Here is a 50,158-nt window from a genome sequence, read left to right as displayed (position 1 = left end):
CGTTGCGGCCGCTCTCGTAGATGGCCCGCAGAACCAGACGGCCGATACGGCCAAAACCGTTGATCGCTACCTTCACGGACATGCTGTTCTCCACTGGTGTTCGCGGCCCCTGATGGGATCGGGGGCGGCGCCGGCCAGGGCCGGTTGAAAAGGGGCGCCGGGTCGGGCGGCCCGCCGCGACAGAGCGCGGGCGCTTCCGGCGTTCGCCATGATGTATACTAATATATCAGATTGATGCGCAAGAGCGGACGGCGGGTCGGACGGTTCGCCGGACAAAATGTCGCGGTTGCTGCGTTGCAAGACAAACCGCGCCCGGCGCTGTTGGCCTGGGTGGACCCGTCACCCGGACCGCTCCAAAGGTCTTTCCCGAGAACTGGAACCACCAGAGGACGATGACTTCCGACGACCGTGCCCCACGGCTTGCCGCCGCCCGCTTCCGCGCCTTGCGCGGCCTTCTTGCCCTCCTTCTCCTTCTGACCGCCGCGCTGGGGGGAATCGTGAGCCCGGCGTCGGCGCAGATCCCGACTCCCACCCCGCCGGCCCAGGCCGAAACGGCCCCCAATCCGGAGGAAATCGCCCGCCTGCGCCAGACGCTGGAGGACCCGGAGCGCCGCGCCGCCCTGCTCGGCCAGCTCCGCGCCCTGGAGCAGGCGGAGGCCGCCGCCGCGCCGGCGGAGCCGGAGGGGATCGGCACCCGCCTGCTCACCTTGCTGTCGGAGCGGCTCGACGGGCTGGGGCAGGAGGCCGCGCTGGCCGGCGACGCCCTGCTGAACGCGCCGCAGGGGCTGCATTGGCTGGAACGGCAGGTCTCCGACCCGGCGCAGCGCGCCGCCTGGGGCTGGCTGGTCGCCGAGCTGGTGCTAGTGGTCGTGGTCGGGCAGGGCGCCCGGCTGATCGCCATCCGCACGCTGCGGCGCCCGCGCGCGATGCTGGCGGCCCGGCCCATCCATTCCGCCTTCGCCAAGGTGCCGCTGCTGCTGGTGCGGTCGCTGTTCGACATGGCCCCCATCGTGGCCTTCGCCGCCGCGGGCTTCGGCGTGCTGGCGCTGTTCGACCCGCCGCCGGTGGTGCGGGTTCTGGGCGTCACCTTCCTGAACGCCAGCATCTTCGTGCAGATCGTGCTTCTGGTCGTCCGGGCGCTGCTGGCCCCGGCTTCATCCAACCTGCGGCTGATCCCGATGAGCGACGGCTCGGCCCTGCGGCTGCTGCGCTGGTGCCGGACCATCGCCATCACCACGCTCTACGGGATGTTCCTGGCCGAGGCGGCGCGGCGGCTCGGTCTGCCGGCGCAGAGCTACAGCGCGCTGGTGACCCTCGTCGGTCTGGTCGTCGCCGTCATGCTGGCGGTGCTGGTGCTGCAGAGCCGGGAGGCGGTGGCGGCAAGGCTGCGCGGCGGGATCGCGGCGGCGCAGCCGCTGTCCGACGTGGTGTCGCCGGTTCCGCCCGGACGGCGGGCCGCCGGGGCGGGGCGGATGCTGCGCGCCGCCGGCCGCCGCGTGGCGGATGTCTGGCACGCCATCGCCATCCTCTACATCATCGTCCTCTTCGGCATCTGGGCGCTGGAGATCAGCGGCGGGCTGCTGTTCGTGGTGCAGGCGACGGCGGTGACGCTGGTGGTCGCCGGAGTCGCGCGGCTGGTCGGGCGGGGGATCACCCGCGCCGCCGCGGCGCTTGTGGAGCGCACGGACCGCCGGCGGGGCCCGTCGGCTTGGGCGGCGGGGCGGCTGCGCCGCTACATCGCCCCCACCGCGCGGCTTCTGCACGCAGCGGTGGGCATGCTGGGCGGGCTGGTGGTTCTGCACGCCTGGGGGCTGGACGTCTGGGGCTGGCTGCAAACCGCCATCGGCCTGCGCATCGTGGCGTCGGGCCTGTCGCTCCTGCTGGTCGGCGCCATCGCGCTCGCCGTGTGGGAGGTGACGAACGGCCTGATCGAGCGCCATCTGGCGACGACGGACCGCAACGGGCGGGCCATCCAGCGCAGCGCGCGGGTGCGCACCTTGCTGCCGCTGCTGCGCAGCGCCCTTCTGGTGGTTCTGCTGACGCTGGTCACCCTGATCACCCTGTCGGAGCTGGGACTGAACATCGGGCCGCTGCTGGCCGGTGCCGGCGTGGTCGGTCTGGCCGTCGGTTTCGGCGCGCAGACTCTGGTCAAGGACGTCATCACCGGCCTGTTCATCCTGTTCGAGGACACCATCTCGGTCGGCGACGTGGTGAATGTCGGCGGTAAGGGCGGTCTGGTGGAGGGGATGAACATCCGCACGATCCGCCTGCGCGACTTCGATGGAACGGTGCACACCATCCCCTTCAGCGCGGTCACCAGCGTGTCGAACATGACGAAGGACTTCAGCTACTACGTGTTCGACGTGGCGATCCCCTATCACGAGAACGCCGACCGCGTGGTCTCCGTGCTGCACGGCATCGGCGACGAGCTGCGCAAGGACCCGCGCTTCGCGCCGCTGATCCTGGAGCCGCTGGAGGTGCTGGGTGTCGATTCCTTCCAGGAGTCCGCGGCGGTCATCAAGGCGCGGATCAAGACGCTGCCCATCCAGCAATGGAACGTCGGGCGGGAGTTCAACGGCCGCATGAAAGCGCGCTTCATCGAGCTGGGAATCGATTTCCCGCTGCCGCAGCGCACGCTGCACATCGCCCGCGGCGCGGCTGAGGTGCTGGCCGGGATGGGGGCCGAGGCGGGCGCCGCCAACGCCGACCGGATGCGCCACGCCGGGGCGGCGGAATAGGGGCTCGGCGCTCCCTCTCGCGGTCTTGCAAAAAAGTGACGGGGCGATGTCGATTTCGCTTGAGCGCCGCCGACGGCGCGGCTATATCAGCGCTCCCGCGTCACCCCAAGAGACGCGGGATGCAAGAGTAGACGACGCGCTTGTGGCGGAATTGGTAGACGCGCTAGGTTCAGGTCCTAGTGGCTGAAAGGCCGTGGGGGTTCGAGTCCCTCCAAGCGCACCAACACCTCTTGTGTTGGTCTGAGAGTATAGTGGGGCCATAGCTCAGCTGGGAGAGCGCTACAATGGCATTGTAGAGGTCAGGAGTTCGATCCTCCTTGGCTCCACCAACTCTCTCCTTCCCGGCAGGGCGCCGGTTCTTTCCGAGTTTCGTAGATTTTGATCCGGCGGCGGTTTCCCCGAACGGGGACGGCGGGGCTAATCCGTAGGGGTCTTTGCCGCGGCGGCGTTATCGGTTGGATGATGGCTTATCCGATCGAACGAATCCCCGGAGCCTTTCCGCCATGCCGACACCGCCGCACGGAACGCCCGACCGCGGGCTGAAGCCGTTCATCCTCGCCATTCATCGCGAAGCGCTGGAAACCGCCGCCGCCAAGGGGCTGACCGGCACCCTGGCGCAGGTCGCCGCCCTCCAGGACACCGCCAGCCTCGCCTCGGCAAAGGCCGGACGCATTGTCACGGAGGAGGAGGTGATGCGCCTGCTGCTGCGGGAGCGCCGCGCCCGCAAGATCCGCGAGGCGGCGGAAGCGGTCCCGGTCCCACCGGTCCGGAAGCCGGCGGCGGCCCCCTCCCGATTCCGTCTGGGGCGCTGGCGGGCCGTGGCGATGGGCGTGGTGCACTCGGCGTCCGCCGGCCTGACGGGAAAGGTTCGGCTGTAGGAATCGGGCGATGCGCCGTAAGCCGGTACCGAGTGACTACGCCCATTGCCCTGTTGAGTGAGTTGCGGGGTTGCACTGAGGCTGTCGCTTCCCCCGCTGTTCGGCACAAAACACACAATGGGAGGTCTCATGTCCATTCGCCTGGATCGCCGCCAACTGTTGCTGTCCGCCGGAGCCGCCGCGCTGGTGCTGGCCGTGGCGCCGCGCTTCGTCCTGGCCCAAACAACCGGGGGCCAGGCGCCGGGCGGCAAGGGCTTCACGCTGCCGCCGCTGCCCTATGCCCCCGCCGCGCTGGAGCCGCACATCGACGCGACGACCATGAGCGTGCATCACGGCAAGCACCATCAGGCCTACGTGGACAACCTCAACAAGGCGCTTGCCAACCACGGCGACCTTCAGTCGATGTCGCTGGCCGACCTGCTGAAGCGCGTGCCGGAACTGCCGGAAAACATCCGCACCGCGGTGCGCAACAACGGCGGCGGGCACGCGAACCACAGCATGTTCTGGAGCATCATGGGGGCGAACGCCGGGGGCGCACCGGGCGGCGAGGTCGGTGCGGCCATCACGCGCGACTTCGGCAGCTTCGACGACTTCAAGACCCGCTTCAACACGGCGGGCGCCGGCCAGTTCGGCAGCGGCTGGGTCTTCGTCACCGCCGACCCGTCGTCGGGCAAGCTCGCCATCGCCGCCCGTCCGAACCAGGACTCCCCGGCCATGGAAGGGGTGCCCGTGCTGATGGGCAACGACGTGTGGGAGCACGCCTATTATCTGAAGTACCAGAACCGGCGCGCCGACTATCTGGCGGCCTGGTGGAACGTGGTCGACTGGGGAGCGGTGAACCGCCGCTACGCGGCCATTCGCAAGGGCGAGCTGCTGATCTGAACGAACTGGTGCTCTGAACGGAAAAGGGCGGCGGGACATCCCCGCCGCCCTTCACGCGAACCGTCCGGTCCGGTTGGCCGGTCCGGTTGGCCGGTCAGGCGCCCTGATGCAGGCGCGCGTTGAACAGCGGCCCCTGGCTCTGGCGGCGCAGCGCCTTGGCGATGGCCAGAACGGCGAGGTCGGCCAGCGGCTCGACGATGATGACGGTCATGTAGGCGGCGCCGAAGGAGGCGACTTCCGTCATGGTCTCGGCGGTGAAGCCGTGACCGTAGAAGGCCCAGAAGGCCACCCAGGCGACGATGCCGCCCTGATAGGCGGTGGAGAGGGCCAGCGCCTGGGAGTATTTCAGGTCGACATACGGAGTGGCGTCGGGGACGATCCGCTTCGCCAGCAGGCTGATGCCCCACAGCGGGACCAGCAGCGTGGTGACGTTCATGCCGTACTGCGGCAGGTCGAAGGGCGCGAAGAACAGGCCCTGGATCAGCAGGCCGGCGGCGAGGCCGATGGAGGCCGCACCGGCGCCGAACAGCAGAAGCAGCGTCGAACCGAGGATCAGGTGAACCTCCGACACGCCCACGGGGTGGTGCGGGAACACCTCGAAGAAGGAAAAGACCAGCGCGGTGGCGATCAGGCTGCGCAGCACCAGCGGCGCGACCCCGCCGTTGTTGCGGACGTCGTCGCGCGCCAGCTTTCCGGCCATCGCGAAGCCGCCGGCGGCCGTCGCGTAGCTGAGAGCGATCTTGGCGCCGTCCACGACGCCGGGTTCGATGTGCATGCTCTATGCCCTTTCCGAGTCTGCCATGCGTTGGGAGGGGCGTCGTTGCTGGCAGGCACCGGCATCGCAACCCCCTTGGCCCCAGGGTGGGCGCACCGGGGGGACGGCTTGCGGAAGACGGGCGGCCGTAGGGCCGGACATCGGCAAGCGACCACCGGGGCACCCCGCCCGAGGACGTACGTTCGGTTACGGCAGGTCTCCTGGCTTGCGGGTCAAGGCGGCATCGTCCGGCCTTCCCGGCGCCCGTTCCCGCAGGCGGCGCCAGTGACACGGAAAGGACGAGGCCGCTCACCGCTCACAGTTGCGGGGGCAGCGCCGGATTTGCCGTTTCTCCCCGAGCGGGGCGGCTCACCGGCTTCCCTCTTAGCCCCGCCACCGGATGGCGCGGGGAACCATAACCGGCGCCAGGGTAGGGGCGGGGTCCCCCGCCGTCAAGAGGGGGATGGCGACCCGTCCGCGGCATGGCACGCGTTCCTTGACACCGCTCCCGCGGAACCGACAAGGTCCGGCGGACTGCGCGAGGCTGGATCAACGGGCGAAGGACGGAATTGCGGGCATGCTACCGGTTCATTTCCTGACCATCGTGCTGAACGGCGATCCCTTCATCCGCTATCACCTGGAGGTGTTCCGCCAACTGCCCTTCCCCTGGCATTGGCACATCGTGGAGGGGGTGGCGGAGCAGGTCCGCGACTCCTCCTGGTGCGCGCAGCGGGGTGGGCGCGTCCCGCAGGACCTTCACCGCGACGGCCGAAGCAGTGACGGCACCTCGGAGTATCTGGACCTCATCGCCGCGGAGGAGCTCGGGCGCGTGTCGGTCTACCGCAAGCCCCCCGGCATGTTCTGGCAGGGCAAGGTGGAGATGGTGACCGCGCCGCTCTCCGCCATGACGGAGGAATGCCTGCTCTGGCAGGTCGATGCGGACGAACTGTGGACGGCGGAGCAGATCACCCGTGCGCGCCGGATGTTCCTCGACTCGCCGTCGCGCACGGCGGCGCTGTACCTCTGCCATTTCTTCGTCGGCCCGTCCCTGGTCCTCGACCGGCTGGATCATTACGGCAATTACCGCGCGTACGAATGGCTGCGCACATGGCGGTATCGGCCGGGGGATTTCTGGCACTCGCACGTCCCGCCCCGGCTGATGCGTCCGCAGCCCGACGGGTCGGACCTCGAACTCGGCGCGGCCAACCCCTTCCTTCACGAGGAGACGGCGGCGGGCGGGCTGGTCTTCCAGCATTTCGCCTACGCGACGCGGGAGCAGGTCGCGTTCAAGGAAATCTATTACGGCTACGATGGCGCGGTCCGTCGGTGGGACGCGTTGCAGGCTGCGGGCCGGACGGTCGGCAGCGGCACCCTCCCGTTGCGCGATTTCTTCCCCTGGGTGACCGACGCGGCGACCGTCGCGCGCGCCGAGCATGCCATGGTGGAACCGTTGGCACGTCCGGATGCCGAGGGAACCTGGGGCTTCGTTCCGCCGGCGCGGGGTGCCTCGACCGCCCCGGCGGTGGCCCTGCTGCGGGACTCGGGCCCGGCCGCCCGCCGCCGCACGCTCGTCCCCGGCGAACCTCCCCCCTTCCCGACCGACCTGATCCGGAGTGTCGGCGTGTTCCTGCCGGACGGGGTGGGGGCCGTGCTGCGGGCATCCGGCGTCCTGCGGGAACTGCGGCGGGCCTTGCCGCTGGCCCGGATCACCGTCTTCGCGACGCCCGACGCGGAGGCGGCGCTCGCCCTCTGCCCCTACGTCAACCAGCGCGTCACCCTGCCGCCGCTGAAGGGGCGGGCGCCCGACGACGCGCTGGTGACCGCGGTGCGCCAGGAGATCGGCCAGCAGTTCAGCGGCGCCTTCGACCTGACGATCAATCCTGGCCGGGGAGAGGATGCCAGCTTCGCCAACCGCCTGATGCAGGACACCGGCGCGCCGCTCCGCCTCGGCCACAGGGTCGGCCGGCCGGTGCGCGGCTATTACGCCGACGCCTTCCTGACCCATGTCGCGACGACCCCGGCCGGCCTGCTGGAGGCGCTGACCGCCGGAGAGCCGGACCCCGCCACGGAGGTCTGGGCCTCGCCCGCCGGCGAGCGGGCCGCCGCCGCGCTTCTGGCGGAGGGCGTTCCGGCGCGCTGGCGCTGCGCCGTCGGGCTGTCCGCGTCCGCCGGCACCGGGAGCCTGTCGGAACTGTGCCGCCGCCTCGCCACGCGGGGGGATACCGCTCTGATCCTGATTGGCGAGGAGGCCGCCCGGGGGGCCGCGGCGCGCATTGCCGGGGAAACGGGGGCGGCCTGCCTGAATGCGGTCGGCCGGCTGGGTTTCGATGGGCTGTGCGCCCTGCTGCGGCGCTGCGACCTGTTCGTCGGGACGGGCGCCCCGGCGGAGGACATCGCCGTCGCGGCCAGGCTTCCCATGGTGGGAACCGGACCGGAGCACGGCGATCCGACCGCCGAGGCGATGGAGAACGCCATTGCGGCCTGGCTGGCCGGCCGGGTCCGCTTGTGAGATCCAAGAGAACAAGCGTGGAAAAACGGAGGGACAGTCACGCAAGGCGCTTGTGTTGGCGCGTTTGCGCCGCAATGATCCGCCCCCACCCAATCCCGGACGGCCGCGCGGCGCGCGCCGCAGCGGGGCAAAACCATGGATTGAATCCGGCGGCCCGGTAAGCACACGATGCGCAGAGCAGTCATGAAACCCCGTGCGGATTGGCGTCCGGGGCTCCGCAAATACCCCTATGGCGTCCGCGCGATGAGCGCTGGCGCCTTCTGGCGCGAGGACGTGCGGTACGAGTTTTCCGCCCACCAGATCGACCTGATCGAGAGCGTCGCCGACGAACTGCACACCATGCTGCGCGAGGCGCTGCGCGCGACGGTGGACGGGCGGGCGCTGGCCCAGCTGGGGGTCCGCGGCGGCGTGGCGCGGCTCCTCGAAGCCTCCTGGAACGACTATTGGGCCGCGGGCCGGCTGAACGAGCGGGCCGGCGCGCTGATCGGGCGGCTGACGCTGGCCTATGACGGGCGTGATTCGGTCAAGCTGCTGGCCTGCAATTACGACACGCCGGAGGGGCTGTTCTCCGCCTCGATCATCCAGCGCAACTGGCGCGAGGCCCTGATGGCCGACGCCAACCAGTTCAACGGTCTGCACGAGGGGCTGGTGGAGCGTTGGGAGGAGCTGGCGGCGGGCATGCCGGGTCGCGGGCTCGTCCATCTGGCCTGTGCCACCCCCGATCCGATGCGCGAGAGCGAGCTGGTCTATCTGGCCGCCACCGCGGCGGAGGCCGGCATCGCCACGCATCTGCTGCCGCTGCAAAGCCTGGGCTGGGATGGCCAGCGCTTCATCGACGACGAGGGGCGGTCGGCTTCCTGGCTGGCGAAGATCTACCCCTGGCAGGGGCTGGCCGACGATGCCTTCCTGCAGAAGCTGCGGATGGGCGGCATGAGCATGCTGTCGCCGCTGTGGTGCTGGCCGATGTCGAACCACGGACTTCTGGCGACGCTCTGGGCGCTTTACCCGCGCCACCCCAACCTGTGCCGCGCCGCGCTGGACCCCGAGGAGATGGCCGGCTGCGACTCCGTGACGGAGCGCAGCCTGTTCGGGCTGGACGACGCGGCCCAGCGCATGACGGCGCACGGCCGCACCATCTCGGACACCGGCAGCGCCGATTATCCGGGGGGACGGGTCTGGCTGGAAACCCCGCCGATCTTCGAGGAGGAGGGCGTCCACGCGCTCCTGCACTGCTGGATCATCGGGGACAAGTGCCTGGGCATGTCGGTCCGTGAATCGGCGGACCCCCGGGTCGGCTCCGACGCGGCGATGGTGCCGCACATCTTCCGGGGCTGACGCGGTTCGAAAGTCGGAAGGAGCCCGCCCCGTCCAAGGAGGGCGCAGGGCGGGCGCTTCGGTGGGGGGAGCCGACAGGCCTCAGCGGTTACGGCCCGGCGCGAAGGGGTTGGGCAGCGGCGAGCCGAACGCCGCCCGGCGGGCGTCCCGCCACGCGACGTCGTTGCCGACGCCGCTGTGGGTGGCCGACAGCGACACCACCTGACTCTGGTGGCGCAGCCAGCCGCGCAGCTTTTCCTCGAACCTTTGGGCGTCCTGGGCGTCCGCAACCTCCAGTTCCATCGTCATCTGCAGCTCGGTCTTCATGGCGTTCCTCCTCTGGACCGTTCCGTTGGACAAACAGCCGGGCGTGCCACTGGTGCCGAAAAAAACAGAAAAGGGCGGGGAACTTTCCCCGCCCTGCGCCGCAAAGCTGTCGATGCGATGGCCGTCTCTGCGATTGACGGTGCTGCCGCTCACTTCCCTTCGGGCTTCGCCGGGCGGGCCGGCTTGGCGATGCTGGCGATCTGCTTCTGCAGGTCGTCGATCTGCTTCTGCAGCTCTTCATAGGTGTGGCTGGCCGCCCCAGCCGTGCCGTTGGGCGGAGTGGCGGAAGGGCTGGAGGGCACAGGGCGGGGCGGGGCGGCGGGGTGTTCCCCGGGCTGCCCGTCCTCGGCGCCGCCGAACGGCGAGAACATGCGCATGGCCCGTTCGAACATCGCCATGTTCTGCTTGCCGACCTCCTCCAGCCGGCCGAAGGGGAACATGCCGCCCAGCGTGTTCTGGAAATAGTCGCGCATCTGCTCCTGGTTGCGCGAGAAGGACTGCATCGAATATTCGAGGTAGCGCGGCACCATCCACTGCATGTTGTCGCCGTAGAAGCCGATGAGCTGGCGCAGGAAGCTGATCGGCAGCAGGTTCTGGCCCTTGCTCTCCTCCTCCACGATGATCTGCGTCAGGACGGAGCGGGTAATGTCCTCGCCGGTCTTCGCGTCATAGACCACAAAGTCGAGCCCGTCCTTGACCATTTGACAGAGATGGTCGAGCGTCACGTAGCTGCTGGTCGCCGTGTTGTAGAGCCGGCGGTTGGCGTACTTCTTGATCGTGATCGTCGCGGACTTCTGGTCTTCCTTGTCGGCCATCGCTGTTTCTTTCAAGAAGGGTCGTGCGGCGGGAATGTTCCAGATATAAGGACTACTCGAAGGAATGCACCCTGTCCAGTGCTGTGCCGCAGCGCTGCGACCGCAGGTGGACGGCGCCCCGATAATTCGGGATTTGCGGCATTTTCGATCGGTCCTTCGCGGCTCTGGTCAAGCGCACCGCCTCCCCCATATACTCCCGGCCATGGCCGAATCGTCCGAATCCGACACCCCGTCCCTGGAAACGCTCGCGCAACGGTACCTCGACCTGTGGCAGGAACAATGGGCGGCCTGCGCCGCCGATCCCGAGATGGCCGATGCCGCCGCCCGTCTGTTCCAGATGATGGCGCAGGGCGCCGCGGCGATGGCGCCCTTCGTCCTGGGGCCGGGCGGCTTCGCCTACACCAGCCCGCCGGGCACCGGCTGGAATCCGATGCCCGCGACATCCCAGCCGCCGCCCGAGGGAGAGCCGCGTGACCGGGGACAACGCCACGATGCCCCCGCCGCCCAATCCCACCCAAAGGCTGGGACCGCGGCCTCTGGCGCTGCATTTGGCGACGGTGGCGGCGACACTGCTCAGCTCCTCCGCCGCATTGCCGCACTTGAGGAACGGCTCGCTGCCATGGAAGCCTCATCTGCGGGAGCGGGCGGAGGACCTGCGCCGGCGGATCGCCGCAACCGACGCGGACGCGTTCGCCCAGACCGTTGACCGGGAGGTCCGCCGCCAGCTCTCCCTCGCCTTGACGGGGATCGAGCGCTACCGCCACCACCCCTACCGCCGCGACCTGCCCGATCCTCCCGTGCTGTGGACGGAAGGGACGTCCCGGCTGCTCGACTACGGCGCCCTCGGCCCGGCGACGGGCGCGCCGGTGCTGTTCGTGCCGTCGCTGGTGAACCGGCATTACATCCTCGACCTGTCGGCGCGCAAAAGCCTGATGCGCTGGCTGGCCGGGCAGGGGCTGCGTCCCTTCCTGATCGACTGGGGCACGCCCGGCCCGCTGGAGCGGCGCTACAGCCTGACCGACTACATCGCCGGGCGGCTGGAGCGCGCGCTGGCCGCGGTGGTGGAGGCGGTGGGCCGTCCGGTTCCGGTGGTCGGCTATTGCATGGGCGGGCTGCTCGCCACCGCGCTGGCGCAGCGCCGCCCGAAGGAGGTGGCCGCGCTCGGCCTGCTCGCCACCCCCTGGGACTTCCATGCGGAGGACGCGGGCATGGCCCGCCGCGCCGCCTCCTTCTTCCAGCCCTTCGGCCCGCTGCTGGACGCCTGGGGGGAACTGCCGGTGGACGTGCTGCAGGGGCTGTTCGCCCAGCTCGACCCGCTGCTGGCGCTCAAGAAATTCTCGCAGTTCGCCCGCATGGAGCCGGACAGCCGCGCCGCGCTCGCCTTCGTGTCGCTGGAGGACTGGCTGAACGACGGGGTGCCGCTGGTCGCCGGGGTGGCCCGCGACACGCTGGCGGGCTGGTACGGGCGCAACGACACGGCGCGCGGCGAGTGGTTGGTCGCCGGCCTGCCGGTGGAGCCGGCGCGGTTGCGCATGCCGGTCCTTGCGCTGATCCCGGAGCGCGACCGCATCGTTCCGCCCGCCTCCGCGGTGGCCTTGGCAAGATCAATCGGCAGCGCGCAAATGATCAGGCCACCGCTCGGTCATATTGGCATGGTGGTCAGCGCCGGTGCCGAAACAGGCGTCTGGCGTCCCCTGGCCGAATGGCTTAGTGCGGCAGGATAACCGCAGCCAGTCAGGTGTCTTGCATTGCGGGAAATCCGCGCATAAGGTTTTTCTCACTCCGTGCGGCACCCTGACACGATAATAAAACTGACAAAATCTGAGGAGCGTCAACATGACCGAGGTTGTGATCGCCAGCGCAGCGCGTACTCCCATCGGAAGCTTCAACGGGGCGCTCAGCGCCGTGCCGGCCCATTTCCTGGGTGAGGTCGCCATCCGCGAAGCGCTGAGCCGCGCCAAGACCGACGCCGCGGAGGTGACCGAGGTCATCCTGGGCCAGATCCTGACCGCCGGTCAGGGCCAGAACCCGGCCCGCCAGGCCGCCGTCAACGCCGGCATCCCGGCCTCCGCCACCGCCTTCGGCATCAACCAGCTCTGCGGCTCGGGCCTGCGCTCGGTGGCGCTCGGCTATCAGGCGATCCGCAACGGCGACGCCGAGATCATGGTCGTCGGCGGCCAGGAGAGCATGAGCCAGGCCCCGCACGTCATGCATCTGCGCAACGGCGTGAAGATGGGCGCCGCCGAGATGCTCGACACCATGCTGAAGGACGGCCTGTGGGACGCCTTCCACGGCTATCACATGGGCACGACGGCCGAGAACGTCGCCCAGAAGTGGCAGCTGACCCGTGACGAGCAGGACGCCTTCGCCGCAGCCTCGCAGCAGAAGGCCGAGGCCGCCCAGAAGTCGGGCCGCTTCAAGGACGAGATCATCCCGGTCACCATCAAGGGCCGCAAGGGCGACATCATCGTCGCCGACGACGAGTATCCGAAGCACGGCACCACGGCGGAATCGCTGGGCAAGCTGCGCCCGGCCTTCTCCAAGGACGGCACGGTGACCGCCGGCAACGCGTCGGGCATCAACGACGGCGCCGCCGCGCTGGTCCTGATGACCGCCGAGAACGCGGCCAAGCGCGGCCTCACCCCGCTGGCCCGCATCGTGTCCTGGGCGACCGCCGGCGTCGATCCGGCGATCATGGGCACCGGCCCGATCCCGGCTTCCCGCCTCGCGCTGGAGAAGGCTGGCTGGAAGCACGAGGACCTGGACCTGATCGAGGCGAACGAAGCCTTCGCCGCGCAGGCCCTGGCCGTCAACAAGGACCTTGGCTGGGACACCTCCAAGGTCAACGTCAACGGCGGCGCCATCGCGCTCGGCCATCCGGTCGGCGCTTCGGGTGCCCGCGTCCTGACCACCCTGCTCTATGAGATGCAGAAGCGCGATGCCAAGAAAGGCCTCGCCACCTTGTGCATCGGCGGCGGCATGGGCATCGCCCTCACCGTCGAGCGGGGCTGATGAAAAGCGGGCCGTTCCCTCCGGGGTGCGGCCCGTTTCGTATGTGCGCCTACAGAAGCCGATAAAGAATCCAACACCAAGCTTTGGGGGAGGAGCCAATGGCTCGAGTTGCAGTCGTCACGGGCGGAACGCGCGGTATCGGCGAAGCCATCTCCGTCGCGTTGAAGGACGCCGGCTATGTCGTCGCCGCCAACTATGCCGGCAACGATGAAAAGGCGAAGGAATTCTCCGCCCGCACGGGCATCGCGGTCTACAAGTTCGACGTGTCGGACTTCGACGCCGTAAAGGAAGGCATCGCAAAGATCACCGCCGAACTCGGGCCGGTGGACGTGGTGGTGAACAACGCGGGCATCACCCGCGACGGCGTGATCCACCGCATGACCCCACAGCAGTGGAACGACGTCATCGCGACGAACCTGACCTCCTGCTTCAATCTCTGCCGCAACGTCATCGACGGGATGCGCGAGCGCGGCTTCGGCCGCATCGTCAACATCGGCTCGGTGAACGGCCAGGCCGGCCAGTACGGTCAGGTGAACTACGCCGCCGCCAAGTCGGGCATCCACGGCTTCACCAAGGCGCTGGCCCAGGAGGGCGCGGCCAAGGGCGTCACCGTCAACGCCATCGCGCCGGGCTACATCGACACCGACATGGTGCGCGCGGTGCCGCCCAACGTGCTGGAGAAGATCGTCGCCCGCATCCCGGTCGGCCGCCTCGGCAAGGCCGAGGAGATCGCCCGCGGCGTGCTGTTCCTGGTTGGCGACGACGCCGGCTTCATCACCGGCTCGACCCTGTCGATCAACGGCGGCCAGCACATGTATTGATGGCCGGGTCTGCGGACCCGTTCGAAGCGACACGAAGCCTTCGCCCCTCTCCCGCACCCGCGGGGGAGGGGTTTTTCTTTGGATCCTCGTGAGGAAGAAAGCGCGCGGCGCCGGGGGCGGAGAAAATGAGGTGGCTGAGAATGCGAATGACAAAAAAGCGAAACCCCCGCGCGGGGGGCGGGGGTTTCAGCGGCTGTGCCAGGACATCCGCAATGGTTGAGCCGTCTCAACGGCAATGTTCAGAAATGTGTGGCCGAACAGGTCGGCTTCCTCAAGTAAGCGCAGGTGGACTCATGACAATCACACCCTCCTGGCTACGGGAACATTTGCTGTGATGAGAAGCTGGCTTTTAGGCCAACTTGATGCGGTTTCCACCGCGTCTTCACCTCAACCAGTGTTGCTCTGAGGAATAGCCTGCTCCTCCTTGCGGGGGTTGTCAATAGCCGAACTGTGGTCCCGTTACCGCTTGATGACGGGTTTGTGACGTCACTTGAACTGGAAGCCGACCGGGCGCTTGTCGTCCAGCGAGACCACCGCGCAGCCGCCCAGCGCCGGGCCGACCGACAGTTCGCCGTAGGCGGTGACCGCCCCCTCCTCCTTCAGGCGCCCGACGAAGCCGCTGCCGTCGCTGCGGGCGACCCAGGCGAAGGGAATCCAGGTCTGGCGGACCGGCTGGCCTCCGGCGCGGACCACCGCGGTGAAGGCCTCGGCGGTCGGGGTGCCCGGCGGGAAGACGGCCAGCACCGTGCCGCCATCCTCCTCGTTCAGCGCCGCCTGGGTCAGCGCCACACCCGTCACCACCGCCCAGACGGCCAGCGCCAGCGCACCGAGCGCCAGCGCGAAGCCGTGGCCGAAGCCGGGGCTCGAAGAGGAGGAGGGCGCCGGGTCCGTCATGGCCTCAGGCCTTGGCTTCCGCCGCCAGGGCGGGGGCGGGCTTCTCGGCGATCGGCCAGTTGACCACCGCGGCGGCCAGGGCCAGGGCCACGCTGGCCCACCAGACCACGTCGTAGGAGCCGACGCGCTCGTACAGCACGCCGCCCAGCCACACGCCGAGGAAGCCGCCGATCTGATGGCTGAGGAAGGCGAATCCGTAGAGCATGCCGAGATAACGCGTGCCGAACATCAGCGCCACGAGCCCGGAGGTCGGTGGCACCGTGGACAGCCACAGCAGGCCCATCGCCGCGGCGTAGAGGATCACCGAGAGCGGGGTGATCGGCACCAGGATGAAAATCGCCGTGCAGAGGCCGCGCAGCGTGTAGTTGGCGCAGAGCAGCAGGCGCTTGCTCATCTTCCCGCCCAGCACGCCCGACATGTAGGAGCCGACCACGTTGAACAGCCCGATCAGCGCCATCGCCCAGGAGGCGAGGCCGGGGCTGATCCCGGCGGCGGTCAGGTAGGGCGGCAGGTGGGTGGTGATGAAGGCGAGCTGGAAGCCGCAGACGAAGAAGCCGGTGACCAGCAGCACGTAGCTGCGGTGCTTGAAGGCCTGCCGGATCGCCGCGACGAAGCCGATGTCGGCCCCGGTGACGGTCTGCGCGCTCTTCGCCCCGCCCGCCCCGGCGAAGGAGGAGGCGAGCACCGGGATCATCAGCATCGAGGCGCCGAACAGGATCAGCGCCGTCTGCCAGCCATAGGCGGCGATGAAGGCCTGGCCGGTGGGGGCGAACAGGAACTGGCCCATCGAGCCGGCGGCGGTGGCGACGCCCATCGACCAGCTCCGCTTCTCCGGCGGGACGATGCGGCTGAAGCCGGCGATGACGATGCCGAAGGACGCCCCGGCCAGACCCAGCCCGATCAGCAGGCCGGAGCTGAGATGCAGCATCAGCGGCGTATCGGCGTAGGGCATCAGCGCCAAGCCCAGCGCGTAGAGAATTCCGCTGATCCCCAGCACCAGCGCCGGGCCGTAGCGGTCGCACAGCGCCCCGGCGAAGGGGGTGCCGATGCCCCAGACCAGATTTTGGATGGCGATCGACAGGGCGAAGACGTCGCGGCCCCAGCCGTGCGCCTCCGACAGGGGTGCGGTGAACAGGCCCATGCTGGACCGCGGGCCGAACGCCAGCATGGCGATCAGGCAGCCGCAGGCGATGACGAATCCCGGCGTCCGCCAGGAGCGGGCCGAAGGCGCCCCGCCCGCCCGGTTGCTGGTGTCCAAGTTATCCTCCCTCAGCGCGGGCTGTGGCCGGTGCGGCAACGCTGGCCCGCGTCTCATCAGGGTCACACGATAAGCGCAGCCCGGACGTGCATCAAATTCACAATGGGAAAGAAGGTTATTCGGCCGCGGAATGGCAGGGCAGGGGCAAAGGCGCCTCTTCCGCCGGGGGCAGCAGGTCCAGCAAACTGTCCTCCAGCACGTCGAAGACGGGGCCGATGCGCCCGGTGAACCGGCCGCGCAGCAGCCACACCGCGACGGTCAGCGCGAAGTCGGGGGTTTCCAACGGCCGCACCTGCGCGGCGTGCAGGGTTGGGGCAATCAGCCGCAGCGGGGCCAACCCGAATCCGACGCCGCGAGCGACCAGCGACAGCAGAAGCGACTGGTCGAACCCCTCCACCGTGACGTTCAGCGCCGAGCCGTGCTGCGCCATCGCGCGGCCCATGGCGGTCCGGTACTGGCAGCCGTCGGGCTGAAGCACCCAGCCCACGGCGTTCATCGCCGGCAGGGTCCAGTCCCGCTGCCCGGCCAGCTCGGCCGACGCGACGACGCGCACGGGCTCGCGCGAGATGCAGACGGCGTCCAAGTCGTCCGGTGGCGTCTGGGCGTCGTGGGTCAGCACCAGCGCGCCGTCCAGCGTGCCGTTGCGCACCTGCTCGACCAGCGGCGTGCTCCAGTCCGAATGCAGGCGGACGATCAAGCCGGGGAAGGCGGCGCGCAGCCGGTCCAGCGGATGGTGCGCGGCGATGGCGGTCAGCACATGGGCCACCCCCAGCCGCAGCAGCCCCTGGGGCTGGGCGGCCCCGGCGAAGGCGTCCGACAGCTCGTCCGTCGCCTTCAGCACCCGGTGCGCGTGGGCCAGCGCCATCTCGCCGTCGCGGGTCAGGGCCAGCGGCTTGGTCTGGCGGTCGAACAGGGACACGCCAAGCTCCGCCTCCAGCCGCTGGATCAGGCGCGAGACGGCGGACTGGGTCAGCCCCAGCCGGTGCGCGGCCTCCTGCACGGACTGGGCCTCGGCCACGGCGACGAAGGTGCGGATCTCGTTGAGCTTCATGGCGGCGTCCGGGGCTCGGTGTCCAGGGTGGCGGGGCGGTCGGCCTCTTGGCCACTGGTCTCCGACTGTCCGCCTGGGTTAGCGTCGGGTCAAGCGCAACGAGGAGCCGCCATGTCTGCAACGCCCGAGTCCACCACACCCCCCGCAGACCGTTCCGGCCGCGAATATCCCGACCGTCCCTGGGTGGGGGTGGGCGCCGTGGTGTGGCGCGGCGACCGGGTGCTGCTGATCCGCCGGGGCCGCCCGCCGCGGATGGGGCAGTGGAGCCTGCCCGGCGGCGCCCAGTCGGTGGGCGAGACGGTGTTCGAGACGGCGGTGCGCGAGGTGCTGGAGGAGACCGGCCTGCACGTCGTGCCGACGGAGGTGGTCACGGTGGTGGACGCCATGACGCTCGACGACACCGGGGCCGTCCAGTACCACTACACCATCGTCGAGGTGGCGGCGGAGAGCCCGGAGGGCGAAGCGGTCTGCGCCGACGACGCGCTGGAGGCGCGCTGGGCCACCGTCGACGAGGCCGCGGAGCTGACCGAATGGGACGAGACGGAGCGGGTCATCCGCCTGTCGGCGTCGCGGCGAGCCGCCGGATGAAGTCCGGCACCTGCGCCGCGTCCAGGGGCTTGGCCAGCAGATAGCCCTGGATGCGGTCGCAGCGGTAGGCGCGCAGGTAGAGAAGCTCGTCGTTGGTCTCCACCCCCTCGGCAATCGCCTGCATCCCCAGCGCGTGGGCGAGGTCGATGATGGCGCGCACGATGGCAGCGGAGTCACGGTCCTGCACCATCGCCTGGGTGAAATGCTTGTCGATCTTCAGCGCCTCGACCGGCACGCGGCGCAGCAGGGCCAGCGAGGAATAGCCCGTCCCGAAATCGTCCAGCACCAGCCGCACCCCGGCGCCGCGCAGCTGGGTCAGCACCTCGCGCGAGGACTCGCTGTGCTCGAACAGAGCGGTTTCGGTCAGTTCCAGCTTCAGGTTGGCGGCGGGAAGGCCGGTTTCGGCGAGGATGCCCAGAACGGTGCGGGCGAAGCCGGGATCCTCCAACTGCCGTGCCGACAGGTTCACCGCCACCGGCACGTCGGCGATACCCTCCTGCATCCAGCCCGCGGCGGTCTCGCAGGCGCGGCGCACCGTCCATTCGCCGAGGATGTGGATGGCGTCGCTGGTTTCCGCCATGGGGATGAAGACGTCGGGCGGGATCACCGTCCCGTCGTCAAGGCGCCAGCGCGACAGCGCCTCGAACCCGGTCAGCCGCCCGCTCTCGGTGTCGGCCTGCGGCTGGAAGGCAAGGCGCAGCTCGCCGTGCCGGATGGCGTCGCGCACGCGGTCGGAGAAGGTGCCGGCACCCGGCGCGATGGCACCCGGCGCGATGGTCGCGTTCTGGTTCACCGCCATATCCCCCTCCGGTCCAGCCCTCGGTTGTCTCCCATCCAAGGGGACTTAACAGCCGAAGCGAGGCTTGTTAACCATATCTCAGGGGTATTTAAGTGGTTTTTCCAGTTTTACGAAAGAGTTAACGGATTTCTCGACGGTGATAAGATTGGGAGGCGTTAACCCTTCTCCCCCGTAGAGGAGAAGGGTCGCGCGGTTGTCCAATCAAACGTTGAAGCGGAAGTGGAAGATGTCGCCGTCGTTGACGACGTATTCCTTGCCTTCCTGGCGCATCTTGCCGTTGTCCTTGGCGCCCTGCTCGCCACCGAGCGTAACGTAGCTGTCGAAGTCGATGGTCTCGGCCCGGATGAAGCCGCGCTCGAAATCGGTGTGGATGACGCCCGCCGCTTCCGGGGCCTTGGCGCCGCGGCGCACGGTCCAGGCGCGGGCCTCCTTCGGGCCGACGGTGAAGAAGGTGATAAGGTCGAGGAGCTGGAAGCCGGCGCGGATCAGCTTGTTGAGGCCGGTCTCCTCCAGCCCGAGGGATTCCAGGAACTCCTGCTTCTCGGCGGCGTCGGAGAGCTGGGCGACCTCCGCCTCGATGGCGGCGGAGATGACGACCATGCCGGCGTTCTCGGCCTTGGCCTTCTCGGCGACCTTGGCGGTCAGGCTGTTGCCGGTGGCCGCGGAGGCCTCCTCGACGTTGCAGACATAGAGGACGGGCTTGGCGGTCAGCAGCATGAACTGCTTGAAGACCGGCTTCTCCTCCTCGCTGACCTCGACGACACGGGCCGGCTTGCCGTCCTGGAGGACCTTCAGCGCGCGCTCCATCAGATCGGCCTTGATCTTGGAGTCCTTGTCGCCGCCCTTGGCCTTCTTCTGGAGGCTGGTGAGCTGGCGCTCCAGGCTCTCCATGTCGGCGAGCATCAGCTCCGTCTCGACCACCTCGGCGTCGCGCAGGGGATCGACGTTGCCTTCCACATGGGTGACGTCGTCGTCCTCGAAGCAGCGCAGGACGTGGACAATGGCGTCCACCTCGCGGATGTTGGCGAGGAACTGGTTGCCCAGACCTTCACCCTTCGAGGCGCCGCGGATCAGCCCGGCGATGTCCACGAATTCGAGCTGGGTCGGGATGATCTTCTGCGACTTGGCGATGGCCGCCAGCTTGTCCAGGCGCGGGTCGGGCACGCCGACGCGGCCGACGTTCGGCTCCTTGGTGCAGAAGGGGAAGTTCGCCGCCTCGGCCGCCTGGGTGGCGGTCAGCGCGTTGAACAGGGTCGACTTGCCGACGTTCGGCAGGCCGACGATGCCGCAATTGAAGCCCATGGGGGTGCTCGCCGTCGGAAATCTCGGGAATTGGGGCGCTTTATCCTACGTGGAGCCGCAAAGCGCAAACGGGAAGTGGGGGTGGCAGGGTCGACCGCTGCTTCCGGCATGTGGGTTCACCACAGAGACACGGATGCTCAGAGGTTGACCCCTTTGTCATGCAGGAGGTTCATGGCGTGGACGGTGCGGTGTGGGCAACACGCCGCCGTCGGGAGGGCAGCACCTCCCCCAGCGCCCCGGCCAGATCCGCGGGCAGCACCGGCTTGTGCAGCAGGCGGCAGCCGAGCGACATGGCCTCGCGCAACCGTTCCGGGGCGGTGTCGCCGGTGATGATGATGCCCGGCACCGGCCAGCGCTGGCGCACCAGCTCGACCACCGAGCGTCCGGAGTCGCCGCCCGGCAGGCGGTAGTCGGTCAGCACCACATGGGGGCGCCGCCGCAGGCTGGGCAGCGTCGCGGCCAGCTCCCCTGCCGAGGACACGGCGACCACGCGCAGGCCCCAGCGCTTCAGCATCATGGTCATGCTGCGCCGGACCTGCTCGTCGTCCTCCACCAGCAGCACCGTACGCCCCTTCAGCCGCGGTTCCCGGTTGACTTCCAGGGGCGGCAACGCGACGGTGCTGGCCTCGGGCTTGCGGGCGTAAGGCACCGTCACCGAGAAGACCGAACCCGAGCCGACCCACGAGCGCAGGGCCACCTCCGAGCCCAGCAGACGGGCGATCCGCGACACGATGGACAACCCCAGCCCGAAGCCCTGGGTGGCGTTGCGCTCCGCGTTGTTGAGCTGGCGGAACTCCTCGAAGATGGCCTCGCGGGCGTCCTCGGGGATGCCCGGCCCGTTGTCCCACACCTGGAACTCCACCCCGTTCGCCCGGCGCCGGCAGCCAACCAGCACCCGCCCTCTGCCATCCGTGTCCTTGGGCCGGCCATGCGCGATGGCGTTGGACAGCAGGTTGCGCAGCAGCCGTTCCAGCAGATGGGAGTCGGTGGACACCGCCAGACGGCTGGGCCGGCAGCGCAGCTCGATGGACGACGCCTCGGCCACGCCGCGGAACTCCTCGGCCAGACGGGCCATCAGGGCCGCGGGCGAGAAGTCGGTGACCGACACCTCGATGACGCCGGCCTCAAGCCGGGACAGGTCGAGCAGGCCGCTGAGCATGCCGTTCAGGCTGTCGATGGACGCCTTCAGCCGGCTAAGCGATTCCTGGGCGATCGGGTCGGCGCCGACCGACCCGAGCAGGACATGGGCGTAGAGGGCCGCCGCCTGGATCGGCTGGCGCAGGTCGTGGCTGGCCGCGGCGAGGAACTTGGTCTTGGCCCGGTTCGCCGCCTCCGCCGTTTCCTTCGCGTGCCTGAGCTGCTCCTGCGTCTGCTTCCGTTCGGTCACGTCGCGGAAGATCACAGCGATGCGGCGCTGTTCGGGGTCACCGACCTTGAAGACATAGAAGCTGATCCATTTCTCCAGCGGCCCGGCATACAGCTCCGTCCGCGTCGATTCCCCGTCGCGCGCCGCTCGGCCGAACACCTCGTACCAGTACTCTTCGAAGGCCGGGCTGATCTCGCGCAGCCGCCGGCCGACGAAATCCTCCCCGGTCATGCGTCGCGCCGCGGGGTTCATCTCGAGATACAGGACATCCACCGGCCGGTCGCCGTCGAACAGGACGTCGGCGAGGAGGAATCCCTCGTCCATCGCCTCGAACAGGGTGCGGAACCGCCGCTCGCTCTCGGTGAGCTGGGCCGTGCGTTCCTCGACCCGCAGTTCCAGTTCGGCGTTGGCATGCTCCAACTCCTCGGTGAGGACCTGAAGCTCCTCGTAGGAGGTCTGGAGTTCCTCCGACAGATGGGTCTCGTCCCGACGAAGGACGCTCAGCCATTGGTCAGAATCAGCCAGAGCGCTGAGCAGTTCCGCCCGGCGGGACTCCGATAGGGTGAGGCGCTCGCGCAACGCGGCAATCTCCTGCCGCTGCGCGCTCAACTCCTCTTCCATTTCAATCCGGTCGGTCGCCAGAAGGCGCGCTTCCTCCTGCGCGTCCTCCGCCGTCACCAGGGCCTGCTCCAGGCTCCGGTCCAGCTCCGCGATGCGCTTCAGCAACGATTCGCGCTCGGAATCGCGCGTCACGCCCCCCGCGCGGATGGATGCCGATTTCCCCACGCTCCCCCCTTGCTAGGAACGAATGATCGCACAGACCGCTCAGCAGTGCGCGCGTGGAAAAGTGTATAGAACCAAAGCCGGAATTTCTTGGTCGACACGCTGTTATCACAACGCATGCACAAACTAATGTTCTCGACCCATGGGTAAACGAGACATCCTGGCCATTGGATCTTCCGCCGGTGGGATCGCCGCCCTGCGAAGGCTGTTCGCGGCGATGCCGCATGATGTGACGGCCACGGTCTTCGTCGCTCAGCATGTCGGCGCCACGCACAGCGTGTTGCCGGTCCTGCTGTCGCGCGCCGGCTGGCTCCCCGCCTTCCATCCCGAAGATGGGGAGCCGGTGCGGGACGGCTGGATTCACGTCGCACCGCCCGATCATCATCTGCTGGTCAAGGACGGCTGCGCGCTGGTGCGCCGTGGGGCGCGGGAGAACCGCTGCCGTCCGGCCATCGACCCGCTGTTCCGGTCGGTGGCGGTCACCTATGGCGTGCGGGCGATTGGGCTGATCCTGACCGGCACGCTGGACGACGGGACCGCCGGGCTGCGCGCCGTGAAGCGCTGCGGCGGTCTGGCGATGGTCCAGGACCCGGAGGATGCCGAATGGCCGGGTATGCCGCGCAACGCCATGCGGCACGTTCCCGTGGACGCCTGCGCTCCGCTGTCCGACCTGTCGGCGCTGCTGGCCCGACGGCTGGCCGAACCGTCCGGCCCCCCGGTGCCGGTTCCCGACGACATCGCGATGGAGGCGCGCGTCCCGGAGAACGAGTTCGAACTGGTGCCGGAATTCACCGCCTCCGTGGGCAAGCCGAGCACGCTGAGCTGCCCTGATTGCGGCGGCAATCTGGTGGAGATCGAGGATGGCCCGATGCTGCGCTTCCGCTGCAAGGTCGGCCACGCCTACGGCCCCGCGACGCTGGCGGAGTCCCATCGGGAGTTGATCGAGCAGGCCATCTGGGTCGCCCTGCGCACCCATCAGGACCGCGCCATCATGTTCTGGCGCTTGGCCGAGCGGGCCCGCGAGCATGGGCACCCCACCGTCGAGGCCAACTGGACCCGGTCGGCGCAGGAGGCCGAGCGGACCGTGGCGATGCTGAGGGAGGTGCTGTCGAAACAGGGGCAGGAATTGGCGGGCAGCCTGGCCGACGAAGGAGAGGACTGATGGGACGAACTCCAGCCGGTCCCGAACGGGCAGAGGCTGGGACCCTATGACGGATGGCCCCCTGATCGTGATCGGCGCGTCGGCGGGCGGGTTGGAGGCGTTGGAAACCCTGGTCCGGGACCTGCCGGCCGGCCTGTCGGCGGCGGTGTGCGTCGTCCTGCACATCGGCGACCGGCCCAGCGCGGCGCCATCGATCCTCGACCGGGCCGGGCCGCTTCCGGCCAGCCATGCCACTGATCGGGAGCCGCTCCGCGCCGGTCGCATCTATGTGGCGCCGCCGGGGTGCCATCTGGTGGTGGAACCGCCCCGGCGCCTGCGCCTGTCGCGCGGGCCGCGTGAAAACAGCACCCGGCCCGCCATCGACCCGCTGTTCCGGTCCGCGGCCCAGGCCTTTGGCCCCGGGGTCATCGGGGTGGTGCTGTCAGGGGCGATGAACGACGGCACGGCCGGCCTTGCCGAGATCAAGCGCCGGGGCGGCATCGCCGTGGTGCAGGATCCGGCGGACGCGCAGTATGCCGGCATGCCGCGCAGCGCGCTCGACCACGTCGCCGTCGATCACTGCGGGCCGGCGGCGACCCTGGGCACGCTGCTCGCCCGGCTGGTCACGGACCGCGTTCCGGCTGCAACACGGACCGCGGCATCCATGGAGGCGCCTATGGAAGGTATGTACAATTTGGAAACGCCTGCCGCCCTGACCTGCCCGGATTGCGGAGGGGCGCTCCGGGAAACCAAGGTGGACACGCTGCCCTATTTCACCTGCCACATCGGCCATCGCTACGGCGCCGACAGCATGGAGGAGGCGCAGTTCCACATGGTGGAACAGGCGTTCGAGGTGGCGTTGCGGGCCTTGAACGAACGCGCCGCCCTGTGCCGGCGCCTTGCCGAGACGGCGAAGGGCATGGGGCAGGCGCTGTCCGCCAAGCGGTGGGACGAGGCCGGGCGCGAGGCGCGCGAGCGCGCGGAGGTGCTGATGCGCTTCCTGGGGGAGGAGTGGATGCGCCCATCCATTTCCCCCGGAAGTGGCGGCGAGCCTGACCGGTTCTGACCGCTCTTTACTCCACCTGCGCCTTTTCGCCGCCCTCTGCGCCGAGACGCTGGCGTTCGGTGGTGTCGTGCACGATGGCGACGAGGATCGGCGGCTGTTCCCCGCCGAAATGCTGAAGGCAGACCTCGACCGGATGGGGGCTGCGCTGGCTGCCCTGCATCACCGTTTCGAAGACCACCTCCTGCTTGTCGCCCGAGAGAAGGGGTGCCACAAGCGCCCGGAACCGCTCCGCCGGCACCTCGGGCATCAGGTCGTGGACGGCCAGCCGCTTCAGATGATCCAGCTTGTAGCCCAGCTTGATCTCGGCGCCGCGGTTCACCAGCAGGAAATGGAAGCTGGACGGGTCCAGGAAATAGACCTCGTTCAGGGATTCGCCGATGATCCGCCCGAGATAGCCGGCGAAAGCCTCGGTGCGGGACTGTTCGGTCACGTCCTCGATGATCAGGACGACGCCGCGGGCCTCCCGCGCCTCGTACAGCAGCGGGGAGAGTCGGACCCGGCAGGTGACCGCGCGGCCGCGCCGGTCCACGGCGTCGAGCATGACGGGCGTCTGCGGCGTCTCGCTGTGCAGGACCCTCTCCAGGTCGAGGCGGAGCCGCTGCACCGGCAGGCCGATGTCGAGGTCGAGGAAGTCCTCGTCCTGCACCTCCTCGGCGCGCAGGCCCCACATGTTCTCGCCCCAGCGGTTCCAGGAGCGCACGCGCAAATCCTGGTCCAGAACGATGATGCCCACGTCCATGCTGCGCAGGATCGATTCCGAGTAGCGGCGGAACTCCCCGGACTCCTCGCCCTGACGGCGCAGCTCCTCGTTGGCGACCTCCAACTCCTCGTTCGCGGAGCGCAGCTCCTCGTTCATGGTCTCCAGCTCCTCGTTGGTGGACTGGAGTTCCTCGTTGGTGGTTTCCAACTCCTCGTTGGTGGACTGGAGTTCCTCGTTGGTCGTCTCCAGCTCCTCGTTGGAGCTTTGCAACTCCTCGATCGTCGTCTCCAGGCTCTCCTGCGCCGCCTCCAGCTCCTGCTGCACCTGGAAATGCCGGCTGGTGTCGGTGAAGCCGAGCAGCGTGGCGAAGGGCTTGCCGTCACGTCCGTAGAGCAGGGAGATTTCGATGCTCAGGCGCATCGGCTCGCCCGGCGGGCGGGCGAATTCCTGATGCTCGATGCGCACCACGCGCCCGGTCTTCTGCACCTCCTCGATGCGCGAGCGCAGCTCCGCCGGGCGGTAGGAGATCGACAGGTCCTGGAACGGGCGGCCGATGTCGATCTCGCCCACGTCGAGAAGGCGCCGGGCCATGGCGTTGGCAAAGACGAGGATGCCGTCGCCATTGACCGACAGATAGGCGGTGGCGCTGCTGTCCACGATGCCTTCCATCAGCCGGCTCTGGAAGCTCTGCCGGTGGTTGTTGTGCTCCGGCGCGATGGTCAGGCTGCCGCCCAGGCTGCGCCGCCATTCCTGCGGCACCTTGCGGAAGATGCGGCTCTTCAGGTTCACCGGCTCGAACATCTTGGAGCGGGCGAGCTGGGTTTCCGCCTTGCCGAGGAACAGCACACCGTCGCTCGTCAGCGCGTAGTGCAGCCGCGGCAGGACGATGTTCTGGGTCTCGCTTTCCAGATAGATCAGCAGGTTGCGGCAGACCAGCAGGTCGATGCGCGAGATCGGGGCGTCGGTCACCAGATTGTGCCGCCCGAAGATCACGCATTTGCGCAGCTCGCGCTGGAAGACGTAGTGGTTGTTGGTGCGCTCGAAATACCGTTCCAGAAACGGCGACGGCACGCTTTCCACGTCGCGCGGGGAGTAGATGGCGTGCCGGGCGGTGTTCAACGCCGCCTCGTCCAGATCGGTGGCGTAGATCTTCACCCGGTTGATGAAGGCGTCCTTGCCCAGCGCCTCGGCGAGCAGCATGGCGAGGGAGTAAGGTTCCTCTCCCGAGGCGCAGCCGGCGCTCCAGATGCGGATGGGATCGCGGTCGGAGCGCTGCGCCAGGATCTGCGGGACGACATCTTTCCTCAGCACGTCCCACGACTCGGTGTCGCGGAAAAAGGAGGTCACGTTGATCAGCACGGTGTTCAGAAGATGGATGAATTCCTGCGGGTCGGCTTCCAGCAGGCCGTGATAGGCGGCGAAATCCTCGCAGCCGGCCTCCTCCATCCGGCGGCGGATGCGCCGTTGCAGGCTGGTGCGCTTGTAGCCGCGGAAATCAAGGCCGCGGCTTTCCTGGATGTAGCGGATCAGCGCCTCGAATTCGGGGTCGGTGGGGTCCTTGGCGCTGATTTCCTTGCTGGACATCTCAGTGTGCCTCGTCCCAGTTGCCGCCGATGCCGGCCTCCGCCACCAGCGGAACGCCAAGCGTGGCGGCGCCCTCCATGACCGAGCGCACCAGGGCGGCGGCGCGTTCGGCCTGATCCTCCGGCGCCTCGAACAGCAGTTCGTCGTGCACCTGCAGCAGCATGCGCACGTCGTCGAAGCCGGCCTCCTTCAGGGCGCCGGGCACGCGGGCCATCGCGCGCTTCATGATGTCGGCGGCGGTGCCCTGGATCGGCGCGTTGATCGCCTGCCGTTCCGCGAAGGCGCGGCGGGCGGCGTTCTTGTCGTGGATGCCGGGGATGTAACAGCGCCGCCCGAACAGAGTCACCACGTGGCCGTTCTGGCGGGCGAAGGCCTTGGTCGCCTCCATCCACACCTTCAACTCGTGGAAGCGCTCGAAATAGGCCTTGATGAAGGCGTTGGCCTCGCCCGGCGCGATGCCGAGCTGACGGCCCAACCCGAAGCCGGAAATGCCGTAGATGATGCCGAAGTTGATCGCCTTGGCCTTGCGCCGGATCTCCGAGGTCATCTGGTCCAGCGGCACGCCGAAGACTTGGCTGGCGGTGGCCGCGTGAATGTCGATGCCGTCCTGGAACGCCTGCTTCAGCGCGGCGATGTCGGCCATCTCGGCGACCAGCCGCAGCTCGATCTGCGAATAGTCCACGGAGATCAGCCGGTGCCCCGGTGCCGCGACGAAGGCGCGGCGGATCTTGCGGCCCTCCTCGGTGCGGACCGGGATGTTCTGCAGGTTCGGGTCGGTCGAGGACAGGCGGCCGGTGTTGGTCGCCGCCATGGCGAAGGCGGTGTGCACCCGCTCCGTCCCCTCGACGATCTGGGCCTGGAGCGCGTCGGTGTAGGTGTTCTTCAGCTTGGCGAGCTGGCGCCAGTCGAGCACGCGCTGGGCGATGACGTGGCCCTGCTCCGCCAGTTCCTCCAGCACGCTGGAATCGGTGGAGTAGGCGCCGGTCTTGCCCTTCTTGCCGGTGCCGAGCTTCATCTCGTCGAACAGGATCTCGCCGAGCTGCTTGGGCGAGCCGATGTTGAAGCTGCGCCCGGCGTGTTCGTGGACCTCCTTCTCGATCTCCGCCATGCGGACGGCGAGGTCCTGGGAGAGGCGGGCGAGTGCGGCCCGGTCCACCCGGATGCCGCAGGATTCCATGTCGGCGATCACCGGGACCAGCGGGCGTTCCAGCGTCTCGTAGACGGTGACCATCCGCTCGTCGACCAGCCGCGGCTTCAGCGTCCGCCACAGCCGCAGCGTGATGTCGGCGTCCTCCGCGGCGTAGGCCAGCGCCTTGTCCAGCGGCACGCGGTCGAAGGTGATCTGGCTCTTCCCGGTGCCGCAGACCTCCTTGTAGGGGATGGTCGTGTGGCCGAGATGCAGCTCCGCCAGCTCGTCCATGCCGTGGCCGTGGGCGCCGCCCTCCAGCACGTAGGAGATCAGCATGCTGTCGTCGATCGGCGACACGCGCACGCCGTGGCGGGCGAACAGCTGGTGGTCGAACTTGAAATTGTGCCCGATCTTCAGGATCGCCGGGTCCTCCAGCACCTCCTTCAGGGCCTTCAGCGCGTCCTCCGCCGGGATCTGCTTCGGCGCTTCCGGCGTCTCGAAGGACAGCTCCCCGCTGGCCGCGGCGTTGGGGGCCTGATGCGCCAGGGGGATGTAGCAGGCCAGCCCCGGCTCCGTCGCCAGCGAGATGCCGACCAGCGTCGCCGTGGCGGGGGTCAGCGAATTGGTCTCGGTGTCCACGGCCAGGACGCCGGTGGTCCGGGCGCGCTCCAGCCAGACGGCCAGGGCGTCGAGGTCCTGCACCAGCGCGTAGCGCTGCTCGACGTCGGTGGGCGGGGCGGGGCGGTTGCGCGGCGCGCCGGCCTCCGCCGCCGGGGCGGGGGAGGGGGTGGCCGTCCTGGCCGGGCCGCTGGACGGCGTGGTGGAGGGGGCCGCGCCATCGGCGATGGTGCCGTCCTTGCGCATCTCCGCCTCGACGCGGCTGACGATGGTGCGGAAGCCCTGGGCGCGCAGGAAGTCGATCAGCTTCTGGTGGTCCGGTTCGCGGACGCGCAGCTCCTCCAGCGGCTTCGGCGCCGGGGCGTGGTCGTCCAGCAGGACGAGGCGGCGGGAGATCCGCGCCTGCTCCGCGAAGTCGATCAGCTTCTGGCGGCGGGCCGGCTGCTTGATCTCCCCGGCGCGGGCCAGCAGCGATTCCAGGTCGCCGTATTCGGTGATGAGCTGGGCGGCGGTCTTCACGCCGATGCCCGGCACGCCCGGCACGTTGTCCACGCTGTCGCCGGCCAGCGCCTGCACGTCCACCACCCGGTCGGGGGCGACGCCGAACTTCTCGAACACCTCGTCGGGACCGATGGTCTTGTTCTTCAGCGGGTCGAGCATCCGCACGCCGGGGCGGACGAGCTGCATCATGTCCTTGTCGGACGACACGATGGTCACCTCGCGCCCGGCTTCGTTGGCCAGCCGCGCGTAGGTGGCGATCAGGTCGTCGGCTTCGTAGCCCTCCAGCTCCAGGCAGGGCAGGCAGAAGGCCTCCGTCGCCTCGCGGATCAGGGCGAACTGGGGCTTCAGCTCCTCCGGCGGCTCGGGGCGGTGGGCCTTGTATTCCGGATAGAACTCGTTGCGGAAGTTCAGCCGCTTCGAATCGAAGACCACCGCCACGGCGGAGGCCTTCAGGTCGGCCAGCAGCTTCAGCAGCATGTTGGAAAAGCCCAGCACCGCGTTCACCGGCGTGCCGTCCGGACGGTTCAGCATCGGCAGGGCGTGAAAGGCCCGGAAGATGAAGCCCGACCCGTCCACCAGATACAGGCCGCTGCCGTCCCCGGCGGGTGCGGGGGCTTCGGTGGCGGTTTGGAGCGTGTCGGTGGTCTTTTCGTCGGACATGATGCGGCCTCTTCCCTTCGGGGCGATACCATGGCCGAAGGCGGTCCGAGAGTCGAGCCTGCCCGACGCCGCCGGAAGGCCGGCCGTGAAGGGCCGGACTCTCAGTCGCCGGTTTCGCTGTTCGGGGCGGCGACCGGCTTGGATTCGGGGGAGCCGCGCTCGCGCAGGTAGATGCCGAGCACGACCAGAACCCCCATGGACAGGAACTCGCTCTGCCAGTTCTGGAAGCTCTCGTACCAGAATTCCGGATCGGCGAGGGTTTCGGCCATGGTCTTGGTGGGCTGGTGATGCCACGCCGCCTCTTCGTTCGAGCGCCGGGTGCTGCCCGCCAGATGCAGGGCGAAGGACATCACGAACAGGCTCACCAGCGCGACGCTGAGCGAATGGGAGTAGAGCCGCAGCAGCAGGCCGCCCCGGTGCACCGGCCAGGGCGCGTCGGGGTCGCCGCGCCGCCGCTCGGGCGCCTCGTCCTCCGGATTCGCCTCTCCCGGCTTCTTGGATTCCGAGGAACCCTTCTGGACCAGGACGGCGGTCAGGAGCACATAGACCGACATCTGGAGGAACTCGCTCTCCCAGTTCTCGAAGGTCGCCGACAGGAAATGGCCGGTGGTCAGATAGTCGAGGAAGCCGACGGGCGGCTGGGCGTGGAGGCGAAGCTCTTCCGCCAAGGCCCGCCATCCGGCCAGCACCTGCCCGACGATCGAGACGAGGAACAGCCCGAACAAGGCGACCGACAGCCCGTTGTCCCGCAGAAAGCGACGCATCTGCTGCCCCTTGCCTTATGCCAAGCCCTGGTCCGTCAACGCTTGGCAGCATAAGAGGTTTCCCCGACGCCCTGCGGCGGCCCCCGCGGATGCCCGGGACCCTTGCCAGGAACCTTGAAAGGCAGGGCCTTGTTGACGGGAGGCTCCACACAACAACCTTTGGTCCACCTCCCATGAACCACATTGTCGCCGGAGCCATCGCCGGACTGGCCGGCACCGTCGCCATGACGGCGGCCATGCGCGCGATGTTCCGCGCCCTGCCGGAGAAGGACCGTTACCCCTTGCCGCCGCGCCTCATCACGGACCGGGTCGTCGGTCCGACCGGTCTGATGGACGCGATGGAGGAGCCGGAGCGCCGCGACCTGACGCTCGCCCTGCATTACGGCTACGGCGCTGCCGCCGGAGCGCTCTATCCGGCGGTCGCGCGGAGAATCGGCGGGCCGGCGGCGGTGACGGGGATCGGCTACGGCCTCGCGGTCTGGGGCGCCAGCTATCTTGGTTGGATTCCGGCGATGCGCATCCTGACGCCCGCAACGCACCATCCACGCGCCCGCAACACTTTGATGCTGACCGCCCACGTGGTCTGGGGAGGGGTGACGGGGGTCACGGCCGCGTATTTGATGGGGGGAGCGAAGGGGGGACGATCCGGCGCGGAGCCGATGAAAGGCGCTCGCGACCTGTCGCCGGCCATTCGAGAGCTGGCGTAGTCGGTGCGTTCCGACAGAAACACGGGGCTGCGAGCAGGGTAGAAACGAAAAAGGCCTAGCCCGCATTGCGGCTAAGCCTTTGAAATCGCTGGCGGACCCGAATGGATTCGAACCATCGGCCTCTGCCTTCGGAGGGCAGCGCTAAGTTCCAGAAGCCAATCCGGTTACCACCTGATATCGTCGAAGAATCAATCCGTTACGGGAAAACCATACCGCGCTTGGGTCACTCTAGCAAGCCCTTGTCACAACGCTATTGTGACGCGCTTGTGACATGCGCCGAACCTGTCCTTCGGCTGTTGGTGCGCATCGGCAAGTCTTCCGCACAAGCACCGCTCACGAGCCGTAGCCGTAAGTCCGCATGAGGCTGTGCCGTCAGCCAGCGCCAAGCGCAGACAACGGAGGTTCGGCAGAGGGGGGTGCGTGGGCCATGCCCCCCTCCATACTCTTGGTATGCCTGACCGACATATTTTTGCTCTGTGAAGGTGTGGCATTGGGAAAAGCGCAAATTCCGGTCACCTATTGGCAAGGTAACACGGGTCCTTGGTTGGGACATGCCGAACGTAAAGAGGCGCCTTTTCACACAGTTTGTGGAAATAAAGTGTGGCCTTGGCTTTGAGTCTGCATATAACTATGAGGCAATTGCTTGCGAATATTTGTTGAGGCAAGCAAGCTAGACTTGGGAGTTCAAGGTAAGAGTAATATGACAAATGATGTTTACGTTCGTCGCAATCCTGGCCGTATTAAGTTCGGTTACATACCCCACCCCACCGACTCCTCTTTGATGATACCAGACGAGGAGTTGTTGGCTGTTCAGGATGAAGCATTTGGCTATATTCGGCGTGGGTATTCTCTCCGCGACGTCTCAAATTGGATTTTCCACCGAAGTGGTGTCCATTTTGATTATTCAGCACTTCGTAAAGCCTACCTCCGAACTCGGAGAGAAAAGCACGGTCGTAAGCCGCGCTTGACGGACCTTCCGTCGAACACTGGTTCCACAAACAATGAATCAAGCGAACTTTGAGAAGGGGCGCGCGGCTGAACTCGCGCTTCAAAAGCACTTTTTGGACACCCATCACGCCGTTATCGACTTGGGCACCACGCCCTCAGATCAGCACTGGCGGTTCCCCCATGCACGATACCAAGACGGTCCGCTGATCCTGCCTGACATGCTCCTAATGCGGAACGGATGGCAGTACTATGTCGAGGTCAAAGAGAAAAATCCTACAAAGTATGGATGCTTTTCGGTGAAGAAGAAGAACCTAAGCGATGCTCGTTTCATCGCTAAAGAGAGTGAGATTGATTACGCTCTCATTGTGCGGAATAAGGCAATTTCGGTAAAGAGCGAAGCTGACATTGCTCGTTGGATCGTTACCTTTCCCTTCAACTCAGATTGGATCGCGCCAGAGATCATTCAGGAATATGAGGATTCGCACTTCTTCCCGTTGACTGCATTTCAGCCGTTGCTGCCAACGTTGCGAAACGGGCCGCCTGTGCCAAGCCCTCGATACTGACAGCGGCGTTTACCTCGGTGCGGAGTCATTGATCAACGTGGCTCCGCACGTCTCCAAAGCGGCTGAAAAAAGGAGGTAGGCAGGCGGGCATCTTCCGTGCTACACTTAAAAGATTGCGTGGAGTTGCCGCAATCAACAGGCTGCTATGAATCATCATAGCGGTTCCCGAAGGATTGAGCTTTGAGCAGCACCCCCACCACCATCCCCAACCCAAAACTAGTTTCTGTTACCACCTTCCAGATGCCCAATCGCGAAACTGGATTGCCTTGGCGTGTCTTCGCCGTCGATGGGGCTTGGTCGGTTGCGGATGAATTACGCGGATCAGCGAGCCTCCACGCTGCGCTGTGAGACGCAGCCTTAAGCCTGATTCCACAATCTATACAATGACGTTAATGACATGAACGCTACCGACCTCGACATTGGCGAGTACGGCTTTGATGATTCCGACGACTTTGAGCCGTGGGAACCGCCTTACGAGCCCAACCCCATCACCGAAAGCATACTCATTGACTGGCATCGGGCTTCGAGCTTCAAGAAGGCACGGGCCGTAGCTGCCATATTGGAACCGCACATCAAGAATTTCGAAGGTGTATCACGCAAGTCGGAAGTGGTGCGTAAGCACTTGCGCTTGGCCGTTCTCAACCTTTTCGTGGCATGGCGATGCTGGAAGTGGCTTTCTTATCCAGCCGACAACAACGCTTATTCAAAGATGCATACGCGCTACAATCTGCTACGCATCAACAAGCAGTTTCCCGCCATCATGCGTGGGCTTGAAGCGGCGGGTTACGTGGAAATCAAAACTGGTTTTCGCGACGAACAGACCGGCAAAGGCTTCCAGACCCGGGCCAAGGCCGCCGACAAACTCATAGAATTGTTTGCGCCCATCAAGCCACATATGGTCGGGACGTGCCGCTACCGTGAATCGGTGTTGCTGACCGACGATGGTGTTGATGAAAATGGCGAGGCCAAGGGCCGGAAATGGGTGGACTACGAAAGCACACCCGAAGCTGTGCGGATGCGCGAGAGCCTGTTCGCCTACAACACCCTCATCCACCGTTCCGAAATTAGTTTTCCGGAGGAGCTTCTTTACGAACGAGTCGATCTTCAGCGACGCTTCACGTACCGCATTTTCAACAAAGGTTCGTTCGATGCGGGTGGACGGTTTTACGGGGGGTGGTGGGTAACGTTGCCAAAACATACAAATCCGGATGGCAGCAAGATTAACATGCGCCAGTTCATCCGCATTAACGGCAATCGCGTCGTTGAACTGGATTACAGCGCGCAGCATCCGACATTGCTTTACGCGCGGAAGGGTTTGCCGCTACCGCACGATCCATACGACATCGACGGTTACGAGCGGCCTGTCGTCAAACAGGCTGTGCTGATCAGCTTGAACGCGGCAAGTCGGAAGGGAGCGAAAGCAGCGCTTCATAAGTGGGCGCGGGATGAGCGCGAAAAGACCGGCCTCGAAAACCAGTTTCAGATTTCGTCCAGCATCATGGACGATATCGAAAGGGTGCATGCTCCTATCGCGGAGTATTTCTATTCGAGTGCATGGAAGTTCCTTCAGCGCCAGGACTCAGCTATTGCCGAACGCGTGATGAACCATTTCACCGCTAAGGGCATTCCCGTGTTGATGGTTCATGACTCCTTCATTGTGGAGCAGCAGCATGAAGCCGAGCTTCGAGAGGTGATGTCGGAAGCAATGGCTTTGGAACTTCGGGCTTACGGACAGGACCTTAAGCCGTCGATTAAGAAGGGGTGGTAGGGGAAGGGGCTAGAGACTTCATTACCCAGACCATTCCGTGATTTAAGTTGATATGAACGTCAGTCCATCATCCATAAGCTGCGGATGTTCACTACGCTGAGCCGTGACCAATGTGGTTGCCGCAGCCGATCACCTCTGAAGGAGACGGCACCAGTCAAAAAAAGGGTCTGGACGCATAGCCACTAGGCGACGGTTGCGACGATGTGGACGGCGGCCATGAAGTTGGTAGCGGAAGGTGCGGCTCAAGCCGCCCAAACTGCTCCACCGTCAACCAGAACTGACCGTCGCTCATCAAACTGCCCCTTTCCATGGCGTTGAATCACAACGACGCCCTGCAGGAAAGGCTCCTTATGGGGCCAGGCCCTAGGTAATTGTTTATTATTATTGAGTGAGACAATCTTTACTTCGCAATTCTTTCATTGTCAAAGAAAATTATTATGAACTTAACAGAAACTCACAGAGCTGACAGCCGCTACCACCACTATTACTAGTCAATATTACACCCTCTCAGTCAAAGAGAAACAGGTTAGCACACCGACAGTTGCACCAGAAGACGCTGTCTCCGTATGTTGACACCGACAGCGTGCCATCGGCGACGCAGGGCATTTCGGAAGCGGAAATATGGCTGACGTCTTTAAATGCGGAGCGAGAAAGGGTCTTAGCGTATGAGCTCTCGGCGCCTCGATTTTCAGCGCCTTCATTACCCCAAAGCCAGCGGGCTGGTGGCGCATACTCTGGTATGCCCAAGACAGTCACCTTCGGTCCAGCGCCTTGACTTTCGAGCATCAATCTGCCGTGTTATCTGGCAGAGTTACCACCAACGGTCAAAGCGATGTCAGAAACCCTATTGGATTTCATTGCCGCGCAGCCATTCGCGAGTCCGAACGCTCAAGCACGAATCGACATCGTGTTTATACATGGGCTCGGCGGCGACAGAGTTATGACTTGGACCCATGGAACACCACGGGACGACGGATTCTGGCCTAAGTGGCTCGCTGACGACCTGTCAGAAGCGAACATCTGGACGGTTGGCTACGACTCCGGCCTCTTCGCTAAGGCGTTGACTGGTGAAGGCCCGTCTCTGAGCGATCGAGCGACCGTGCTCATGGACTACCTGATTGCATCGGAGCTCGGTCAACGCAACATTGCATTCGTCACACACAGCTTAGGCGGGCTGATTGTTAAACAGATGCTGCGAAAGTGCGCCGACTCAGGAAATGCAAAACGAACACGGTTTCTCGACTCCGTAAAAGGTGTCGCATTCCTTGGAACACCACACCAAGGCGCCTCTCTTGCTGCGACTGTTAATTCCATTTTGGGATTAATAGTCAGTAAGAATGTCAAGGACCTATGCATTGGAAATGACGCCCTTATCGATCTGAATGACTGGTTTAGGACGAAGTCAGCCATTTACGGAATGCAAGTCGCTTCGTATTATGAGACCTATAATACGAAAGGACTGAGAATCGTTGATCAGATCACAGCGAATCCTGGGGTGCTCGGATGCGATCCGATCGCGGTTGAGGGCGATCATATCAGCATGTGCAAACCAAGCTCGCGACAGGCACCAGTCTATGTCGGCGTACGCGCGTTCTTACGAGACCTGATTTCGTCATGCCCACCATCTCCGCCGGCAGGTTCGCAGACCCAAGGAAATGGGCCAACGACAATGCCCCCTACACCGACGCAGTTAGCAGCTCCCACCACGGATGGGTTCCACGCTTATGCACCGGCCAAAAGGACTGAGCAGGAGGTTGCGCCCGATATTCAGGATGATTACGACATTTACACCAACATAGCCGCTGAAGATCGCCGCACACTCGCTCAAAAAATGGCAGCCGCCGGCCGAGGAAGCCAAATTGGTGTCGCCGAACACAGCAAGGAGCGGTTCATGAAAGCGCTGCGCCGCCACATTGCTCAACCGTCCGCCATAACGCGATACACAAAGGTGATGGCCGCCGTTGAACGGCGCTTCTCTCGTTGGGTCGAGCCTGCCATTTTGGATGGCGCACCAAAACTCGCTATCGACCATCTTGTGCAAGACCATGTCATTGATCCGATTGTGGCTCAGCATCAAACGCCAGGGGCCGAGCTTTCGGAAGCCATTGTCGATGGAGCACTATATTACCTCACCGGAAACTGCCACATCAGGTGGGACAATGGGCAAGCCTAGTGTATGGCATCCGTCGCGGGACCCATACCACTGCACCTTTAGGATGCTGCGGATAATGTGGGCGAGCCCTGGAAAGTCGATTGCGTGGGAATGGGCACGTATTCTGGACCTTTTCGTCCTATTTCCGCCGACGTTGCATAGAGTCTCACTGCCGCAAAATACAAAGGATCTATTGCGGAAGTTGAGCATACCTAAGCCAGAAAAGGAGTTTGTTCGCCTTCCAAGCAATGCTTCGTTGTTCCGTGATCTGCGGCCTTACCAATATGCAGCTATGGCAAAGCTTATGGCACACAACCTAGTACCGCCGCATTCACTAATTTCCGGGCACGCTGAGCTAAACGTTAAGTCTGTGCCAGAGGAAATGCGTGTGAGAGCAGATCGCAAGAACATCGCAGCTGAAGGTTTGATGAATTTTCTATGTCAGGAAATCACCAAGCTCCCTCTAAGCGGATCGGATTGTATTTACGACAGAGCCGGGCTGCCACATAGGAATATTGCTCAATGACTACCTTTTTGATTTTGAACCGCCTTGCGGTCTACTACAAAAACAAAGCTGTTTTTGACGAAACTTTTCACAGGGGGATCAATATTCTCCACGGCGATAATGGTTCAGGAAAGTCTACGATCGCCGACTTCATATTTTTTGCACTTGGCGGAGACCTTCGCGACTGGAAACCTCACGCATCCCGCGCAGAATACGTCGTGGCAGAAATCCAGGCGCAAGAGAGCACCATTACGATTCGTCGAGATGTCTCGACTGATGGTAGTCGGCCCATGTATATCTACTTTGGCTCAATGAATGAAGCGCTTGAGGCAAATATCACCTCCTGGCAGCGGTTTCCATATCGCCGATCTGATGGAAATTTTAGCTTCAGCCAAGTGCTCTTCAAGGCTATTGGATTGCCGGAAAGCGTTAGCGAGGGCTCGGCCAACGTAACGATGCATCAAATGCTGAGACTCCTCTATGGAGATCAGATGACTCCAATTCAACGAATTTTTCGCACTGAAAGCTTTGATACTTGGCAGATTCGCCAAGCTGTTGGCGAGTTGATGTGCGGTATCGGTGGTTACGACCTTTACGACAAACAGATTGAACTCCGCAGCGTGGAGAAAGAGTACGACGTAATTTCCGATCAGCTTAAGAGCTTAATGTCTGTTGCCGCTGGCTATGGCGACAAAATACTCGCCGAGCATATCTCCGCGGTGATATCAAACAAGGTATCAGCGAGAGAGAGAATTCTGAATCGCATTCATGATATTCTTGCTGAGGCAGAATTCATAGACGCTCAAATGAAGTCTGAAGCGGAGAAAGCTCAAAAGGAGCTGTTGCGTGAGCTTTCTAGATCGAAGAAGATCGTGTCGGGCCTTGAGGATGAAATTGAGACCTTAGAGTACGAAATTCAAGATACTGATTCATTTATTTCCCATCTCAAGGAATCTCTAGCCGATTTCGAAGATGCTTCTGTAGCACATTTAGCGCTTGGGCGCGCCAATTTTGAAAATTGCCCGTCGTGTTTCGCTCCGATCCAGCCCAAGCCTGATGAGGACCATTGCCAGCTATGCGGCTCTGCGGTCAGCCCTGAGGATTGGGAGTCGAGGGCACTCGCAATCCGTCTAGACCTCGAGATGCAACTGAAGGAGTCCTGTGCGCTCCAAAAGGAACGGAACGATCACGTCACCAGATTGAAAGGCGAACTGCGCGTTGCGCGTACGAAGTACAGGAACGCTTATAGCGCTTATAGCATTACCAGGCAGAGTGTTACGACGAGCAGGGATACAGCTCTCGCCGACCTGAGTCGACAGGTCGGTTATCTGGACAGTGAGATTGAAGTTCTGCAACAGAGACTGGAACTTGCAAAAGAGATTAGCAGGGTCAGTTCCATAAAAGACAACCTAAACAGCCGCATTGGTAAGCTGAAAAATTCCATCAGCTCTATCATATTTGCACAAGGCAAACGCAAAGCCATTGCCTACACTCTGGTTTCGGAGCGCGCCAAACGTATTTTGAACCAAGACCTCCAAGAGCATAGCGACTTTGGAAAAATCGATCATGTGTCTTTCAGCTTTGCGGAAGACTGGATTGCCATTAATGGCGAGAAAAATGTTTCAAGAAGCGCAAGCGGGATGGTTGTTCTAAAAAACAGTTTCCTTGTCTCACTCTTGGTTTCTTCTCTGTTAGATCGGAACTTCTATTTGCCTCGATTTTTGCTTCTAGACAACATCGAAGACAAAGGAATGGTGCAAGAACGTTCTTGGAACTTCCAAAGAGTGATGATTAAAGAAACTGCCACGTTGCCCACCGAATTTCAGATAATTTTCACAACCTCGAAGATTGCTCCTGAGTTAGCTGACACATCCCTTGTCATCGGCCGGAAGTTCACTCGCGAGCGACCCAGTTTGGATTTCTCCTGATAGGCACGGGCGCGTTGAGGCCGGGCATACGCTCGGCCCCGTACCAAAACAAGTGTCCTTGTCAGGCAAGCTTTTTAGCAACCTCTTCAGGCTTCAGGTGCGTGTATCGAAAGAGCATACGTGCGTCTCGATGCCCGCTGATCAAGGCGACCTCCGGAACGCTTAAGCCGCGCTCAAAGAACGAGGACACGGCTTCATGGCGTAGATCATGAAATCGGAGGTCACTCGTGCCAGCCCGTTTGCGTAGACGTTGCCACGCCAAGTTCAGAGCATTAGCGCTTATCGGAAACACACGCTCGTCGTTTCGTTGAATGCTGTTGAGGATACCAATCGCCGCGCTGGAAAGCGGAATGGTGCGAGCATGCCCATTCTTTGTGTGCGGGATGTTGAGGATGCGACGATCCAAGTCCGCATCACGCCAGCGCATAGCAATGATTTCTCCGCGCCTCATGCCCGTTTCCACGGCGAACTGGACGATAGGAGCCAACAGCTTTGACCTACGGCATGCCGCCAACAGCCGCTCCAATTCATCGCTGTTGAGGCGACGGTTTCGGGCATGGGCGGGAGCGGGCTTCTTGACTTCAGCAACCGCATTTCCTGTCAGCGGAATGCCCCATTCACGCCGCGCAACCTCCAACGCATGCCTCAGAATGGTCAGTTCTCGGCGCACCGTCTCCGGTTGGACTTCTTCGAGTCGCGCGTCACGGTAACGCGCCATAGAGGCTGGCGTCAGCTTGACCAAAGGGAGGCCGCAGATTGCGTGCCCGAGCATTTTGTTGATGCGGTACGTCTCGTCGCGCTTCCCTCTCTTCTCCACCGTCACCGTGTCTCGGTAGCGGATTAGGAGGTCGGCCAGCGTCGTCGTCCGCAACATGGTCGTATCAATCGGAAGATCGGAGCGCTCAATGCCTGCCTCGATCTGGCGCGCCCATGCCTCAGCGTCGGCCTTCTTGATGAACGTTCGGCTAATTGGCGGATGCCCTTCACGCCGAACCTGAACCTGCCACTTTGTGCCGCGTTTACGGAACGAAGCCATGTCGAAAATCTCGTCACTGTGACAACAGTGTGACGGATCGGTTCTCTGGCGATTTCAGGATTTGGCCCTAAGCGCCCAACTCATTGGAACGCTTGGGAAATCGCTGGCGGACCCGAATGGATTCGAACCATCGGCCTCTGCCTTCGGAGGGCAGCGCTCTATCCAGCTGAGCTACGGGTCCATCATCAGCGGAGGCGCACCATAGCGAAAAGCCTCGGCCAGTGCAAACACTCCTTTCGACATTTTTTCACCCCCCGCTGGGGCCGCCCATCCGCTCCTATTTCGCGGCCAGGAGGCTGCGGTTGCGGTCGGCGCCGCTCGCCAGGGGCTGCTTGGGGTTCTCGATCCAGGCGGCGATGTCGTTGACCACCACCTGGCCCTTCAGGTCGCGCAGCAGCATGTGCCAGCCGTCGGGATAGACCGCCACCACATGCCGCCCGCCGGACTCGAAGTCCTGGACCGCGCGGTTGACCGGGGTCTTCGGCAGCACCTCCTCGTGGGCGCCGTAGAGCACCAGGGACGGCACCGACAGATGCCCGCAGGCGGCCAGCGCCGAGCCCATCAGGTCGGTCAGCCCCTCCAGCGCATCGACGCGGGAGCCCTTGATGACCAGCGGGTCGCGGCCGAGCGCGCGCAGCATTTCGATGTTGTCGGACGCCTGGATCTTCAGATCCTTCGGCGGGTGCACCACCATCCCTGGAACCGTGTTGTAGCTGAGCCAGAGCAGGGCCCGCGGGAAGAAACCCATCGCGTCGCGGCCCCAGACGGCGGGGGCGACCAGGATCGTGCCGTTCACGTTGGGTGGATTCGGGCCGGTCATCGCGGTCAGCACCACGGCACCGCCCATGCTCTCGCCCATCAGATAGACCGGCAGGCCGGGGTGGCGGGCGTGGATCTGGGACACCGCCGTCTTCAGGTCGGCCACCAGCGTGTCGGTGCCCGGCCAGATGCCGGTGTTCCGCGTGGCGCCAAAGCCGCGCTGGTCGTAGGCGTAGACCGCGATCCCCCGCGCGGCGAGGCTGCGCCCGGCCCCGTCGAAGGCGTTGGAATAGTCGTTGTAGCCGTGCAGGGCCAGCACCACCGCCCGCGGCGCTCCGTCCTCGGGCAGCCAGCGGCGCAGAGGCAGTTCGAAACCGTCGGCGGCGATCAGGGCGCTGTCGGTCAGGGCCGGCTGGGTCACGGGAAGACCCATCGGCTGATAGGCCGCGGTGCAGCCGGACAGCAAAAGGCCGATCCCGACGATCAGTTTCGCCATCCGGCCGGCCGCCTTACGCCGCATCGTGCGCGATCTCCTTCCGGGCGTGCGCGCCGCCGGTCAGTTGCAGGAAGATGTCCTCCAGGTCCGATTCCTCGGTGCTGAGGTCCACGACTCCCAGCCCGGCACCCGCCAGCGCGGCGAGGATCCCGTCCGCCCGCTGGCGGCTCGGCTGGTAGCGGACGATCAGGCGCCGCGGCTCGGCCAGTTCGGCGGTGAAGGCGGACAACTCCGCCGGAACGGCGTCCAGGTCGCGGTCGACCAGCACGGTCAGCGCCTTGGCGTCCACCCGGCGGAGCAGCGTGGCGGTCGGTTCGCAGGCCACCACCGTGCCGTGGTTGATGATGGCGATGGAGTCGCACAGTTCCTGCGCCTCCTCCAGATAGTGGGTGGTCAGCAGCACCGTCGAGCCCTCGCGGTTCAGCTTGCGCACATGCTCCCACAACTGGATACGCAGTTCCACGTCCACGCCGGCGGTCGGCTCGTCCAGCACCAGGACGGGCGGGGTGTGCACCATCGCCTTCGCCACCATCAGCCGCCGCTTCATGCCGCCCGACAGCGACCGGGCGTAGGCGTCGGCCTTGTCGCGCAGCCCCACGGCCTCCAGCAGTTCCTCGGTCCGGCGCTCGGCCTTCGGCACGCCGTAGAGGCCGGCCTGAAGCTCCAGCATTTCCCGCGGCGTGAAAAAAGGGTCCATGTTCAGTTCCTGGGGGACCACGCCGATCGACGCCCGCGCTTGGCGCGGATGGGCGTCGATGTCGGTTCCCCAGATCGACACCGAGCCGCTGGTCTTGTTGACCAGCCCGGCCATGATGTTGATGAGCGTGGACTTGCCTGCCCCGTTCGGACCCAGCAGCCCGAACACCGCCCCACGGGGAATCGCCAGGTCGATGCCTTTCAGCGCCTGCTTCGGACCGGCCTTGCCGGCCGCCTGGTAGGTCTTGGTGAGGCCGCGCACCTCCACGGCGTGGGCGGGGACGGTGTGGGCGGGCAGGGCGGCGGCGTTCAGCGGGGCGTGCGCAACCATGGAATCGAAACGGGCCTTTCCGGTCGTGCCCCGAGTCCGAATCCCCAGGGGCGATCACTGTCCAATCACTTGATCCATCCGGCGCGTTGGGTATGATCCGACCCCGCGCGCGTGCCTCATTCGGTGGGCATCTTAACGATGGCGTTAACGCGCGCGTGTGTCAAAGTGGAGGATGTCTGCCATGCAGCCAATTGAAACGATTGAAGTCGAGACCCTGACCGTCGGTTGCGACGGTGGCGGCGGCGCTCTCGGCCACCCGTTGGTCTATCTGACGCTGAGCGCCGAGGGGAAGGTCGAATGCCCCTATTGCTCGCGTCACTTCGTCCTGAAGGAAGGCGCCAAGACGGGCACGCACGGGCACTGACCCCGGCGGCGCTTTTTTACAGGGCGGAAATCCCGCGCACAGGAAGGGCCGGAGCGATCCGGCCCTTTTCGCATGTCTGCGCCATGGGCCGGTTCTGTGGCCCATCCGCCACCCCTCGCCGCGACGATGCAACGTTTGGGCGGGCCGGCGCACATGCCTGTTTTATTGCAATTGTGAAAAATATAAAACGAACCGCCTTGACGCGCGTCGCGATCCGCCTTCTACTTTTTTGCGGCGCAAAAAGGCGTCCTTCGCAATTGCCCGCTCAGGTCGTTCGCATGCTTTTTCCTGAGGCCAACGCTCTCGCGCCAGATGAGGCCCGGTCCATGAGCCAAGAGACGGAAGAGCAATACAGAAGTATTTTCGAGAACGCGGTCGAAGGTATTTACCAGACCACGGTGGATGGGCGTTATTTGCGGGTCAACCCGGCGCTGGCGCGGATTTACGGCTACCGGTCGCCGGCCGATCTCATCGACAATCTGACGGACATCGCCGGCCAGCTCTACGTCGATCCCGGCAAGCGCGAGGCCTTCGCCCGCCTGATGGCCGAGCGCGACGTGGTGCAGAGCTTCGAGGCGCGGGTCTTCCGCAGCGACGGTTCGATCATCTGGATCTCGGAGAACGCGCGTTGCGTGCGCGACCAGCAGGGCCGGATCCGCTATTACGAAGGCACCGTCCAGGACATCACCGAGCGCAAGCAGCACGAGGAGAAGATCCGCCTGCTCGCCACCGTCTTCGACAGCGTGGCCGACGGCATCCTGATCGTGGACCCCGACCTGTCGGTGCAGGCGGTCAACCCGGCCTACGAGATGATGACCGACTTCCAGCGGGAAGAGCTTCTCCAACGCCCGCTGGTCATTTTCGCCCCCGGCTCGCACGAGCGCGCCTTCATCGACGACATCTGGCGCACCGCCCGCACGGAAGGGCGCTGGCAGGGCGAGGTGACCAGCTTCCGCCATTCCGGCGACGCCTTCGCGGCCTCGCTGTCGGTCACGGCGGTGCGCGCGCCGGGCGGTGCGCTGGAGCATTACGTGCTGACGCTCGCCGACATCAGCCAGCGCAAGTACCAGGAACACCAGATCCGCTACCAGGCCAGCTTCGACCGGCTGACCGACCTGCCGAACCGCTGGCTGGTCTGCGAGCGGCTGGAGGAGGCCATCGCGCGCGCCCAGCGCATGCGCACCAAGGTCGCCGTCGCCTTCCTCGACCTCAACCGCTTCAAGCAGGTGAACGACACGCTGGGCCACCACGCCGGCGACGACCTGCTGAAGCTGGTGGCCAAGCGGCTGCGCAACTGCACCCGCGTCTCCGACACGGTGGGGCGGCTGGGCGGCGACGAGTTCCTGATCGTGGCGCCCGACGCGGTGGACCGCGCCGCCGGTGCCCGGCTGGTCGAGAAGGTGCTCTATTCGATGGGCGAGCCCTTCGCCGTCCACAACCAGGAACTCTTCTGCGGCGCCTCGATCGGCGTCGCCTTCTTCCCCGACGACGGCGAGACCGCGGACCAGCTGCTGCGCAACGCCGATCTCGCCATGTACCACGCCAAGCGCAACCCGGAATGCAAGTTCGTCTTCTACGAGGCGGGCATGCGGGAGCGCACCGGCTTCACGCTGGGGCTGGAGAGCGACCTGCGCCGCGCCGCCGCAACCGGCGAGGAGTTCGAACTGCATTTCCAGCCCAAGGTGGACATGCCGCACCGCGGCTTGCACCGGGTGATCGGGGCGGAGGCGCTGATCCGCTGGCGCCACCCGGTCCGCGGCCTCGTCAGCCCGGCGGAGTTCATCCCGCTGGCCGAGGAGACCGGCCTGATCTGGGAGATCGGCGCCTGGACCCTGAAGGAGGCCTGCACCCGTCTGGCCGGCTGGCTGACGGCGGGGCTGGACATCGCCTCGGTGTCGGTCAACCTGTCGCCGCGCCAGTTCCAGGACGCGCGTCTGGTGAGTTTCGTCCGCGACGTGGTGGAGCGCAGCGGCGTGCCGCCGGAGCGGCTGGAGCTGGAGCTGACCGAGGGCGCCATGATCGGCGACATCGAGAAGGCGGTGACCATCCTGCACGGGCTGAAGGGGATCGGCATCCGCCTGTCCATCGACGACTTCGGGACCGGCTATTCCTCCCTGGCCTATCTGAAGCGGTTCCCGATCGACACGCTGAAGATCGACCGCAGCTTCGTCCGCGACATCGTGCAGTCGGCCACCGACCCGGCCATCGTCAACACCATCGTGAATCTGGCCGACAGCCTGGGCTTCGACACCATCGCCGAGGGGGTGGAGACGGAGGAGCAGGCGGACATGCTGCGCCGCCAGCGCTGCACCCGCATCCAGGGCTTCCTGATCAGCCGCCCGCTCGACGTGGATGCCTTCGAGCGCTTCCTGGTGGAGAACGCCGGATAGGGCGGCTTCCCGGTGCCGGCCCGGTGGGGACGGGCCGGCGGGAAGCCGCGCCCCGTCAGTTGCCGAGCTTGTTGGTGTCGAGCACGATCATCGCCACGCCGATCTTCTCCTTGCTGGCCGGATCGAGCACGGGAACGCTGACCTCGGTCAACATGGCGTTCGTCTCGGCGTCCTTCTCCGGGTCGGTCATGTAGAGGTCGGAGCCGCCGCTGTAGACCTTCTGCCACTTCGGCTCGTCGCCCTGCCAGTAGTCGGAGGTGCCGCCGGTCTGGGCCACGTTCAGGCCGCGGTTGTCCATCAGCAGGATTTCCACGATCCGGCCGTTGCTCTTGTCCGTCACCTCCTTCAGGCGCTTGGTCACGGCGTTCGCGGCGATCTTGTCGTAGGTGGGGTTGGCGGACTTGGCCTTGGCCGCCGCCTTCCAGTCGTTGTCCATGGCGTCGATCTTGGCTTGGTCGAGGCCCTTGTTCTGAGCGTTCTGGGCCTTGACGGCGTCGACGACCGCCGGATCGGCGAGCCAGGTCTGGGTCTGCGGGCTCACCGTCTTGCGGACGTTTGCTTCCAGGGCGGGGTCGGCGGCGTAGGCCGGCAGCGTGCCGAGCACCGTCAGAACCGCCGCGGTGGACAGCAGCAGGGAAAAGCGTTTGGACATCGTTTCCTCCCATGGTTGATCCGCCCGCCGGCTGCCTTTGCGGCCTCTGCTCCGTGGGCGAAAAACCATAGGTCCCGCTTCATCCCGACCGTCAGAGGAATGCGCGATTTATTCCGGTCGGCGGAAAATCAGCGATACTAACCATTGTTGCCCTTGAACCGCTTCCCATGAGCGGGCGGCGCCGGTCCGGAGCATTTCGGGCGCCGGCCGTCGCTGCGTCATCCTGCCTTCACGACACCTATCCTCACCAGCGCCCATTCCCCACCGCTCCCTCTTGCCAGTGCCCGTTCCTGATGGCATACTAGTATGCAAGTTGACGCGATGGACGCCATGACCGACACGCCGACCTCCTCCGCCCCCACCGACATCCGCGGTCCCCGCCTGCACGGGGTCTACGACGCCCTGCGCGCCGCCGTGCTGTCGGGAGAGATCCGCCCTGGCGAGGGAATTTCGGAGACCCGCGTGGCCGCCCGCTATGGCGTCAGCCGCACCCCCGTGCGCGAGGCCTTCCGCCGGCTGGCCGACGAAGGGTTTCTGCGCATCGTGCCGCAGGTCGGCACCTTCGTGGCGCCGATCCAGCTCGCCGCGGTGTCCGACAGCCAGTTCATCCGCGAGACCCTGGAGTGCCGGACCGTGCGTCTGGCCGCCGAGCGGGCGGAGGCGGGCGACGTCGCCTCCCTCGCCCGGCTTCTCGACTCGCACCGCGCCGTGATGTCCCCCGACCGCCATTCCGAGTTCTTCGCCCTGGACGAGGCCACCCACGCCGAGCTGGCGCGCATCGCCGGGCGTCCGGCGGTGTGGGACCTGCTGGTCGCCGTCAAGGCGCAGCTCGACCGCGTGCGCTTCCTGTCGCTGCACAGCGAAGGCTGGGCGGCGAAGATCGTCGGCGAGCACCAGAGCATCGTGGACCGCGTCGCCGCCCGCGACCCCGACGGCGCGGAGGAGGCCATGCGCGCCCATCTGCGCACCGTCTTCGCCGCGGTGGACGAGATCGCCCGAACCAACAGCCACTTCTTCGAGACCTGAAAGCCGTCATGCGGAGTGTTCCATGCGCCTGAGCCCCGACACGCTGCCCTCGCTGCGCCCCGGCGTGCAGCGTCCCGGCTATGACCGTGCCGCGCTGACCACCGGAATCGTCCATCTGGGCATCGGCGCCTTCCATCGCGCCCATCAGGCCGTCTACACCGACGCCGCGCTGGCCCGTTCCTTCGGCCCTTGGGGCATCGCCGGTGTCAGTCTGCGCAGCCCCGACACGCGCGACGCGCTTGAGCCGCAGGGCGGCCTCTACACCGTCGCCGTGCGCGACGCCGCGGGCGAGCGGCTGCGGGTGATCGGCTCGGTCACAGAGCTGCTGGTCGCTCCGGAAGACCCCGCGGCGGTGCTGGAGCGGCTGACCCGCCCCTCCGTCCGCATCGTCACCCTGACCGTCACGGAAAAGGGCTATTGCCACGACCCGGCGACCGGAGCGCTGAACGAGGCCCATCCGGACATCGTCCACGACCTCGCCAACCCGGAAAGCCCGCGCAGCGTGCCCGGCTTCCTGGTGGAGGCTCTGATCCGCCGCCGCGCCGCCGGGGTGGAGCCCTTCACGGTGCTGAGCTGCGACAACCTTCCGAGCAACGGCGACACCGCGGCAGGCCTGCTGCGCCGCTACGCGGAGCTGCGCGACCCTGCGCTGGGGGCGTGGTTCGCCGAAAACGTGGCCTGCCCGAACAGCATGGTGGACCGCATCGTGCCGGCCACCACCGACGCCGACCGCGACCGGGTGTCGGATGGGCTGGGCCTGCGTGACGCTTGGCCGGTGGTGACCGAGCCGTTCAGCCAGTGGGTGATCGAGGACCGCTTCCCCACCGGGCGTCCCGCCTGGGAGCTGGAGGGGGCGGAGCTGGTCCCCGACGTCCATCCCTATGAGACGATGAAGCTGCGCCTGCTGAACGGCAGCCACTCCACGCTCGCCTATCTCGGCTATCTCGCCGGCTACGAGACGGTGTCGGACACCATGGCCGACCCGGCCTTCGCCCGGCTGATCCGCGGCCTGATGGACGAGGAGGCCGGGCCGACCCTGCACATGCCGCCGGGCGCCGACCTCGGCCATTACAAGGACGCGCTGATCGAGCGCTTCCGCAATCCCGCCCTGCGCCACCGCACATGGCAGATCGCCATGGACGGCACGCAGAAGCTGCCGCAGCGGCTGCTCGGCACGATCCGCGACCGGCTGGCCGCCGGGGCGCCGATCGACCGGCTGGCGCTGGGGGTGGCGGGCTGGATGCGCTACGTCTCCGGCACCGACGAGGCGGGCCGCCCCATCGACGTGCGCGACCCCATGGCCGCCCGGCTCGCCGAGTTGGCGGCGGAGGCCGGGCCGGTGGCCGACCGCCTGGCGCCCGCCCTGTTCGGGCTCAACGCCGTCTTCGGCGACGACCTGCCGCGCGACCCGCGCTTCACCGCCGCCGTGACCGACGCGCTGCGCCGGCTCTACACCGAGGGCTCCCGCGCCGTCGTGCAATCCCTTGCGCCGTCGGCGGCGGGCTGAGGCGCCCTTTCATCCTATTCCCATCGAGACATGCCGGCATCGGCACAGCACTCTTCTTCAAGGAGCAGACCATGGAACAGACTTGGCGTTGGTTCGGCCCGGACGATGTGATCCGGCTCAACCACATCCGTCAGACCGGCGCCACCGGCATCGTCACCGCCCTGCACCAGATCCCCTACGGCGTGGTCTGGTCGGTCGAGGAGATCGAGGAGCGCAAGGCGATGATCGCCGCCGACTCCTCGCTGGGTCTGCGCTGGAGCGTGGTGGAAAGCCTGCCGGTCCATGAGTCCATCAAGATCGGCGAGGGCAATCTGACCCCGCTGTTCGACAACTACCGCCAGTCGCTGCGCAACCTCGCGGCCTGTGGGGTGACGACGGTCTGCTACAACTTCATGCCGATCCTCGACTGGACCCGCACCGACCTCGCCGCGCCGGTGCCGGGCGGCGGCACCTCGCTGCGCTTCAACGCCTTCGAGCACGCCGCCTTCGACGTCTTCATGCTGGAGCGTCCGGGCGCCGAGGACGATCATTCGCCCGAGGTCCTGGCCCGCGCCCGCGCCTGGTTCGACAAGGCGTCGGAAGCCGACAAGAAGAAGCTGCTCACCAACATCATGGCCGGCCTGCCGGGCGCCTTCGACCGCTACGACATCCCGGGCCTGCGCAACATGCTCGACCGCTACAAGGACATGAGCCACGGCGCGCTGCGCGAGACGCTGGCCAATTTCCTGCGCGAGGTGATCCCGACCGCGGAAGAGGTGGGCATCCGCATGTGCATCCATCCCGACGACCCGCCGCGTCCGCTGATGGGCCTGCCGCGCATCGTCAGCAACGAGGACGACCTCGACTTCATCGTCAACGTCATCGATTCGGAGGCCAACGGCATCACCTTCTGCACCGGCTCGCTCGGCGCTGGGGCGAAGAACGACGTGCCGGCGATGATCAAGCGCTTCGCCCCGAAGGTCACCTTCGCCCATCTGCGCAACGTGAAGAAGGACCCCGACGGCTCCTTCCAGGAAGCCGAGCATCTCGGCGGCGACGTCGACATGGTGTCGGTCGTCACCACCCTTCTGGAGGAGCAGAAGCGCCGCAAGGACGCCGGCAACCCGAACTGGCGCATTCCCTTCCGCCCCGACCACGGCCACGAGCTGCTGGACGACGTGGGCAAGAAGACCCACCCCGGCTACCCGGCGATCGGGCGTCTGCGCGGTCTGGCGGAAATCCGCGGCGTGATGACCGCCGTGGCCTCGATGCGCCAACTCCCGGTCTGATCCATCGGGGCGTTTGCTTGGGTCCGGCTGGCGGAGCCTGACCGTTTCGTGGAGGAGGGGGGCGCCGTGCCACGGCGCTCCCCTCCCTCCGGGATGAGCGAGTCGTCGCAGTTTGCCTCGCTTTGCGCCGGCGCGGCCGATTTCCTCGCCAATCTGCGCGCTCTTGCCGCGGGTCCAGCCGGTGTCATATCGGACTGGACATCGGCATCCTGAAGCGTAAGAAGCGCAACAGGCCGTTCGCATTCGAATAAAATGCTCGATAAGGCGGCCCGCAAAGGCCCGTCTTCTTTTTCTCACACCCTCCGAGTCAAGCCTGGGGCATGTTTTTGCCAACAATATCCGCCGCTTAGTCTCGTCGCCACTTTCTTTCGGCGGAAGCGCGAAAAGCTATGGCAAAAACATCACAATCAATTAAAATCAGGGTTGTGGTGCTGGCCCTGCGGGTGTCGGCAAGCCGATGACAAGGGAAGCGCTTGGGATGAGCAACCGTCAGAATCCGCGATACGCCGCCGCCATGCTTCTTCGCGTGGTCGCTGCGAACGGGCGCTGCGATGTTCGTCCGATCGATCAGGTGCCGAAGAGCGCCCAGGAGATCGAACTTGAACGCTTCCTGCGCGATGGCTTCGCTTCCCAGCCGTCCGATCGCCGGCGGGCCGTTCCCCTCCGCGCCTGATCCGACGGCCGTTTTCGGAAAAAATGCGGAGCGATGAAAAAAGCTCTTGCCGGTCTCGGCCGAGCCGCCTATAACCCGGCTCCCACGACGCCGGGGCCGCTGAGAAGCGCGACGGCGGCAAGGGAACGGCAGAGA

Annotated in this window: 40 protein-coding genes, 4 tRNA genes and 1 riboswitch; of the genes, 24 read left to right on the top strand and 20 right to left on the bottom strand. The window is 65.8% G+C overall.

Features of this window, described 5'->3' with window-relative positions:
* The coding region (locus H0B54_RS30340) for a glyceraldehyde 3-phosphate dehydrogenase NAD-binding domain-containing protein (RefSeq protein WP_188262888.1) at positions 1 to 82 on the bottom strand (82 nt) is incomplete at its 3' end.
* Positions 83 to 392: 310 nt separating this feature from the next.
* Here H0B54_RS30340 and H0B54_RS26955 point away from each other — a divergent pair.
* The 5 genes from H0B54_RS26955 to H0B54_RS26935 all read left to right on the top strand — a co-directional run bounded on the left by H0B54_RS26955 (position 393) and on the right by H0B54_RS26935 (position 4,498).
* The gene (locus H0B54_RS26955; RefSeq protein ID WP_188262884.1) at positions 393 to 2,738 is read left to right on the top strand and encodes a mechanosensitive ion channel domain-containing protein; all 2,346 of its coding nucleotides are present in this window, start codon (positions 393 to 395) and stop codon (positions 2,736 to 2,738) included.
* 136 nt (positions 2,739 to 2,874) lie between these two features.
* Positions 2,875 to 2,961, top strand: a tRNA-Leu gene (locus H0B54_RS26950).
* Between the two features lie 30 nt (positions 2,962 to 2,991).
* Positions 2,992 to 3,067, top strand: a tRNA-Ala gene (locus H0B54_RS26945).
* 174 nt (positions 3,068 to 3,241) lie between these two features.
* Complete coding sequence (locus H0B54_RS26940; protein ID WP_188262883.1) at positions 3,242 to 3,616, top strand: hypothetical protein; 375 nt, start codon at positions 3,242 to 3,244, stop codon at positions 3,614 to 3,616.
* Positions 3,617 to 3,745: 129 nt separating this feature from the next.
* Positions 3,746 to 4,498 carry a superoxide dismutase gene (locus tag H0B54_RS26935; RefSeq protein ID WP_246472862.1) on the top strand — a complete coding sequence of 251 codons (753 nt, stop codon included), beginning with the start codon at positions 3,746 to 3,748 and terminating at the stop codon, positions 4,496 to 4,498.
* 94 nt (positions 4,499 to 4,592) lie between these two features.
* On the opposite strand, the gene H0B54_RS26930 is transcribed toward H0B54_RS26935, so the two are convergent.
* Entirely contained in the window at positions 4,593 to 5,273 is a 681-nt protein-coding gene (locus H0B54_RS26930; RefSeq protein WP_188262882.1) for an energy-coupling factor ABC transporter permease, read from the bottom strand.
* A 173-nt stretch (positions 5,274 to 5,446) separates the two neighbouring features.
* A riboswitch (cobalamin riboswitch) is annotated at positions 5,447 to 5,685 on the bottom strand.
* A gap of 144 nt (positions 5,686 to 5,829) precedes the next feature.
* Between H0B54_RS26930 and H0B54_RS26925 the strand changes: the two genes are divergently transcribed.
* Together H0B54_RS26925 and H0B54_RS26920 are read left to right on the top strand one after the other, a co-directional pair.
* Positions 5,830 to 7,761 (top strand): glycosyltransferase family 9 protein, encoded by a 1,932-nt coding sequence (locus tag H0B54_RS26925; protein WP_188262881.1) that lies wholly within the window; start codon positions 5,830 to 5,832, stop codon positions 7,759 to 7,761.
* Positions 7,762 to 8,004: 243 nt separating this feature from the next.
* Positions 8,005 to 9,096, top strand: a complete 1,092-nt coding sequence (locus H0B54_RS26920) for a glutathionylspermidine synthase family protein (protein WP_246472860.1) — start codon at positions 8,005 to 8,007, stop codon at positions 9,094 to 9,096.
* 81 nt (positions 9,097 to 9,177) lie between these two features.
* On the opposite strand, the gene H0B54_RS26915 is transcribed toward H0B54_RS26920, so the two are convergent.
* Positions 9,178 to 9,402: a hypothetical protein gene (locus H0B54_RS26915; RefSeq protein ID WP_188262879.1), complete on the bottom strand. Its 225-nt coding sequence runs from the start codon at positions 9,400 to 9,402 to the stop codon at positions 9,178 to 9,180.
* Between the two features lie 149 nt (positions 9,403 to 9,551).
* Entirely contained in the window at positions 9,552 to 10,217 is a 666-nt protein-coding gene (phaR, locus tag H0B54_RS26910) for a polyhydroxyalkanoate synthesis repressor PhaR (protein ID WP_094307145.1), read from the bottom strand.
* A gap of 470 nt (positions 10,218 to 10,687) precedes the next feature.
* On the opposite strand from phaR, the gene H0B54_RS26905 reads away from it, so the two are divergent.
* The 3 genes from H0B54_RS26905 to phbB all read left to right on the top strand — a co-directional run bounded on the left by H0B54_RS26905 (position 10,688) and on the right by phbB (position 14,050).
* The gene (locus H0B54_RS26905) at positions 10,688 to 11,941 is read left to right on the top strand and encodes an alpha/beta fold hydrolase (protein ID WP_188262878.1); all 1,254 of its coding nucleotides are present in this window, start codon (positions 10,688 to 10,690) and stop codon (positions 11,939 to 11,941) included.
* A gap of 112 nt (positions 11,942 to 12,053) precedes the next feature.
* Complete coding sequence (locus H0B54_RS26900; RefSeq protein ID WP_094307146.1) at positions 12,054 to 13,229, top strand: acetyl-CoA C-acetyltransferase; 1,176 nt, start codon at positions 12,054 to 12,056, stop codon at positions 13,227 to 13,229.
* Positions 13,230 to 13,327: 98 nt separating this feature from the next.
* On the top strand, positions 13,328 to 14,050 hold the full coding sequence (phbB, locus tag H0B54_RS26895) for an acetoacetyl-CoA reductase (protein ID WP_094307147.1): 723 nt from the start codon (positions 13,328 to 13,330) through the stop codon (positions 14,048 to 14,050).
* A gap of 486 nt (positions 14,051 to 14,536) precedes the next feature.
* On the opposite strand, the gene H0B54_RS26890 is transcribed toward phbB, so the two are convergent.
* From H0B54_RS26890 to H0B54_RS26880, 3 genes are all read right to left on the bottom strand, one after another.
* Positions 14,537 to 14,944 carry a hypothetical protein gene (locus H0B54_RS26890; RefSeq protein ID WP_094307148.1) on the bottom strand — a complete coding sequence of 136 codons (408 nt, stop codon included), beginning with the start codon at positions 14,942 to 14,944 and terminating at the stop codon, positions 14,537 to 14,539.
* Between the two features lie 4 nt (positions 14,945 to 14,948).
* Positions 14,949 to 16,202: an MFS transporter gene (locus H0B54_RS26885; RefSeq protein WP_188262877.1), complete on the bottom strand. Its 1,254-nt coding sequence runs from the start codon at positions 16,200 to 16,202 to the stop codon at positions 14,949 to 14,951.
* Positions 16,203 to 16,317: 115 nt separating this feature from the next.
* The gene (locus H0B54_RS26880) at positions 16,318 to 17,253 is read right to left on the bottom strand and encodes a LysR family transcriptional regulator (RefSeq protein ID WP_188262876.1); all 936 of its coding nucleotides are present in this window, start codon (positions 17,251 to 17,253) and stop codon (positions 16,318 to 16,320) included.
* Positions 17,254 to 17,364: 111 nt separating this feature from the next.
* On the opposite strand from H0B54_RS26880, the gene H0B54_RS26875 reads away from it, so the two are divergent.
* Positions 17,365 to 17,841 (top strand): NUDIX hydrolase, encoded by a 477-nt coding sequence (locus H0B54_RS26875; RefSeq protein ID WP_188262875.1) that lies wholly within the window; start codon positions 17,365 to 17,367, stop codon positions 17,839 to 17,841.
* Here H0B54_RS26875 and H0B54_RS26870 read toward each other — a convergent pair.
* From H0B54_RS26870 to H0B54_RS26860, 3 genes are all read right to left on the bottom strand, one after another.
* The gene (locus H0B54_RS26870) at positions 17,804 to 18,640 is read right to left on the bottom strand and encodes a putative bifunctional diguanylate cyclase/phosphodiesterase (RefSeq protein WP_188262874.1); all 837 of its coding nucleotides are present in this window, start codon (positions 18,638 to 18,640) and stop codon (positions 17,804 to 17,806) included. The two genes, H0B54_RS26875 and H0B54_RS26870, sit on opposite strands and share 38 nt — an antisense overlap.
* Before the next feature lie 201 nt (positions 18,641 to 18,841).
* Positions 18,842 to 19,942 carry a redox-regulated ATPase YchF gene (gene ychF, locus H0B54_RS26865; protein WP_014199815.1) on the bottom strand — a complete coding sequence of 367 codons (1,101 nt, stop codon included), beginning with the start codon at positions 19,940 to 19,942 and terminating at the stop codon, positions 18,842 to 18,844.
* Positions 19,943 to 20,111: 169 nt separating this feature from the next.
* The gene (locus tag H0B54_RS26860; protein ID WP_343069037.1) at positions 20,112 to 22,061 is read right to left on the bottom strand and encodes an ATP-binding response regulator; all 1,950 of its coding nucleotides are present in this window, start codon (positions 22,059 to 22,061) and stop codon (positions 20,112 to 20,114) included.
* Positions 22,062 to 22,233: 172 nt separating this feature from the next.
* Here H0B54_RS26860 and H0B54_RS26855 point away from each other — a divergent pair, with 172 nt between their 5' ends.
* Complete coding sequence (locus H0B54_RS26855) at positions 22,234 to 23,253, top strand: chemotaxis protein CheB (RefSeq protein WP_188262872.1); 1,020 nt, start codon at positions 22,234 to 22,236, stop codon at positions 23,251 to 23,253.
* Positions 23,254 to 23,299: 46 nt separating this feature from the next.
* Complete coding sequence (locus tag H0B54_RS26850) at positions 23,300 to 24,298, top strand: chemotaxis protein CheB (RefSeq protein WP_188262871.1); 999 nt, start codon at positions 23,300 to 23,302, stop codon at positions 24,296 to 24,298.
* A gap of 7 nt (positions 24,299 to 24,305) precedes the next feature.
* Here the strand turns inward: H0B54_RS26850 and H0B54_RS26845 are convergent, their stop codons facing one another.
* From H0B54_RS26845 to H0B54_RS26835, 3 genes are all read right to left on the bottom strand, one after another.
* The gene (locus H0B54_RS26845; RefSeq protein ID WP_188262870.1) at positions 24,306 to 26,582 is read right to left on the bottom strand and encodes a CheR family methyltransferase; all 2,277 of its coding nucleotides are present in this window, start codon (positions 26,580 to 26,582) and stop codon (positions 24,306 to 24,308) included.
* Position 26,583: 1 nt separating this feature from the next.
* Complete coding sequence (gene polA / locus H0B54_RS26840) at positions 26,584 to 29,490, bottom strand: DNA polymerase I (RefSeq protein ID WP_188262869.1); 2,907 nt, start codon at positions 29,488 to 29,490, stop codon at positions 26,584 to 26,586.
* Positions 29,491 to 29,591: 101 nt separating this feature from the next.
* Positions 29,592 to 30,254 carry a DUF6766 family protein gene (locus H0B54_RS26835; RefSeq protein ID WP_188262868.1) on the bottom strand — a complete coding sequence of 221 codons (663 nt, stop codon included), beginning with the start codon at positions 30,252 to 30,254 and terminating at the stop codon, positions 29,592 to 29,594.
* A 173-nt stretch (positions 30,255 to 30,427) separates the two neighbouring features.
* Between H0B54_RS26835 and H0B54_RS26830 the strand changes: the two genes are divergently transcribed.
* Positions 30,428 to 30,961, top strand: coding sequence for a hypothetical protein (locus H0B54_RS26830; protein ID WP_188262867.1), 534 nt, complete (start codon positions 30,428 to 30,430; stop codon positions 30,959 to 30,961).
* Between the two features lie 89 nt (positions 30,962 to 31,050).
* Here H0B54_RS26830 and H0B54_RS26825 read toward each other — a convergent pair.
* Positions 31,051 to 31,123, bottom strand: a tRNA-Arg gene (locus H0B54_RS26825).
* A gap of 839 nt (positions 31,124 to 31,962) precedes the next feature.
* Between H0B54_RS26825 and H0B54_RS26820 the strand changes: the two genes are divergently transcribed.
* The 5 genes from H0B54_RS26820 to H0B54_RS26805 all read left to right on the top strand — a co-directional run bounded on the left by H0B54_RS26820 (position 31,963) and on the right by H0B54_RS26805 (position 38,825).
* Positions 31,963 to 32,472, top strand: a complete 510-nt coding sequence (locus tag H0B54_RS26820) for a hypothetical protein (RefSeq protein ID WP_188262866.1) — start codon at positions 31,963 to 31,965, stop codon at positions 32,470 to 32,472.
* A gap of 397 nt (positions 32,473 to 32,869) precedes the next feature.
* A complete protein-coding gene (locus H0B54_RS26815) occupies positions 32,870 to 34,240 on the top strand; it encodes a hypothetical protein (RefSeq protein ID WP_188262865.1) in 1,371 nt (456 codons plus the stop codon).
* Positions 34,241 to 35,072: 832 nt separating this feature from the next.
* Entirely contained in the window at positions 35,073 to 36,413 is a 1,341-nt protein-coding gene (locus H0B54_RS26810; RefSeq protein WP_188262864.1) for an ABC-three component system protein, read from the top strand.
* On the top strand, positions 36,352 to 36,918 hold the full coding sequence (locus H0B54_RS30595; RefSeq protein WP_425490096.1) for an ABC-three component system middle component 5: 567 nt from the start codon (positions 36,352 to 36,354) through the stop codon (positions 36,916 to 36,918). Before H0B54_RS26810 ends, H0B54_RS30595 begins: the two co-directional genes overlap by 62 nt.
* A complete protein-coding gene (locus H0B54_RS26805; protein WP_188262863.1) occupies positions 36,915 to 38,825 on the top strand; it encodes an AAA family ATPase in 1,911 nt (636 codons plus the stop codon). Before H0B54_RS30595 ends, H0B54_RS26805 begins: the two co-directional genes overlap by 4 nt.
* A gap of 61 nt (positions 38,826 to 38,886) precedes the next feature.
* Here H0B54_RS26805 and H0B54_RS26800 read toward each other — a convergent pair whose 3' ends face one another.
* The 4 genes from H0B54_RS26800 to H0B54_RS26785 all read right to left on the bottom strand — a co-directional run bounded on the left by H0B54_RS26800 (position 38,887) and on the right by H0B54_RS26785 (position 42,143).
* Positions 38,887 to 39,861 carry an integrase gene (locus H0B54_RS26800; RefSeq protein ID WP_188262862.1) on the bottom strand — a complete coding sequence of 325 codons (975 nt, stop codon included), beginning with the start codon at positions 39,859 to 39,861 and terminating at the stop codon, positions 38,887 to 38,889.
* Between the two features lie 104 nt (positions 39,862 to 39,965).
* Positions 39,966 to 40,042, bottom strand: a tRNA-Arg gene (locus tag H0B54_RS26795).
* A 96-nt stretch (positions 40,043 to 40,138) separates the two neighbouring features.
* The gene (locus H0B54_RS26790) at positions 40,139 to 41,140 is read right to left on the bottom strand and encodes an alpha/beta hydrolase (protein ID WP_246472856.1); all 1,002 of its coding nucleotides are present in this window, start codon (positions 41,138 to 41,140) and stop codon (positions 40,139 to 40,141) included.
* The gene (locus H0B54_RS26785) at positions 41,130 to 42,143 is read right to left on the bottom strand and encodes an ABC transporter ATP-binding protein (RefSeq protein ID WP_188262861.1); all 1,014 of its coding nucleotides are present in this window, start codon (positions 42,141 to 42,143) and stop codon (positions 41,130 to 41,132) included. The genes H0B54_RS26790 and H0B54_RS26785 overlap by 11 nt, the downstream gene beginning before the upstream one ends.
* Positions 42,144 to 42,315: 172 nt before the next feature.
* Here H0B54_RS26785 and H0B54_RS26780 point away from each other — a divergent pair, with 172 nt between their 5' ends.
* The gene (locus H0B54_RS26780; RefSeq protein WP_079285642.1) at positions 42,316 to 42,507 is read left to right on the top strand and encodes a zinc-finger domain-containing protein; all 192 of its coding nucleotides are present in this window, start codon (positions 42,316 to 42,318) and stop codon (positions 42,505 to 42,507) included.
* 326 nt (positions 42,508 to 42,833) lie between these two features.
* Positions 42,834 to 44,897: a putative bifunctional diguanylate cyclase/phosphodiesterase gene (locus tag H0B54_RS26775; protein ID WP_188262860.1), complete on the top strand. Its 2,064-nt coding sequence runs from the start codon at positions 42,834 to 42,836 to the stop codon at positions 44,895 to 44,897.
* Positions 44,898 to 44,952: 55 nt separating this feature from the next.
* Here the strand turns inward: H0B54_RS26775 and H0B54_RS26770 are convergent, their stop codons facing one another.
* Complete coding sequence (locus H0B54_RS26770; protein WP_188262859.1) at positions 44,953 to 45,549, bottom strand: PDC sensor domain-containing protein; 597 nt, start codon at positions 45,547 to 45,549, stop codon at positions 44,953 to 44,955.
* A 306-nt stretch (positions 45,550 to 45,855) separates the two neighbouring features.
* On the opposite strand from H0B54_RS26770, the gene H0B54_RS26765 reads away from it, so the two are divergent.
* From H0B54_RS26765 to uxuA, 3 genes are all read left to right on the top strand, one after another.
* Positions 45,856 to 46,575 carry a GntR family transcriptional regulator gene (locus tag H0B54_RS26765; protein WP_246472854.1) on the top strand — a complete coding sequence of 240 codons (720 nt, stop codon included), beginning with the start codon at positions 45,856 to 45,858 and terminating at the stop codon, positions 46,573 to 46,575.
* Between the two features lie 22 nt (positions 46,576 to 46,597).
* Positions 46,598 to 48,082 (top strand): mannitol dehydrogenase family protein, encoded by a 1,485-nt coding sequence (locus H0B54_RS26760; protein ID WP_188262858.1) that lies wholly within the window; start codon positions 46,598 to 46,600, stop codon positions 48,080 to 48,082.
* A 71-nt stretch (positions 48,083 to 48,153) separates the two neighbouring features.
* Positions 48,154 to 49,350 (top strand): mannonate dehydratase, encoded by a 1,197-nt coding sequence (gene uxuA, locus H0B54_RS26755; protein ID WP_188262857.1) that lies wholly within the window; start codon positions 48,154 to 48,156, stop codon positions 49,348 to 49,350.
* A gap of 346 nt (positions 49,351 to 49,696) precedes the next feature.
* Here uxuA and H0B54_RS29560 read toward each other — a convergent pair.
* The coding region (locus H0B54_RS29560) for a hypothetical protein (protein WP_211109582.1) at positions 49,697 to 50,158 on the bottom strand (462 nt) is incomplete at its 5' end.

The organism is Azospirillum tabaci, from assembly GCF_014596085.1.
Taxonomy (GTDB): domain Bacteria; phylum Pseudomonadota; class Alphaproteobacteria; order Azospirillales; family Azospirillaceae; genus Azospirillum; species Azospirillum tabaci.
This window is presented reverse-complemented; position numbering and strand designations above follow the sequence as displayed.

What these genes read in the sequence shown, in the direction of transcription:
- H0B54_RS26855 (WP_188262872.1), top strand. Translation starts at nt 22,234, where the DNA reads ATGGGTAAACGAGACATCCTGGCCATTGGATCTTCCGCCGGTGGGATC.
- H0B54_RS26815 (WP_188262865.1), top strand. Translation starts at nt 32,870, where the DNA reads ATGAACGCTACCGACCTCGACATTGGCGAGTACGGCTTTGATGATTCC.
- H0B54_RS26890 (WP_094307148.1), bottom strand. Translation starts at nt 14,944, where the DNA reads ATGACGGACCCGGCGCCCTCCTCCTCTTCGAGCCCCGGCTTCGGCCAC.
- H0B54_RS30595 (WP_425490096.1), top strand. Translation starts at nt 36,352, where the DNA reads ATGGAGCACTATATTACCTCACCGGAAACTGCCACATCAGGTGGGACA.
- H0B54_RS26845 (WP_188262870.1), bottom strand. Translation starts at nt 26,582, where the DNA reads ATGTCCAGCAAGGAAATCAGCGCCAAGGACCCCACCGACCCCGAATTC.
- H0B54_RS26920 (WP_246472860.1), top strand. Translation starts at nt 8,005, where the DNA reads ATGAGCGCTGGCGCCTTCTGGCGCGAGGACGTGCGGTACGAGTTTTCC.
- H0B54_RS26760 (WP_188262858.1), top strand. Translation starts at nt 46,598, where the DNA reads ATGCGCCTGAGCCCCGACACGCTGCCCTCGCTGCGCCCCGGCGTGCAG.
- H0B54_RS26820 (WP_188262866.1), top strand. Translation starts at nt 31,963, where the DNA reads ATGAATCAAGCGAACTTTGAGAAGGGGCGCGCGGCTGAACTCGCGCTT.
- H0B54_RS26830 (WP_188262867.1), top strand. Translation starts at nt 30,428, where the DNA reads ATGAACCACATTGTCGCCGGAGCCATCGCCGGACTGGCCGGCACCGTC.
- phaR (WP_094307145.1), bottom strand. Translation starts at nt 10,217, where the DNA reads ATGGCCGACAAGGAAGACCAGAAGTCCGCGACGATCACGATCAAGAAG.
- H0B54_RS26785 (WP_188262861.1), bottom strand. Translation starts at nt 42,143, where the DNA reads ATGGTTGCGCACGCCCCGCTGAACGCCGCCGCCCTGCCCGCCCACACC.
- H0B54_RS26805 (WP_188262863.1), top strand. Translation starts at nt 36,915, where the DNA reads ATGACTACCTTTTTGATTTTGAACCGCCTTGCGGTCTACTACAAAAAC.
- uxuA (WP_188262857.1), top strand. Translation starts at nt 48,154, where the DNA reads ATGGAACAGACTTGGCGTTGGTTCGGCCCGGACGATGTGATCCGGCTC.
- phbB (WP_094307147.1), top strand. Translation starts at nt 13,328, where the DNA reads ATGGCTCGAGTTGCAGTCGTCACGGGCGGAACGCGCGGTATCGGCGAA.
- H0B54_RS26790 (WP_246472856.1), bottom strand. Translation starts at nt 41,140, where the DNA reads ATGCGGCGTAAGGCGGCCGGCCGGATGGCGAAACTGATCGTCGGGATC.
- H0B54_RS26935 (WP_246472862.1), top strand. Translation starts at nt 3,746, where the DNA reads ATGTCCATTCGCCTGGATCGCCGCCAACTGTTGCTGTCCGCCGGAGCC.
- H0B54_RS26930 (WP_188262882.1), bottom strand. Translation starts at nt 5,273, where the DNA reads ATGCACATCGAACCCGGCGTCGTGGACGGCGCCAAGATCGCTCTCAGC.
- H0B54_RS26900 (WP_094307146.1), top strand. Translation starts at nt 12,054, where the DNA reads ATGACCGAGGTTGTGATCGCCAGCGCAGCGCGTACTCCCATCGGAAGC.
- H0B54_RS26955 (WP_188262884.1), top strand. Translation starts at nt 393, where the DNA reads ATGACTTCCGACGACCGTGCCCCACGGCTTGCCGCCGCCCGCTTCCGC.
- ychF (WP_014199815.1), bottom strand. Translation starts at nt 19,942, where the DNA reads ATGGGCTTCAATTGCGGCATCGTCGGCCTGCCGAACGTCGGCAAGTCG.
- H0B54_RS26880 (WP_188262876.1), bottom strand. Translation starts at nt 17,253, where the DNA reads ATGAAGCTCAACGAGATCCGCACCTTCGTCGCCGTGGCCGAGGCCCAG.
- H0B54_RS26780 (WP_079285642.1), top strand. Translation starts at nt 42,316, where the DNA reads ATGTCTGCCATGCAGCCAATTGAAACGATTGAAGTCGAGACCCTGACC.
- H0B54_RS26940 (WP_188262883.1), top strand. Translation starts at nt 3,242, where the DNA reads ATGCCGACACCGCCGCACGGAACGCCCGACCGCGGGCTGAAGCCGTTC.
- H0B54_RS26810 (WP_188262864.1), top strand. Translation starts at nt 35,073, where the DNA reads ATGTCAGAAACCCTATTGGATTTCATTGCCGCGCAGCCATTCGCGAGT.
- H0B54_RS26775 (WP_188262860.1), top strand. Translation starts at nt 42,834, where the DNA reads ATGAGCCAAGAGACGGAAGAGCAATACAGAAGTATTTTCGAGAACGCG.
- H0B54_RS26870 (WP_188262874.1), bottom strand. Translation starts at nt 18,640, where the DNA reads ATGGCGGTGAACCAGAACGCGACCATCGCGCCGGGTGCCATCGCGCCG.
- H0B54_RS26765 (WP_246472854.1), top strand. Translation starts at nt 45,856, where the DNA reads ATGCAAGTTGACGCGATGGACGCCATGACCGACACGCCGACCTCCTCC.
- H0B54_RS26770 (WP_188262859.1), bottom strand. Translation starts at nt 45,549, where the DNA reads ATGTCCAAACGCTTTTCCCTGCTGCTGTCCACCGCGGCGGTTCTGACG.
- H0B54_RS26925 (WP_188262881.1), top strand. Translation starts at nt 5,830, where the DNA reads ATGCTACCGGTTCATTTCCTGACCATCGTGCTGAACGGCGATCCCTTC.
- H0B54_RS26915 (WP_188262879.1), bottom strand. Translation starts at nt 9,402, where the DNA reads ATGAAGACCGAGCTGCAGATGACGATGGAACTGGAGGTTGCGGACGCC.
- H0B54_RS26800 (WP_188262862.1), bottom strand. Translation starts at nt 39,861, where the DNA reads ATGGCTTCGTTCCGTAAACGCGGCACAAAGTGGCAGGTTCAGGTTCGG.
- polA (WP_188262869.1), bottom strand. Translation starts at nt 29,490, where the DNA reads ATGTCCGACGAAAAGACCACCGACACGCTCCAAACCGCCACCGAAGCC.
- H0B54_RS26835 (WP_188262868.1), bottom strand. Translation starts at nt 30,254, where the DNA reads ATGCGTCGCTTTCTGCGGGACAACGGGCTGTCGGTCGCCTTGTTCGGG.
- H0B54_RS26875 (WP_188262875.1), top strand. Translation starts at nt 17,365, where the DNA reads ATGTCTGCAACGCCCGAGTCCACCACACCCCCCGCAGACCGTTCCGGC.
- H0B54_RS26850 (WP_188262871.1), top strand. Translation starts at nt 23,300, where the DNA reads ATGACGGATGGCCCCCTGATCGTGATCGGCGCGTCGGCGGGCGGGTTG.